We start from the raw sequence: 57,296 nt of genomic DNA on the forward strand, positions 1-57,296 counted from the left end.
GGATCGAGCGCACCGACCCGGCGAGCACCCGCTGGCTGGTGCCCCCGTTCGTGCGGCTCGTGCTGGCCGAAAGCCCGGAACCCGACGCCGTCGCGCTTCGGCGGGCCTGCGAGACCGCCCTCGTCCTCGCCGAACACGCGCGGGGCCGCACCCTCTCGCACCTCGCGAAACCCGACCCCGCCGTGCTGCGGCGGGTCTCCGCCGACCCTCTCGCCTGGGCCGCCGAGGAGACCGGGCATCTCGCCGCCGCCGTGCGGGTTGCCGGTGCGCGTGGGTGGCACGAGCTGACCGAACCTCTCGCCGATGCCTGTACCGCGCTGGCCGGCACGCCGTGGCTCGGGCACGCCGCCCGGGCCGTCTCCGTGCTCGGGCTCGCCGCGGCTCGGCGGCGGCGGGATCCGCGTGCCGAAGCCGAGAAGCTCTACAACCTCGGGTCCGTGCACTGGCAGCACGGCCACGCGCGGCAGGCGCGCAACTACTTCGTCATGGCCGAGAACCGCTTCCGGCTGCTGGACGACCCGCAGGGCACCGGGGCCGTGCTGGCCGCGCTCGCCGACGTCCACCTCGACGGCGGGGATCCGCGTGCCGCCGAGGCCGAGCTGCGGGAGGCCCTCGACCTGCTCCGCGACTGCGGGGACCGCCGGGGGCAGGCGGCCGCCGCCGCTCAGCTGGGCTCCCTTGCCGAGGACGTCGGTGACGTGCGGCGCGCCGTCGAAAGCTTCGAGGTCAGCATGCTGCTCGCCGGCGAATGCGACGACGGCCGCCGGCACGACCAGGCCGCCAAGCGCTACGCCGACGTCCTGCGCCGGCACGGCGGCTGCGACCAGGCCGCCGACCTGCTGACCGGTGCGCTCGGGGGCGCCGTCCGCACCCGGGAACGGCACTGGGAGGCGCACGTCCTGCGCAGCCTCGGCGACCTGCACACCGAAGCCGGCGAGCTCGGCGACGGCGAACGCTGCCTGACGCGGTCGCTGAGGCTGTTCGAGCGGATCGGGCACCGGCACGCCGCCGCCTACACCCACCGCAGCCTCGCCGAGGCCCGCCGCCGCGCGGGCGACCCCGCCGGCGCGCGATGGCACCTGCGGGTCGCCATGGGCGTGTTCCGGGAGCTCGGCGACCGCCGCGGCGCCGGGTACGCCCTGCTCAGCCTCGGCCGCACGCAAGCGGACGAGGGCGCCGGAGCCGAGGCCGAGCGGCTGCTGCGGACGTCGGCCGACCTCTTCCGCGAGCTGGGGTTCCCGCTGTGGGAGCTGCGCGCGCTGCGGGAGCTCAACGCGGTCAGCAGCCAGTGCCCGGCGCGGGACCGGACTCGTGAAGTCTTGACGAAGATCAAGACCTGACCCGCCGTCACCGCCGTCGGCGGCCGGCGTGTTTGGCGAAGTTATGGCCGTCCCGTTTTGGCTGCCGCCGTTCGATCGTCGCATGGGCAGGAGGCAACGAATGCGGGGACAACGGATGCTCGCGCAGATGGCCGTGGGTCTGACGGCATCGGCCGCGACGGTGGTGTTCGCGACCATCGGCACCGCGTCGGCGAGCGTCGAGGTCACCAAGCTGACCCAGTCGCAGGCCGCGTCGCAGCTGTCGGCCGCCGGCGTCACGCACTCGTCGAGCGGCGGCTGCACGGACCGCTACAACTCGACGTGCACGTCCTACGAGCAGATCAACCAGAGCACGGTCAGCGGCGTGATCACGCTCAAGCGGGCCAGCGGCTGCGCGATCAACATCACCGGCGGCACCGAGACCGGGCACGCGTCCGGCACCTACAGCCACTGGAACGGCTACAAGGTCGACATCTCGCACAACAGCTGCATCGACGCCTACATCAAGAACAACTTCGGCTACCTCGGCCTGCGCGGCGACGGCTACCCGCAGTGGAAGGCCGCGTCCGGCAACCTCTACTGCGACGAAGGCAGCCATTGGGACATCACCTACTACACCTGCGGCTGCTGAGTGCGGCGGGGCCTGCCCGTTCCGAGGGCTGCGGGCAGGCCCCGGTTACCGCCCGCGACCGCCGGGTACCCCTCCGGGTGGAGGTGAGGAGCATGACTTCGCACAGCACCCGGGCCGGCGGGCAGCGCACCGCCGTGATCGGCGTGGCCGCGGGCCTCGTCCTGCTCGCCGGTCTCTACCTCGTGCTCGCCCCCTGGGTCGCCGGCTTCGGCGGGGCGGGCGTGCTCGCATTGAGCAACACGCTCGTCGGCCTGGTCCTGGTCGCGCTGGCCATCGCCCGGACCGCCACGCGGCGGCTGCGCGTGCTCGGCTGGGTCGTCCCGGTCCTGGGCGTGTGGGCCGCGGTTTCGCCGTGGCTGCTGCGCCACACCTGGGGGACGCAGCCGTCGACGGCCGCGCTCGTCGGGAACGTGGTGGCCGGCGCGGTGGTCGCCGTCGCCGGCGCCGCCACGCTCGCCCGCGGCGACTGAGCGGGCCTCAGACCGGGATCTCCAGCCAGTCCCCGGCCGCGTCGCCGGGGTGGTACGCGCTGTCGGCACGCTTCGCGTAGATCCCGCGGAGGCCGTGTTGCCGCGCCGCGGCGAGGACGGCCTCGCCGTTGCCCCGGAAGTACTGCGGTGCCTGCCATCCGCCCGTCAGGCCGAGACCGGCCAGCAGGGCGCGCCGCTCGACGTACGGCAACGCCACCGTCGAACGGCCTTCGTGGTGGAGCACGTCGTAGGCGAAGAAGAACGCCGGGCAGTGCTTCGTCATCCGCTTGGCGGCGTTGCCGTCCGCCCGGCCGCGCTCCTCGAGCCCGGCCGGATCGGGACGGCCTTCGCGGATCACCACCACTTCGCCGTCCAGCAGCACTTCCGTCGAGCCGAGGGCCTCGCCGAGCTTGTGCAGCTCCGGGTAGCGGCCGGTGACGTCGGCGCCGGTGCCGTCGTGCGCGGTGACGCGGCCGCCGGAGACGCAGAGCATCGTTCGCGCGCCGCCCCAGGCGAATTCGTAGGCCCAGGCGTCGTCGTCGGCGGGCAGCTCGCCCGGCGTGGCCGTCATCGGCTCGAGGAACTCGGGGGAGTCCTCGTGGCCGTCGTCGGCCGGGTCGAGGCGGCGCAGCATCCAGTCGTTCTCGTCGTCCGGGTTGTGCCGGTTGAGGAAGAGGTACTTGCCCCGCGCCCGCGCGCCGTGGAAGACGACTTCGACCTTGTGGTCGTTCCAGTGCAGCGTCTCGTACTTCCCGGTGTCCCACACCGTCATCCGGCCACCGCCGTACTCGCCCGCCGGGATCTCGCCCTCGAACGTGAGGTACTCCATTGGGTGGTCCTCGGTGTGCACCGCGAGCCGGTTCACCCCCGGCGCGCGCGGCAGGCCCCTCGGCACGGCCCACGACACGAGCACGCCGTCGCGCTCCAGCCGGAAGTCCCAGTGCAGCCGGCTGGCGTGGTGCTCCTGGATGACGAACAGGTCGTTGTCCCCGGGCGTCGGCGGGCCATCCGGCCACGGTTCGGACGTGCGGTCGCGGCTGCGCTTGCCGCGGTACGCCTCGAGCTTGTCGGCCATGACCGCCCCGGTCCCCCTTCCGCTCGGGAGCGTCCAGGGTACCGGGGCGGGGACCTCAGTCCGTCTCCGCCATGGCTTCGGCGAACTGCGCCGCGTACAGCCGCGCGTAGGCGCCGCCGCTGTGCAGGAGCGTTTCGTGGTCGCCCTGCTCGACGATCCGCCCGTGCTCCATCACCAGGATCACGTCCGCGTCGCGGATCGTCGAAAGGCGGTGCGCGATGACGAAGCTGGTGCGGCCGCTGCGCAGCGAGTTCATCGCCCGCTGGATGAGCACCTCGGTGCGGGTGTCCACCGAGCTGGTCGCCTCGTCGAGGATGAGGATGACCGGCTTGGCCAGGAACGCCCGCGCCACCGTGATCAGCTGCTTCTCGCCCGCGCTGACCGTGCCGCCCTCGTCGTCGAGCACCGTGTCGTACCCGTCCGGCAGCGTGCGGACGAAGCGGTCCACGTACGTCGCCTGTGCCGCTTCGACGATCTCCTCGCGGGTCGGGTTGTCCGCGCCGTAGGCGATGTTCTCGGCGATGGTGCCGCCGAACAGCCACGCGTCCTGCAGCACCATGCCGGTCTGGTCGCGCAGCTCTTCGCGGTTCATCTTCGCGATGTCGACGCCGTCGAGGGTGATCCGGCCGCTGTCCAGCTCGTAGAACCGCATCAGCAGGTTGACCAGCGTCGTCTTGCCGGCGCCGGTCGGGCCGACGATCGCCACCGTCTGGCCGGGTTCCACGGTCAGCGACAGGTCTTCGATCAGCGGCTTGTCCGGCAGGTAGCGGAACGAGACGTCCTGGAACTCCACGCGCCCGCGGACCACCTCGGGCCGCGCCGGGCGCTGCGGCTCCGGCGCCTGCTCTTCGGCGTCCAGCAGCGCGAAGACCCGCTCGGCCGAGGCGACGCCGGACTGCAGCAGGTTCGCCATGCTGGCGATCTGCGTGACCGGCTGGCTGAACTGGCGCGAGTACTGGATGAACGCCTGCACCTCGCCCAGCGTCAGGCTGCCCGACGCGACCCGCAGCGCGCCGATCACCGCCACGAGCACGTAGCTCAGGTTGCCGATGAACATCATCGCCGGCTGGATCATCCCGGAGATGAACTGTGCCCGGAAGCTCGCCTCGTACAGCGTTTCGTTCTGCTTGTCGAAGATCGCCGCGGACTCCTCGCGGCGGCCGAACACCTTGACCAGCGAGTGCCCGGTGTACATCTCCTCGACGTGCGCGTTGAGCTTGCCGGTCGTCGACCACTGCTTGATGAAGTTCGGCTGCGCCCGCTTCCCGATCTTCGCCGCCACGACCGCCGACAGCGGTACCGTGAGCAGCGCGATCACCGCCAGCAGCGGCGAGATCAGGAACATCATGATGAGCACGCCGACCACCGTCAGCAGCGACGACACGATCTGCGACAGCGTCTGCTGCAGCGACTGCGCCAGGTTGTCGATGTCGTTGGTGACGCGGGAGAGGACCTCGCCGCGGGGCTGGCGGTCGAAGTACTTCAGCGGCAGCCGGGCGAACTTGTCCTCGACGTCCTGGCGCAGCCGGTACACCGCGTTCTGCACCAGCGTCGTCGTCAGCCGGGCCTGGATCAGCCCGAAGAACGACGCGATCACGAACAGGGCCAGCACGGTCAGCAGGATCTGCCCGACCTTCGTGAAGTCGATCCCGACGCCGGGCACCAGGTCCACGCGGCTGTAGATGTCGGCCAGCGTGCCGTCGCCGCGGGCGCGCAGCCCGGCGACGATCTGCTCCTTCGTGACCCCCGGCGGCACCTGCTTGCCGAGGACGCCGGCGAGGATCGCGTCGGTGGCCTGGCCGAGGATCTTCGGCCCGATCACCGTCAGCGCGACGCTCGCCGCGCCGAGCACGAGCACGCCGATCAGCGCCGCCTGCTGCGGCCGCAGCAGGCGCAGCAGCCGTTTGAGCGAGCCCTTGAAGTCGAGGGCCTTCTCGGGCGGCGCGCCGGCGCCCATCCACCGGCCGGGACCGACGGTCGCGGCGCCGGTGTTCTTGTGCCGCTGCGCGGTCGGCCGTTCCCCGGCGTCGGTGACGGCGGCCTTGGGCGATTCCGTGGTGCTCACGCCGCCTCCTGCTCGGTCAGCTGCGAAAGCACGATCTCCCGGTAGGTTTCGTTGCCCTCGAACAGCTCGTGGTGGGTGCCGGTGCCGACGACGCGGCCCTCGTCGAGGACGATGATCCGGTCGGCGTTGCGGATGGTGCTGACCCGCTGGGCGACGATGACCACCGTCGCGTCGGCGGTTTCCGGCACGAGCGCGCGGCGCAGGGCCGCGTCGGTCGCGTAGTCCAGCGCCGAGAAGGAGTCGTCGAACAGGTAGATCTCCGGCTTGTGCACGAGCATCCGCGCGATCGCGAGCCGCTGCCGCTGGCCGCCCGAGACGTTGGTGCCGCCCTGGGCGATCGGCGAGTTCAGGCCCTCCGGCATCGCTTCGACGAAGTCCTTGGCCTGCGCCACTTCCAGCGCGTGCCACAGCTGTTCGTCGGTCGCGTCGGGGTTGCCGTAACGCAGGTTGCTCGCCACCGTCCCGGCGAACAGGTACGGCTTCTGCGGCACGAGCCCGACCGCGCGGGCGAGCACCGCCGGGTCGAGGTCGCGCACGTCGACGCCGTCGACCTTCACCGTGCCGCGGGTGGCGTCCATCAGCCGCGGGATGAGGTTCAGCAGCGTGGTCTTCCCCGTGCCGGTCGACCCGATCACCGCGGTCGTCTCACCCGGCCGCCCGATCAGCGAGATGTCCTGCAGCACCGGCTTTTCCGCGCCGGGGTAGCGGAACTCCACGCCGGAGAGCTCGAGGTGGCCGTGCACCGCGCCGGGCCGGATCGGCGACACCGGCGGCCGCACGCTCGACTCCGTGTCGAGCACCTCGCTGATCCGCTCCGCGCTGACCTCCGCGCGCGGCACCATCATGAACATGAACGTGGCCATCATGACGGCCATCAGGATCTGCAGCAGGTAGGACAGGAACGCCGTCATGGCGCCGATCTGCATGCTGCCGGAGTCGATGCGCTGCCCGCCGAACCACAGCACCGCGACGCTGGAGGCGTTCATCACCAGCATGACGATCGGGAACATCAGCGCCATCAGCCGCCCGACCCGCAGCGAAACGGTGAGCAGCTGGTCGTTGGCGACGTCGAAGCGCTCGCGCTCGTGCTTGTCCCGCACGAACGCGCGGATGACCCGGATACCCATGATCTGCTCGCGCAGCACCTGGTTGATCCGGTCGAGCCGCTCCTGCATCAGCCGGAACGCGGGGCGCATCTTCGCGATGATCGACCCGACGGCGACCGCCAGCACCGGCACGATGACCAGCAGCAGCGAGGAGAGCGGCACGTCGAGGTTCAGCGCCAGGATGATCCCGCCGACGCACATGATCGGCGCCGACACCATCAGCGTCAGCGTCATCACGACCAGCATCTGGATCTGCTGGACGTCGTTGGTGGTGCGGGTGATCAGCGACGGCGTGCCGAACTGGCCGACTTCGCGGGCCGAGAAGTCCTGCACCCGGTGGAAGACGCCGGCGCGGATGTCGCGGCCGACCGCCATCGCGGTGCGTGCGCCGTAGTACACCGCGCCGATCGAGCCGGCGATCTGGGCCAGCGTCACCGCGAGCATCACGGCGCCGACCCGGACGATGTAGCCCATGTCGCCCTTGATCAGGCCGTTGTCGACGATGTCGGCGTTGAGCGTCGGGAGGTAGAGCATGGCGATCGTCTGCACCAGCTGCAGCAGCACGATCACCCACAACGTGCTCCGGTAGGGGCGCAGATGACTGCGCAGGAGCTTGACTAGCACAACGGTTCCCCCAGTGGAGTGGTGTTCGGTTCGGATTTCGGTGCGCCGCCGGTCAGCGTGGGCATCCCGGCCGCCAGCTCGTCGAGCAGGCGTTCCAGGATCGGCAGGAACGGCTCGCCTTCGGTGGTGAACCAGTTGACGAAGGCGACCCGGACCGCGCTTTCCACGGCCGCGGCCATGAGCCGGCACAGCAGGTGGTCCACACCGCCCACCCGTTTCGCGATCGTCTCGGCGAGGACCCGCTCGACCGCCGCGTGGGCGTTGAGGAACTCACCACGCAGCATGAGCTGGCCCATCAGCTCCCGGATACGCGCAACATACGCGCGATCCGGCTCGCCCTCACGCGAATATTGCTCGAGCACGGCCTGCTTGACCGACTCCCAGAGCGGCTCGCCTTCGGGCCGGGCGAGCAGGGCTTCGCGCATGCCCTCGTGGCGGTCGGCGACCATCGCGCAGACCGCCTGCTCCTTGCTGGAAAAGTAGTTGTTGAACGTCCGTGGCGAGACGCCCACCTCGGTGGCGATGTCCTCGACCCGGACGTTCTCGATCCCCCGATCCAGCGCGAGGCGCAACGCGGCCTGCGCGAGGGCACGACGGGCTTCGCGCTTCTTGCGTTCCCGCAGTGTCAGCTTCGGTGGTTCCCCCGGCGGCATGAACGGAGTGTAGCGAAAAACTTGCGTGCCACGCAAAAAATTGCGTGACGCGCAAAATTGTGACGAACCGGACAGCGGGGGGATTCCACCGCGTGAACCGCGCCTGCCTGCGGTATCGGCGGCCGTGTGCGCTCCGTTGCGAGCCGCAAATTGCAAAAATAAACCGAATGGCCTAACACACTGCGCTCACCAGGAGCGACGCCGCCAAAAACCGCTCACGGACCGCGATCGCGCGGGGACCGGCTGTGGACATCCGGCGAAGTCTTCTGCTTGCATGTCCGGCGTCGCCGCCGGGGGTCGGCACGGACCGAGTCCGAACCTGAGCATGTCCGAACCGACAAGGAAGAAGTGGGACCACATGGCGAGCCGGGCCCGGGAACTCCTGGATCGATCACGCGTCCTGCTGGACCGCTCGCGGGTCGCCGCGGCGCAGTTCCTCACCGCGCCGCCCAGGCACCCCGGTCACGAGCCCGCGGCCGGCCCGGCCGTCGCGGAGCTGCCGCCGCCGGCGGAACCCGCGCCGGCCCGGGCGGACGACACCGTGCTGGCCGAGATCTGCGCCAGCGTGGCCCTGCGCGACCTCAACCTCCTCGACCAGCTGCTCGCCCGGCTCGAGGAGCTGGAGGCGGGCGAGGAGGACCACCACCGCCTCGCCGAGCTCTACCAGCTCGACCACCTCGCGACCCGGCTGCGGCGCAACGCCGAGAACCTGCGCGTGCTGGCCGGCCAGGAGACCGCCGACGACACGGCCCGCGCGATCTCGGTGCTCGACGTCATGCGCGCGGCGATGTCCTCGATCGACCACTACGCCCGGATCACCATCGGCCGCGTCGTGAACCTCGGCGTCGTCGGCTTCGCCGCGGAGGACCTGGGCCGGGTGCTGGCGGAGCTGTTCGACAACGCGGCCAACCAGTCGTCGCCCAGCTCGCCGGTGAACGTCAGCGCGCACCTGACCGAGCAGGGCAGCGTGCTCGTCCGGATCGAGGACGAGGGCATCGGCATCCCCGCCGACCGCATCGAGGGCCTCAACGCGCGGCTGGCCGCCGGCGGTGACCTCGACGACGCCGCGGCGCGGCACATGGGGCTCGCGGTCGTCTCGCGCCTGGCCGCCCGCCACGGCGTCACCGTGCGGCTCGACCGGCGCAGCCCGCACGGCACGGTGGCCACCGTCCTGCTGCCCACGGGCATCGTGACCGAGCTGGCCGAGCACGCGTGGTCGGGCACCCGCACCGTGACCGTCGAGCCGGTCAAGGCGCCGGCGGGCGCACCGGCGGGCGCCGGCGCCCTCCCGCGCCGCCGTCCGGGCGCCTTCCCGCGCGAGGAGCCGGTCACGCCGGCGCCGCGCAAACCCAGCCCACGCCCGCGGCCGGCCGAGCAGGCCGGCGGCACCACCGCCAACGGCCTGCCGCGCCGGGTGCCCGGCAGCATCCGCGGCGCCGCGCCGGAACCGCCACCGCCGCCACCGGCGCCCGGGCCGCCGTCGGACGGCCACGAGCAGCTGCTCGCCGACCTCGGCGCGTTCGCCGACGGCGAGGCGGCCGCGCTCGCCGAAAACCGCTCCCCGCAGGACGAGACGCCCGGAGGAACCGCCTCGTGAGCGCCCCCCAGCCGGCCCCGGCGAACTTCGCCTGGCTGCTCGACGACTTCGTGCGCAAGGTCCACGGCGTCAGCCACGCGCTGATCATGAGCGTGGACGGCTTCCCGCTCACCGCGTCCGACTCCGTCGGCGAGGCCGAGGCCGAGCAGCTCGCGGCGATCGCCAGCGGCCTGCTCTCGCTGGCGGGCAACAGCGCGGCGCTGTTCGGGAAGGGTGCCTGCGAGCAGATCATCATCCGGCTCACCCACGGCTACTTCCTGTTCATGGGCATCGGGTCCGGTGCCGGGCTCGCCGTGCTGACCTCCGGTGAGGCCGACATGAAAGTGGTCGCCTACGAGATGACCCAGTTCATCACCAACGCCGGCCACGCGCTCACCCCCGAGGTGCGCGCCGAGCTGCGTCAGGTGCTCACTGCGCGCCGCCCGAGGGTGTGATCGGCATGCCGGACGACGAAGCCATCCCCGTGCCCGCGAAGGACGCTCCCGTGCCGCGGCGCAGCCGCCGCATCCGCGCGTACGCGCTCACCGGCGGCCGGACCACCACCCGCCACCAGCTGCTGGTGGAGACGCTGATCTCGGTCCCGCAGTACGACCCGGCGCTGAGCGACGCGCTCATGCCCGAGTCGCGCTCGCTGTACGAACGCGCCCGGGTCCGGTGCTCGATCGCCGAGCTGTCGGTCGGGCTCGACCTGCCGCTGGGCGTGGTGCGGGTGCTGATCGGCGACCTCGCCACCCAGGGCGCGGTCTTCGTCCACCCCACCGCGCACGCCTACCACCACGACACCACCGTGCTCGAGAGGATCCTTGATGGGCTCAAGCGGCTCCCCGCCTGAGGGCGATCTGCTGACGATCTCCGCGAAGATCGTCGTCGCCGGGGGCTTCGGTGTCGGCAAGACCACGTTCGTCGGCGCGGTGTCGGAGGTGCCGCCGATGAGCAACGAGGCGTGGATGACCGAGGCCGGGGAAGGCATCGACGAAATCCCGCCCGGCGGCAAGTCGACCACGACCGTGGCGATGGACTTCGGCCGCATCACCCTGCGGCCGGACCTGCTGCTGTACCTGTTCGGCACGCCGGGGCAGGCGCGGTTCTGGTTCCTCTGGGACGACCTCAGCCGCGGCGCGCTGGGCGCGGTCGTGCTGGTCGACACCAGCCGGATCGACGAGTCGTTCGCGGCGATCAACTACTTCGAGAACGACTCGGACCTGCCGTTCGTCGTGGCGGTCAACCAGTTCGAGGGCAAGCCGGTGCACGACCTCGACGAGGTCCGCGACGCGCTGGCGCTCGACCCCAGCGTCCCGCTGGTGACCTGCGACGCCCGGGACCGCGCTTCGACGATCGCCACCCTGACCGAGCTGGTCGGCCACACGCTGTCGCTGGCGGTGCTCTCCGGCCCGCGTGAGCTGGCCGGCACCATCCCGCACGCCTGAGAAGGAGAAACTGCTCCATGCGCAAGGTCCTGATCGTCGGCGCCGGGCAGTCCGGCCTGCAGCTGGCCCTCGGGCTGCAGGCGAAGGGCTACGACGTCACGGTGATGTCCGCGCGGACGCCGGAGGAGATCCGGAACGGGCGCGTGATGTCGACGCAGTGCATGTTCCACGACGCGCTGCAGCACGAGCGGGACCTCGGGATCAACCTCTGGGAAGCCGACACGGTGAACGTCGAGGGCCTCGGCGTGTCCGTGGCCGCGCCGGACGGCGGCCGCGCGCTCGACTGGTTCGCCGAGCTGGACCACATCGCGCAGTCGGTCGACCAGCGGGTCAAGATGGCGGGCTGGCTGGAGCTGTTCGAAGACCGCGGTGGCAAGCTCGTCATCCACGGCGTGATGACCTCGGAGCTGGACGCCCTGTCCCGGCTCTACGACCTGGTGGTCATCTCGGCGGGCAAGGGCGAGCTGGTGCAGCTGTTCGACCGCGTGCCGGAGCGGTCGCCGTTCACCAAGCCGATGCGCGCGCTCTCGCTGGCCTACGCCCACGGCGTCCGGCCGCGGCCGGAGCACCCGGACAAGATGGCGGTGCGCTTCAACATCGTGCCCGGCGTCGGCGAGCTGTTCATGATCCCCGCGTACACGCTGAGCGGGAACTGCGACATCCTGTTCTTCGAGGGCATCCCGGGCGGCCCGCTGGACTGCTTCGGCGACCACCCGGGCCCGGACGAGCACTTCCGGCGCATTCTCGACCTCATGCGGCAGTTCGTGCCGTGGGAGTACGACCGCTGCCGCGACGCCGAGCTGACCGACGCCAAGGCGACGCTGGCCGGCGGCTACCCGCCGGTGGTGCGCGACCCGGTCGGCACCCTGCCGGGCGGGGCGGTCGTGCTGGGCATGGCCGACGTCGTCGTGGCCAACGACCCGATCACCGGGCAGGGGTCGAACAACGCCAGCCACTGCGCGGCGACCTACCTCGACGCGATCGTGGAGCGCGGCGACCGCCCGTTCGACGCGGAGTGGATGCACGACACGTTCGAGCGCTACTGGGCGTACGCCCGGCACGTCACCGAATGGACGAACGCGCTGCTCCTGCCGCCGCCCCCGCACGTGCTCCAGATCCTCGGCGTGGCGGGGCAGAATCCCGCGGTCGCCCGGCGGTTCGCGAACGGATTCACCGATCCGACGGACTTCCAGCACTGGTTCCTGGATCCGGCACGCTGGGAGAAATACCTGGCAGAGGTGTAGGCGAAGCGCTGTCGCACTGTCGCGGAGGGACGATTCGGGCTACGGTAACTACGTAGCGTGAAGGCGACCTCGGAGGGACGTGGCATGCGGGCGATGTGGAAGGGCTCGGTGTCGTTCGGGCTGGTCAGCATCCCGATCCAGCTCTACGCGGCCACCGAGAACAAGAACGTCTCCCTGCGCCAGGTGCACGAGGCCGACGGCGGCCGCATCCAGTACAAGCGGTTCTGCACGATCGACGGCCAGGAGGTGCCGTACGCCGAGATCGCCAAGGGCTACGAGCTGCCCGACGGCGAGATGGTCGTGATCACCGACGCCGAGATGGCCGAGCTGCCGCTGTCGACGCAGCGCACGATCGACGTGCTGGAGTTCGTGCCGCTCGAGTCGATCGACCCGATCCAGTACGACCGGACGTACTACCTGGAGCCGCAGAAGAACGCGGTGAAGCCCTACATCGTGCTCCGGGACGCCCTGCACAAGTCGAGCCAGGTGGCGATCGCCAAGGTCGCCGTGCGCCAGCGGGAGAGCATGGCGGTGCTGCGGGTGCACGCCGACGTGCTCGTGATGACGACGATGCTGTGGCCGGACGAGGTCCGCGAGCCCGACTTCCCGTTCCTGCGCGACGACCCGCCGCAGATCCGGCCGCAGGAGCTGTCGATGGCCGGCTCGCTGATCGACTCGCTGGCCGAGCCGGTGTTCGAGCCGGAGAAGTACAAGGACCACTACCGCGAGGCCCTCGAGCAGATGATCGAGGCCAAGGTGGCGGGGGACGAGACGACCAAGCCCGCGGCCGTCACGGCCAAGGCCGACGTGGTCGACCTGATGGCGGCGCTGCAGGCCAGCGTGGACGCGGCGAAGAAGTCCCGGCAGTCCTCTTCGGACTCGGCCGGTTCCGAATCCGGCGAGGACGCGAAGCCGGCGGCGAAGAAGAAGCCGGCGCCCCGGAAGCGGGCCCCCAAGTCCGCCTGACTCTGCTCGACCGGCCCGGACGGGTGGTGCCGCGACACGCCGCGGTCCCGGTGCCGCCTCCTGCCGCTGGCCGGTGGTACCAAGGAGCGAGCACACCGGACAGAGCGCGGAAAGGCGGACCGGTCATGGAGTGCGCCTCTTGTGACGCCGGAATCGACCACTGCCACGGCACCCTGGTGGTCCACCCGGAAGGCGGATTCGCCGAGTGCACGGATCCGGCCTGCGCGGACGGCGACCGGGTCCGGCACGGACTGATCGTCGACTGCCAGGCACTCGGCACCGGGTGCGGCTGCGCCGCCGCGCCGGGAAAACCCCTGCTGCGCCGGGCTTCCTGAGCCTCCCGCCAGGATCCGTGCGGGCCCTTCCGCCCGGCTGCACGGCCGGCCGGGTGGGTCCGCACGGCCGTTGCCGAGCCGCACGAGAGGACGGCAACCGCTGCCGATGGCCGCGCGGCCGGAAGATTACCCGATCGTGTATGCAGCTGTGTACACGGGCTTGGCGATGTGCTAACACTAACGGGGTCCTTCGGCTCTCCCTCCCCCTCGGAGCCGGAGGACCCTTTACTGTCCGGCCGCGGGCGTACTGGGGAAACGCGTCGGCGGCTGCCGTCGCGTGGTGGTTTTCCGGCCGTGACCGGAAAGCCCCCGCGCGACCCTGCGGCCGGTCGCGTGGACGTTCTTCACCGCGGCGGCACCGGAAACGCGCTCGCCGGGGTCCTCGCGGTGGTGGTCCGGGAAAGGCCGAACGGCCCGGCGCGGCGAGCATTGCTGCCGACGCGCCGGGCCGTTCGCGGTGATGGATCAGTACCAGTGCGCACGCCCACCGATCCGACGGCCGGTGCCGCCCAGGATGGCCAGCGCGATACCGGCCACCGCGAGAATGATGCCGATGGTGTAAAGCACCGGGATACCCACGATGAACCCGATGACGAGAAGAATTACACCGAGAATGATCACTTTGACACACACTCCTTCGCACGGGACCCGTCCGGCGTGCCGGCCGGGCGGATGCGCTGTCACGGGGAGGATGGCCATTTTCCCGGTGCGCCAAACTGCGTCAAATGGAGCAACCCTGGATCAGTACCGGTAGTGATCGAGCTTGTACGGACCGGCGACGTCGACGCCGATGTATTCCGCCTGGGTTTTCGTGAGCTTGGTGAGTTTCACACCGAGGGCGTCCAGGTGCAGGCGGGCCACCTTCTCGTCGAGGTGCTTCGGCAGCCGGTGGACGCCGGTCGCGTACTCGCCGGGCTTGGTGAACAGCTCGATCTGCGCGATGACCTGGTTGGTGAACGAGGTCGACATCACGAACGACGGGTGGCCGGTCGCGTTGCCCAGGTTCATCAGGCGGCCTTCGGAGAGCACGATGACCGCGTGGCCGCCGGGGAACGTCCACTCGTGCACCTGCGGCTTGATCTCGTTCTTGGTGATGCCCGGCCACTTCGCCAGTCCCGCCATGTCGATCTCGTTGTCGAAGTGGCCGACGTTCGCGACGATCGCGTTGTGCTTCATCCGGCTCATCTGCCCGGCGGAGATGATGCCGAAGTTGCCGGTGGTCGTGATGAAGATGTCGGCCTGGCCGACGACGTCGTCCAGCTCCACCACGTCCAGCCCGTCCATGGCCGCCTGGAGCGCGCAGATGGGGTCGATCTCGGTGACGGCCACCCGGGCGCCCTGGCCGCGCAGCGCCTCGACCGCGCCCTTGCCGACGTCGCCGTAGCCGCAGACGACCGCGCGCTTGCCGCCGATCATCACGTCGGTGGCCCGGTTGAGCCCGTCCACAAGGGAGTGCCGGATGCCGTACTTGTTGTCGAACTTGGACTTCGTGACGGAGTCGTTGACGTTCATCGCCGGGAAGAGCAGCTCGCCGTCGCGGGCCAGCTTGTAAAGCCGCTTGACGCCGTTGGTCGTCTCCTCCGTGACGCCACGGATCTCCTTGGCCATGCGGGTGAACCGGCTGCCGTCGGCGGCCAGGCTCGCGCGCAGCGTCTCCAGGACGATCCGGTACTCCTCGGAGTCCTCTTCGGACGGCTGCGGGACGGCGCCGGCGGCTTCGGACTCGGCTCCCTTGTGGACGAGCAGGGTGGCGTCGCCGCCGTCGTCGAGGATCATGTTCGGGGCCTGCCCGCCCGGAAAGGCGAAGAGCCGGTCGGTGCACCACCAGTACTCTTCGAGCGTCTCGCCCTTCCAGGCGAACACCGAGGTGCCCGCCGGGGCGTCGGGCGTGCCCTCGGGGCCGACGACCACCGCGGCGGCGGCCTCGTCCTGGGTGGAGAAGATGTTGCAGGACACCCAGCGCACCTGCGCGCCGAGCGCGACCAGCGTCTCGATGAGCACGGCGGTCTGGACGGTCATGTGCAGCGACCCGGCGATGCGGGCCCCCTTCAGCGGCTGCGCGGCGGCGTACTCGCGGCGGATCGCCATCAGGCCGGGCATTTCGTGCTCGGCCAGGCGCACCTGGGTGCGGCCGGCGTCGGCGAGGGAGAGGTCGGCGACGGCGAAGTCGAGGCCATTGCGGGTCTGCAGCTTGTCACTCATGGTTCGGTGCACTCCGGAGTTCGTCGGGAAACGCTCGGGAGGAACCGCGGTGTGACAACGGAAAGGCACCTCCCTCGCGGGAGGCGCCCTTGGAATCGTGGTGCAGGCCGAGCGTGGCGGAAGAAAATCCGTCGCAGCGCCTCTCGGCCCGGAGCCAGGATGGCAAAGCCGCGGCGAGGCTGTCAAGCGAGGAAGCGGGCCATGAGCACGTCATCGACGTCTTCGCCGTCGATGCGGAATTCGCCGCGCAGCACGCCTTCCACGACGAACCCGCACCGCTCGTAGACGCGCCGGGCGCCGGTGTTGGGCCCGAGCACGCGCAGCGTCACCTTGCGGGCACCCCGCCGCCGCGCCTCCGCCACGGCGGCCTCGACGAGCTGCCGCGCGATGCCGAGCCGGCGCCGGTCCGGGTCGACGGCGAGCCCGTCGATCACCACCACGTGCCGGTGGGCGGGGATGCCGAACCCCGCGCCGAGGCGCACGTACCCGGCGACGGCACCGTCGTGCTCGGCGACGAGGACGTCTCCGGGACGGGTGCCGTCGTCGAAGAACGGCGTCCCGGGCGGTGGCGCGGGTGCGGGGGAGACGGCGGGGGTCCACGTGCGCTCGTCGAGCTTCGCGAGCGCGGCTTCGTCGTCGGCGCGGGCCGCCCTGGTGCTGATCACCGGAGCATCCTGCCGGAATCCCGCGCCGGGCGCGAACGGTTCAGAGCAGGTGCGCGCGCCGCCAGATCGCTTCCGACCGGCCGCCGATCAAGTCCGCCTCGCGCAGGAACGGCACGATCTTCTCGGCCATCCAGCGGCGGGTCTCGTGGAAGTGCGGGTTCGCCAGCGCCGCCGCGCGGCCCGCGCGCGGGTCGATCCCGACGCTGCGGTAGATCCGCGGGTCGACCATGCTGTCGATCACGCCGTAGGCGACGAGCGCGGTCCGCACCCGGTGCCGCCGCAGCGCCGCCTTCGACAGCTTCGGCGTCTCGCGCAGCACTTCCTCCTTGGCGAAGCGGACGTGCCGGGCCTCCTCGACGACGTGGATGCGGTTGACCGAGCGGATCAGCGGCTGGATGCCGTCGTCGTCCATCATGGAGCGCTGCAGCCGGTCGGTGGTCTCCTCGGCGACCAGCACGCTGGCGAACATCGACGGGCCCGCGGCCGTCGCGCCGAACACCTTCGCGGCGCGGTGCACGACCTTCGGGACGCCGTAGCGGGGCACGCCGAGCCGTTCGGCGGTCCGCGCGAACATCACCGAGTGCCGGGTCTCGTCGCCGATCTCGGTCAGCGCGTACTGGGCGTGCTCGGTGCGGGCGTCGAGGTCGAAGACGTACCGCGCGAGCAGGTGCATGAGGACGATCTCGAACCACAGCCCGACGCTCATGATGCTGGCGATCTCGTGCTTGGACAGCTCGATCCGCTGTTCGGGGGTGAGCTTCGCCCACAGGTCCGTGCCGTAGAGGGAGACGCGCTCCAGCGGCATGTACGCCTTGCCTTCGGCCAGCGGCGCGTCCCAGTCGACGTCGACGTACGGGTCGTAGGAGTTCTTCGCGGAGCTTTTGAGCAGGCGAGCCGCGGTGACGTCCCGGTGCTGGGCCTCGACGCCCATGGCGACCTCCGAAAGTAGGGGGTACACGCTGTACTATCTACTTTGGCACTGTACACCCGCGCACGCACGGTGAGTAGGCTTCCGGGGTGACCAAGGTCGACGGGCGGGCGGCGCGCTGGGCGGGCCAGCAGCAGCGGCGGCGGGCCGAGTTCGTCGACGCCGCCCTGGCGGCCATCGCCGAGCACGGCCCGGACGTCTCGACCGAGCAGATCGCCGAACGCGCCGGCGTCGCCCGCACGCGGCTGTACAAGCACTTCGACGGCGCGGCCGACCTGCAGCGGGCGATCGCCGAACGGGCGGCCGAGCTGGTCACGGCCGAGCTCGAGCCGTTGTGGCACCCCTCGGGGTCACCCAACGAGATGATCTCGACGGTGATCTCGACGCACCTGCGCTGGCTGACCGAGCACGCCCACCTGCACCGCTACCTGACCCGCGCGGCACCGGGGCCGACGGACGTCCGCGGCACGATCGCCCGCCACCTCAGCCACCTGTTCACCGGCTACCTGACGGCGTTCGGCCTGGACCCGGCCCCGGCCGACACGATCGCGTTCGGCCTGGTCGGCTACGTCGAGTCGGCGACGACCCGCTGGCTCGACCACCCCGGCACGCTCACCCGGACCCAGCTGACCGACCAGCTGACGGGCACGATCTGGGCGATGCTGGACCACACGCTGCGGGCGGGCGGGGTGCGGCTGGACCCGGACCGGCCGCTGCCGCTGCCGGAGGGGCTCCAGAACTCTGGCACCCAGGGACGTTGCCCCGAGTTGAGGTGACCGGTGGCGGCCCGGTCCCACGCGCCCGGCTGCGGCTCGCGCGGCTGGTCGTCGAGCAGGGCTGGAGCTGCGCCGAGGCAGTGAAGATGTTCATGGTCGCGGGCGAGACTGCCCGGAAGTGGGCACAGCGTTGCCGCGCCGAGGGCGAAGCCGGGACGGCTGGTCGAAGCTCACGTCCACGCCGCAGCCCGAGCCGGCGGTGCGGGCGGTCGTGCGGCTGCGGTGGCGGCGCCGGCTGGGCCCGGTTCAGGTCGGCGGCCGGCCCGCCCTCCCCGCCTCGACGGTGCACGCGGTGCCGGCGCGCCCGCAGCTTCGACTACAAGCCCCGCACCGGCACCGCCGTGCTGCGCAGCACCCCGAAACGAACCCGCCCCTACCGGCCGCAAACCAACGGCGAGATCGAACGGTTCCACCGCACGCTGGCCGCGAGCGGCCACCAGCCCCGCTCATCCATCGAAGGCCAGCCACCCATCACCCTGCTGCCAACGTCCCTGGACGGCACATTCGGAACTGTGGCGCCCACCGGCGGCGCGGCCGTGCGCCGATCACGGGTCGCCGCTGCCGGAGGCGCTCTCTTCGCGCGGGAACTCCGCGCGGACGCCGAGCAGCCGCACCGGGCGGGTCAGCTCGAACATGCCCAGCACCTCCTGTGCGGCCCGGTCGATCTCCGCGGCGTCCGACGTCGGTTCCGGCAGGGTGACGCTGTGCGTGTGCGTCAGGAACGGCACGAACCGCACCTTCACCGCGATCCGCGCCGCCGGGCGGCCTTCGTCGAGGACATCCCGGGCGACCCGCTTCGCCAGCGCCGCCACCTCCGCCGCCATCTCCGCCGGGTCCGTGAGGTCGCGCTGGAACGTCGTCTCGCGGCTGCGGGAGCGGGCCACCCACGGTGTCGCGCTCACCTCCGCGTCGCTGATGCCGCCGCCGAGCAGCCGCAGCCACGGGCCGGTCTTCGGGCCGAACCGCGCGGCGAGCTCGGCCGGATCGGCGCCCGCCAGGTCGAGGACCGTGTGGACGCCCAGCTCGGCGAGTTTCTTCGCCGTCTTGCCGCCGATGCCCCACAGCGCGTCGGTCGGCCGGGCGGCCATCACGTCCCACCAGTTCTCCCGCGTCAGCCGGTAGATCCCGCCCGGCTTGCCGAACCCGGTGGCGAGCTTGGCCCGCAGCTTGTTGTCGCCGATCCCGACCGCGCACGACAACCCGGTCTCCCGCGCGATCGCCGCCTTGATCGCGGCCGCCAGCGCCTCGGGGTCGTCGGCCTCCGCGCCGACGAACGCCTCATCCCAGCCGAGCACCTCCACGACCACCGGGAACTCCCGCACGACCGCCATCACGCGCGCCGAGACCTCGAGGTAGGCGTCCGGGTCGCTGGGCAGGAAAACGGCGTCCGGGCAGCGCTTCGCGGCGATCCGCAGCGGCATGCCGGACCGGATCCCGAACTCGCGCGCCTCGTACGACGCGGTCGCGACCACGGCACGCTCGGCGGGGTCGCCGTTGCCGCCGACCACGACGGGCTTGCCGCGCAGCTCCGGGTGACGGGCGATCTCGACCGCGGCGATGAACTGGTCGAGGTCGACGTGCAGGACCCACTTCACCCGGCCCAGTCTGCCTCAGATCCGGTGGCGCGCCACGTGGGTCCAGACGGTGCCGGTGAGCGCGAGGATCCCGCAGAGCGTGATCCCGGGATCGGGCAGGACCAGCCCCAGGACCAGCAGCATCACCGCGAGGACGTCGACGACGATCAGGAAGGCGCTCCGCAGCGCCCGCGACTTCGGGCGCTTGCCGTCGCGCAGGGCGGCGGCCAGGTCGGGGTCACTGAGTTCGAGGCTGCGCTCGATCTTTTCGAGCTCCGTGCGGTCGTGGTGGCTGAGCATCGGGGTACTCCTTCGGCGCCGGACCCGCCGTATCGCCAGAGCGAATACCCAATCGTCCTCCCGGCGAACCGCCGTTCGACTTCTTGTTTGATGCTTTTCCCTGCTCCGACCGGGTGATCCTCGCTCCGTGACGGGTCCGCCGCGCGCTACGTTCGCCCGGCACGAGGCCGGTGAGGCCGGCTTCGCGCCGGTTCGTGGCCGGTCAGACCTTCAAACAGCCGGAGGACCCGATGACCCTGCCCACCGAACCGATCGGCAGCATCCCGCGCCCGGGCTACCTCGTCGAGGGGCTCGGCGCGTTCGCCGCCGGGCGGATCGACGCCGCCGCGCTCGCCGAGCTGGAGGACCGGGCGCTGGCCGACACGGTCCGCCGGTTCGAGGAGACCGGCTCACCGGTGCTGACCGACGGCGAACAGGGCAAACCGAGCTTCGCGACCTACCCGCTGGCCGGGCTGACCGCGCTGGCGCCCGACGGTGTCGTCATCCCGTTCGCCGACGGCCACACCCGGCAGCTGCCGCGGCTGACCGCCGGGCCGTTCCGCTACGCGACCCACGCCGACTCCTACCTGACCCGGGCGAAGGCGCTCACCACCAAGCCGGTCAAGCAGGCCGTGATCGCCGCGTCGGCCCTGTCGCTGATCTACCCGGGCGACGGCATCGACGGCTATCCGCGGGAGCGGTTCCTCGCCGACCTGGTGGACGTGGCCGAGGCGGACATCCGCCGCAGCCTCGACGCGGGAGCGCACTCGGTGCAGATCGACTTCACCGAAGGACGGCTCTCCCTGAAGCTCGACCCGTCGGGTGGGCTGCTGCGGCAGTTCGTCGACCTCAACAACGCGGTCCTGGAGCGGTTCACGGCGCAGGAACGCGCGAAGATCGGCGTCCACACGTGCCCGGGCGGCGACCAGGACTCGGTGCACAGCCTCGACGTCTCCTACGCGGGCTTGCTGCCCGCGTTGTTCTCGCTCAAGGCAGGCGCCTTCTACGTCCAGCTCGCCAGCGAGGCCGACCCCGAAGCCGCGCTGGCGGTGATCCGCGACCACCTGAAGGCAGGCCAGCGGATCTTCGTCGGGGTGACCGACCCGATCGATCCGCGGGTGGAGACGCCGGAGGAGGTCCGCGACCGGGTGCTGGCCGCGGCGAAGTTCCTGCCCGCCGACCGGCTCGGCACGTGCGACGACTGCGGGTTCTCGCCGTTCGCCGACGACACGTCCACCTCGCGTGACATCGCGTTCGCGAAGATCCGGGCACGCGTCGAGGGCACCCGGCTGGCGGCCGAGCAGCTGTGAGGCGGCGGGGCCTCACGCCGTTTCGGCGGCGACCTTCAGGCCGAGTGCGACGAGCACGCTGCCGAGCACAGCGTCGAGGCCCCGGCGCACGCGGGCGGAGCCGAAGAACCGGCGCAGCGCGCCGACGACGAGCGCGAGGGTGACGAACCACAGCACGGTGCCGGCGGTGGCGATGGCGGCCAGTTCGAGGGTCTGCAGGGTGGCGCCGCCGGCGGGGAGGAACTGGGGGAGCAGCGCGAGGAAGTACACGGCGACCTTGGGGTTGAGCAGGTTGGTGAACAATCCCTGCCGGAAGGCGGCGGCGGCCGTGAGCGGCCGGGCGCTCGTCGCCTCGCCGAGGTCCCGGTACTCCCCGCGGCGCACGGCCAGCCACGCCTTGACACCGAGGAAGACGAGGTAGGCGCCGCCGACGAGCTTGACGACGCTGAAGGCGACGGCGGAGGCCGTCAGCACGGCCGCCACCCCGAACGCGATGGCGACGACCCAGGCGAAGACGCCCAGCGCGATCCCGGCGCCGGCGGCGATCCCGGCCCGCCGCCCGCCGGTGAGCGACGAGCGCGTGACCACGACGAAGTCCGGCCCGGGCGACATCGCGCCGAGGATGACGACGAGCAGGAACGCAGCGGCGGTGGCAGCCGGGAGCACGATCCGAGGATACGGCCCGCGCGCCACGGATTTCCGGCCGCGGGTGTGGCCACGGCCACGCGCCGGCGGGAAGAACCGGGCACCCGTTCGTGTTCGATCAAGCGACGTCCCGGCCGTGATGTTCGAATTCGAACTTCCGGTAGGGTCGATCTCGCAGGCGATCCAGGGGAGCGAGCATGACGGCTGAGGTGCGGACGCGGGTGCGGATCCCGCTGCGGCTCGACGGCGGTGCCGCGGTCGACGCCGAGGCCGTCACGTTCCGCGGTCTCGCCGACGGCGGCGAGCACCTCGCGTTCGTCCTCGGCACGCCCGGCGACGTGCCGCTCGTGCGGCCGCACTCCGAGTGCCTCACCGGCGACGTCTTCGGGTCCGCGCGCTGCGACTGCGGGCCGCAACTGGCCGAGGCCGTCCGGCGCATCTCCGAAACCGGTGGCTACCTGCTCTACCTGCGCCAGGAGGGCCGGGGCATCGGCCTGTACAACAAGCTCGACGCGTACGCCTTGCAAGACGGCGGCCTCGACACGTACGCGGCGAACGCGGCGCTCGGCCTGCCCGAAGACGCGCGCGACTACACCGTCGCCGCCCAGATGCTGGCGGCGCTGGGCGTGCCGGAGGTCGACCTGCTGTCGAACAACCCGGACAAGGCGGCGCAGCTGAAGGCGGCGGGGATCGTCGTCCGCGCGCAGGTGCCGACCGGCGTGTTCGCCACCGAGACCAACGTCCGGTACCTGCGGGCGAAGGCCGAGCAGACCGGACACACGCTGCCCGGCCTGGCCAGCTAGGCGAGGCGCTGGGCGCCCGCCGCGGCGGGGCCCGTCGTGAGCTTCTCCAGCAGTCCGATCAGGACGGTCTGTTCCGACGGCGTCAGCGATGCGGCCCAGGCCCGCTCGCGCGTGTTGTGCGCCTGGTAGGCGTCCGTCACCGCCGTGTGGCCCGCTTCCGTCAGCGCCAGGCGGACCGCGCGGCGGTCGTGGGGGACCTGCGCGCGCGTCACCAGCCCGTCCCGTTCCAGGGTCTTGACCAGCGCCGACACCGCCGCGCGGCTCATCCCGGCCAGGCGTGCCGCGTGGCGGGACTCGAGCGGGCCGGCCAGCCACAGCACGAACAGCACCCGGAACCCGCCCCAGCTCAGGCCGCGCGGCCGGTGCACCGTCGACTCCCAGTCGTAGACCAGCGCGCCCGCCAGCCGGTGCAGGGTGAGGCCGAGGCGCATCGCGACCGGGTCGGTGTCCGGCAGCTCCGCCTTCGTCTTCCCGATCGCGTAGTCGACGAACGAGAGGTAGTCGAGGTCTTCGGCCGGTCGGTCGGTCATGCGGCCCAGGTTAGGCGAAGGGGTTCCCCGCGGCGTCCCGGCGGGCTACTGTGATCCGCACGATAGTCAAACCTTTGACGATCCGAAGGAGCGCTCGCCGTGACGAAGAAAGCCTTCGCCTCTTCGGCCGACCTGGCGGAGAAAGCGCAGACCCTGGAGAACCTCGCGGACGGCGTCTGGGCGCTCACCGCCGAGGGCGACCCCAACATCGGCGCGATCGAAGGCGAGGACTTCCTCGTCTGCTTCGAGGCGCTGGCCACGCCGGTCGCGGCGCGCGAATGGCTCGCGAAGCTGCGTGAGCACACCGGTAAGCCGGTGCGCTACCTGGTGCTGAGCCACTACCACGCGGTGCGCGTGCTCGGCGCGTCGGCGTTCGGCGCGGACGTGATCGTCGCGCACGAGAACACCCGGGCCCTGGTCGCCGAGCGCGGCAAGGAGGACTGGGAGAGCGAGTTCGGCCGGATGCCGCGGCTGGCGAAAGGCGCCGAGTCCGTCCCCGGCCTGACCTGGCCCACACTCACCTTCTCCGACCGGCTGACCATCGACCTCGGCGGCGACCGCGGTGACCTCGTGCTGCAGTACTGCGGGCGCGGCCACACCGAAGGCGACATCGTGGCCTGGCTGCCCCGGCACAAGATCCTCTACGCCGGCGACCTGGTGGAAGCCGAGGCCGCGCTGTACACCGGCGACGCGTTCCACCGCGAGTGGTCATCGTCCACTTTGGACCGTGTCGCGGCGTTCGGGGCCGAGACGCTGATCGGCGGCCGCGGCGGGGTGAGCCGCGGCGCGGAGGCCGTCGAAGCCGCGATCGCGCAGACCCGGCACTTCCTCGGCACGATGATCCGCGAGGTCGGTGCCGTCCACGACGCCGGCGGCACGCTGAAGGAGGCCTTCGAGCGCACGCACACGGCGCTCGAAGGGCAGTACGGGCACTGGCCGATCTTCGAGCACTGCCTGCCCTTCGACGTCTCGCGGCTGTGGGACGAGCTGTCCGGGATCGAGCGGCCGGTGATCTGGACGGCCGAACGCGACCGCGAAGTCTGGGACCAGCTGCAGGGATGACGGTCGCGGTCCTCGGCAGCGGCCCGGTCGGCCAGACGGCCGCGCTGCTGCTCGCGCGCTGGGGCGTGCCGGTGGTGCTCGTCGACGAGCACGAGGCGCGCGACCCCGTGGGGTCCAAGGCCATCTGCCAGCAGCGGGACACGTTGGACGTCTGGGCCTCGCTCGGCGCGGGCTGCCTCGCCGAGGAAGGGCTCACCTGGACGATCGCGCGGACGTTCCACCGTGCCCGGGAGCTGTTCGCGCTGGAGCTGCCGGACGCGGGTTCCGCGCTCCCGCCGTTCGTCAACCTCTCGCAGGCCCGGGTCGAAGCGGTGCTCGACGAGCTGATCGCGCGGCAGCCGCTGATCGACGTCCGCCGCGGCCACCGCATCACCGGCCTGACCCAGCCCGGCGGCGTGGTGGTCGAGTGCGAGACCGCCGGCGGCCCGCGCCGGATCGAAGCGGACTACGCGATCGCCTGCACCGGCGCCCACGGGGACGCGGTGCGCCGGGCCGTCGGGCAGCACCTGGAAGGCGTGTCCTTCCGCGACCTGTTCCTGATCTGCGACATCCGCGCCGACCTGCCGGGCTGGGCGGCCGAGCGGCGCTTCCACTTCGACCCGCCGTGGAACCCGGGCCGCCAGGTGCTCATCCACCCGTGCCCCGGCTCGCAGTTCCGGATCGACTGGCAGGTGCCCGACGACTACGACCTCGCGGCCGAGGAGACCGGCGGCGCGCTCGACCGGCGGATCCGCGCGATCACCGGCGACCGGCCGTACGAGGTCGTCTGGCGGTCGGTGTACCGCTTCCACACGCGCCTGGTGCGCCGGATGCGTGTCGGCCGGGTGCTGCTGGCGGGGGACTGCGCGCACCTGGTCGCGCCGTTCGGGGCCCGCGGGCTCAACTCGGGCGTCGCCGACGCGGAGAACGCGGCCTGGAAGCTCGCCTGGGTCCTGCGCGGCGAGGCCGGCGAGGACCTGCTGGAGAGCTACCACGCCGAGCGGCACGCGGCGGCCGTGGAGAACGCGGCGGTCACGACGGCGACCATGGACTTCCTCGTCCCGCAGGACGACGAGCGGCGCGCTCGCCGCCTCGACGTCCTCACCCGCGCCGCCGCCGACCCCGCGGTGCACGAACAGGTCGATTCGGGGCGGCTCGCCGAGCCGTTCTGGTACGCCGATTCGCCGTTGACCACGCCGGACCCGGCGCGCCCGTGCGCCGGACGCCCCGCGCGCGGCACGCTGCCGCCGCCCGGCCCGGGAATCCTGCTGCCGGACGTCACCGTCGCGAGTGGACGGTTGCGCGACCTGGCCCGGCAAGGGTTCCTGGCGCTGACCACGCCGGGGCTCACGGTCACCGGGGTGCGGTCGGCGGAGATTCCGGTGGGCGGGGTGCTGGGCGCGCGTCCGGGCGAAGCCTGGCTGGTCCGCCCGGACGCGTACGTCGCCGCGGTGTTACGGGTAGGCGACCAGCGGGCTCACCTGGTGCCCGGTGTTCGCGGCGTCACCCGTGTCGTCGACGACGTGGGCGATCGTGCCGACGCCCCCGAGTGACACCGAAACCAGGTCGTGGAACCGGACACCGGCCGTGTTCGGTACCTCGAACGAGTGACTGGCCACAATGGACGGATTGGTGTTGAAGAAGCAATAGCTGCCGAGGCCCCAGCCTTCGTGGCTGGTGACCGAGTCGGCCACCTTGTAGGCCGCCCAGCCCTGCCGTCCGCCGCCGCTGGACCACGACGCCTGGTCCGGCGGGTCGTACGGCATCTCGTTCTGGAAGAAGTACGTCCGGCCGCCGTTGCCGTTCCACAGCACCTCGTACTGCTGGTAGTGCTCGACGAACAGGCCGTACATCGTCACGTTCGCGCCGTTGACGACCAGGCCGTTGGCCGCGGTGTTGACGGTCCAGCCGACGCCGTAGGAGTGGTCGGCGCGCCAGAGCCACATGTGGTCGCCGATGACGTTGTTCGAGTTCACCACCAGCGTCTGCGTGGCCTTGCCGACGGCCGCGCCGCCGATCCGGAAGAACACGTCGTGCAGCGACGCCGGGTCGGCCGCGTGGTTCGCGTTCGAGCCCGGCTGCCCGATCTGCACCAGCACCGGCGAGTTGACCGCGCCCGCGTCGATCAGCAGCCCGGCGATCTTCACGCCGTCCACATCGGACGTCGTGATCGCCGCGGTGCCGTTGGTGGGCATGAGGGTCGCCAGGCCGAGGCCGAGCACCACGGTGTCCGGGCGGGTGACGTTCAGCGCCTGGTCGAGGTGGTAGACGCCCGGGGTCACCAGGAGGTTCTTCCCGGCGGCCAGCGCGGCGTTGATCGTCGCGGCCGAGTCGGACGGGTGCGCGACGTAGAACTCGCTCAGCGAAATCGACGAGCCGGCCGGGGCGCCGTGGCCCCAGCTGGTGCCCGTGGAGTTCTGCCGCAGGCCCGGGACGAACACGTTGTAGCTGCCGGAGCCGTCGACGTAGAGGAACGGCTTCTCGCGGATCACCGGCGTCTGGCCGACGACCGTCTCGGGCGGGTCCGGGAACGACTGCGGCGGGGTGCCGGTCGAGCCGACGAACACCATGTTCCACACGCCGCCCTGCCAGCCGCCGAGCTCGCTGTTGCGGGTGAGGAACTGCTGCTGCGAGCCGGAAACGGCGACGCCGTCGATCTTGCTGTCGGCGATCAGGCCGCCGCTGGCCCAGCCGTCGCCGCCGTTCCACAGCTGGATCTGGCTGCCCCGCAGGTGCATCCGGCGGTAGGGCGCGGCCTGCGCGACGGCCCACCGTTCGACCTGGCCGGCCGGGAGGGTCACCGAGAGGTTTTCGGCCGACCGCCAGAAGTTCTGCGTCGCGTTGCCCTTGTTGGCCGGGTTGTCGCCCTGCTGCAGCCAGTCGGCCTCGACGCGGACGTGGCCGTTGAGGTTGACGTCGTCGGGCGAAAGACCCAGGCCGGCGACCTGTTCGTAGAAACCGAGGTTGACGTCGGCGGTGTACGTGCCCGGTTTGAAGAGCACGGCGTAGCGCTCGCTGCCGAACTGGTTGGTGTGCTGCTGGTTCGCGATCTGTGTCAGCCGGTCCTGGATCGTGGCCGCCGGCGTCGAGGGGTCGAACACCGACACGTTGGGCCCGAAGTCCGGGTTGCGCGGATCGGTCGGCGGGACGGCCGAGCCGCCGGTGCCGTGCACGGCGACCTCCCAGAGGGAGTAGCCGTACTGCGTGGCCCGCTGGGTGCCGGTGATCCGGAGGTAGCGCGCGGTGCCGGTGACGGGCACGGTCTGCGTGCCGCCGGTACCGGTGGTGGTCGAGTACGCGGTGGTCCAGTTGCTCGCGTCGGCCGAGAGCTGGACGGAGAACGCTTTCGCGTACGCCGTTTCCCAGCTGAGGACCACGTCGCAGAGCTGCTGCGCGGAGCCGAGGTCGACCTGCAGCCACTGCGGGTCGCTGAACGCGCTGGACCACCGCGTGCCGAGGTCGCCGTCGACCGCGGCGGACGCGGGCGTCCCGCCGTTTTCGGTGGACGACGCGGTCGCGGCGTGACCCTGCGCCAGGTCGGCCGTGCCGCACGCGGCGGCCTGCGCCGGTGCGGAGCCGACCACGGTGGCGGTGGCGAGGGCCGTGACGAGGGAAGTGGCGAGGACGAGAAGGCGGTGAACGGGGGATCTCATGGGCCTGCCTGCTGATCGAGGGAGGACGGGCGAAGGACAGCGGGACCGGGCGAGCCCCACAGCTCGCGCCGGCGTCGGGTGGTGCGGCGGGTTCGCGTCCGGGCGCCCGCCCGGCGCCGTGAGCCGGTGGAGCGGTGCCGGGTTGGGGTGCGGGGAGCGCGAACCGGTCAGCCCGAAAGGTGTGTGTCGCGGCGGAGCCGTCCCGGTGGCGGTCACGGAACCGGTTCCGTCGGTGCGACGCAGTTAACAGCGCCGGTTCGGCGGAGTCAAGGCTCCGGCGCGGATTCGTTCTCCCGGACCAGTCCCCGGGGTGTTCGGCGACCGCCGGGCGCAGGAACGTTGACATTTTACGGCTCTTTATTTATATCCTGAACTAAGAGCGTGCCGACGAGCGGGACCCACACCCGCACCGAGGACCACGTGAGCCGATCCGCGCCGGGGCAAGGCCGCCCCGGCGCCGGTTCGCCGTGGAGGTGCCCATGCAACGCCGCATGCCGAGAACCAGCCCGACCGGATCCACCCGCGGATCCCGTGATCCGGTGGCTGCCGGGGAATCGGGCTGGGGTCGCCGGTTCCGTGATCCGGTGGCTGCCGGGAAGGCCGGATTCGGCCGCCGGTTCCCGGATGGCGGGGGCGCCGGGCGCTCCGGACGCCGGGCCGGTGCTCGCCGCAGGAGCGTTCTCGCCGTTCTCGTCCTCACCCTCGCCGCGCTCCTCACCGCGCCCGTCGCGCACGCCGCGCCCGTTCTGCTCTCGCAAGGCCGTCCCGTCACCGCCTCCTCCACCGAGTCCGCCGCCTTCCCGGCCTCCGCCGCCGTCGACGGTGACTCCGGGACCCGGTGGTCCAGCGCGTTCAGCGATCCGCAGTGGCTTCAGGTCGACCTCGGCTCCACCCAGCAGCTGACCCAGGTCGTGCTCAGCTGGGAAGCCGCCTACGCCAAGGCCTTCACCGTCCAGTTCTCGGCCGACGCGAACAGCTGGACCACCGCCTACTCGACCACCACCGGCACCGGTGGCACCCAGACCCTGAACGTCACCGGCAGCGGCCGGTACGTCCGGCTGACCGGCACCCAGCGGGCCACGCAGTACGGCTACTCCCTCTGGGAGTTCCAGGTCTACGGCGGAGGCGGCACCACCCAGCCCGGCGACGTCCTGCTCTCCTACGGCAAGCCCGGCGCCGCCTCGTCCTACCAGGACGACGGCGCCTGCCCCGGCTGCGTCCCCGCCAAGGCCTTCGACCACGATCCCGCCACACGGTGGGCGACCAGCGCCACCACCGGCTGGGTCGACCCCGGCTGGATCTCCGTCGACCTCGGCGCGCGCGCCACCGTCCACCAGGTCGTGCTCCAGTGGGATCCGGCCTACGCCGTCGCCTACCAGATCCAGGTCTCCGACGACAACGCGAACTGGACGCCGATCTACTCGACCACCACGGGCAAAGGCTTCAAGGAAACCCTCACCGTGAACGGTTCCGGCCGCTACGTCCGGATGTACGGCACCGCCCGCTCGAACGGCTACGGCTATTCGCTGTGGGGCTTCGACGTCTACGGCACCGGCGGCAACCCCACCCCGCCGCCGCCCGCGCCGCCCGCCCCGCATTTCCCCGGCACCCTCGTGTGGAGCGACGAGTTCAACGGCGCCGCCGGCACGCCCCCGGACGCCGGCAAGTGGACCGCCGAAACCGGCCCGGGCGTCAACAACGAGCTCGAGTACTACACGAACAACAACAACGCCAAACAGGACGGCCACGGCAACCTCGTCATCCAGGTCCGCCGCGAGGCCACGCCGGGCAGCGCCTGCCCGCCGGACCCGGTCAGCGGCAGCACCACCTGCCAGTACACCTCGGGCCGGATCAACACCGCCGGCAAGTTCAGCTTCACCTACGGGCACGTCGAGGCCAACATCAAGGTCTCCGGCACGCAGGGCCTCTGGCCCGCGTTCTGGCTGCTGGGCGCGAACTTCTTCAGCGGCACGCCGTGGCCGAACTGCGGCGAGATCGACATCATGGAGCACGTCGGGAAGTCGCCGAACCTCGCCTACTCGACCATCCACGCCCCGGCCTACAACGGCGCCGGCGGCATCGGCCAGCCCTACGACCTCGGCCAGGACGTCTCGGCCGGCTTCCACAAGTTCGGGCTGGACTGGGACGCGAACCACATGACCTTCTCCGTGGACGGCAACGCCTTCGAGACGATCAACCGGGACACCGTGGAGAGCACGCGCGGGCCGTGGGTGTACGACCACCCGTTCTTCCTGATCCTCAACAACGCCATCGGCGGTGACTTCCCCGGCCCGCCGGGCGCGGGCACCGTGCTGCCGCAGGACATGGTCGTCGACTACGTGCGGGTCTACCAGTGAGGCGGCGGCTCGCGCTGATCGCGGGGGCGACGGTGGCGGCCAGCCTGCTCACGGCGCCGCTGTTCACCGCCCAGGCCGCTCCGACGCTGCTTTCGCAAGGGCACGCCGTGACCGCGTCCTCTACCGAGAACGCCGCGTTCCCGGCGAGCGCGGCCGTCGACGGCGACCCGGGCACCCGCTGGTCGAGCTTGGCCGCCGACCCGCAGACCTTGCAGGTCGACCTCGGCGCGTCGCACACGCTGAACCAGATCGTGCTCCAGTGGGAGACGGCCTACGCGAAGGCGTTCACGATCCAGGCCTCCGCCGACGGCAGCCAATGGTCCACCGTGTACTAGACGAGCACCGGCACCGGCGGCACGCAGACGCTGCCGGTGCCGGGCAGCGGCCGGTGCGTCCGGCTGACCACCACCCAGCGCGCGACCCAGTGGGGTGTCTCGCTCTGGGAGTTCCAGGTCTACGGCGACGGCGTCCAGCGTCCAGTCCGGCGCTTTCCCGGCGTCGGCGGCCTTCGACGGCGACCTCGGCACGCGCTGGTCCAGCCTGGCCGCCGATCCGCAGTCGATCCAGGTCGACCTGGGCAGCCCGCGTCCGGTCTGCGGCGTCGACCTGACCTGGGAGACGGCCTACGCGAGCGCGTACACGATCCAGCTGTCCACCGACGGCTCGGCATGGACCACGGCGGCGACCGTGCCGAACGGCGCGGGCGGCACCGAGCACCCGGCCGCGTCCGGGACCGCCCGGTACGTCCGGCTGACCGTCACCGCCCGGGCCACCCAGTGGGGTGTCTCGCTGTGGGAGTTCGCCGTGCACACCTCCGACAGCGCGCCGCCGCCGAGCACGCCCACCAACCCGGGTGGCTGCCCGTGGGTGGGGTCCACGGCTCCGGTCGCGGACCGCGTCGACCAGCTCATGGCCGTCATGACCCCGCAGCAGAAGGTGAAGGTGCTGCACGGCAACGGCGCGACCGGGCCGTACATCGGCAACACCGACGCCGTGCCCGAACTGTGCGTCCCGGCGCTCGGCCTGCAGGACGGCCCGGCCGGGGTCGGCGACGGCCTCGACGGCGTCACCCAGTTCCCGGCGCCGGTCTCGGCCGCCGCGACCTGGGACACCGCGCTGATCAGCCGGTACGGCAGCGCCATGGGCGCGGAGTTCGCGGGCAAGGGCGTCGACATCGCCCTCGGCCCGACGATCAACCTGGTCCGCGACCCGCGCTGGGGCCGCGACTTCGAGACCTACAGCGAGGACCCCTACCTCGCCGGGGCGGCCGGGACCGCGATGGTCCAGGGCATCCAGAGCCAGGGCGTCATGGCGCAGGCCAAGCACGCGGCCGCCTACAACGTCGAGGCCGGCGCGTCCCGCGGGACGCCGTCGGACAACGTCATCGTCGACGACCGGACCCTGCACGAGCTGTACCTGCCCGCGTTCCAGCAGGTGGCGAGCCAGGGCCAGGTCGCGTCGATGATGTGCGCCTACAACGAGATCAACGGCGTCCCCGCGTGCCAGAGCGCCGGGGTGCTCACGAGCGCGATCAAGCAGGACGCGAACTGGGGCGGGTTCGTCGGCTCCGACTGGGGCTCGGCCACCGGCGGCGCCCGGCAGCTGGCCGACGGCGGGCTCGACATGGAGATGCCCGGCGGCGCGTTCTTCGGCCAGGGACTGCTCGACGCCGTCTCGCGCGGCGAGGTCACGCAGGCCCGGGTCGACGACATGGTCCGGCGGGTGCTGACCCAGATGTTCCGCTTCGGGCTGTTCGACCGGCCGCGCCGGGGGACACCGCAGTCGGTCGTGACCAACGCGGCCGATGTCGCCACCGCGCGCGACGTCGCCGCGGCCGGGACCGTGCTGCTGAAGAACGACGGCGTGCTGCCGCTCGGCCCGGGTGTCAAGTCGATCGCGCTGTCCGGCGGCGACGCCATCGACCCGCAGAACATCGGCGGCGGGAGCGCGAAGGTCGACCCGTCGCCGGCGTCGGTGAACCCGATCGACGGCATCAGGGCGCGGGCCGGGGCCGGTGTCGCGGTGTCCTATGTGGACGGCGCGGGGGAGCACGTGCGGACACCGGACATCCCGGCGGCGGTGGCGCGGGCGCGCACCGCCGACGTCGCGATCGTGTTCGCCAGTTACGGCGAGTCGGAGACCCAGGATCTCGACGGCATCGACCTGCAGTTCCAGCAGAACGAGCTGATCGACGCGGTCGCCTCGGCCAACCCGCGCACGGTCGTCGTCCTCAACACGGGGTCGGCGGTCACGATGCCGTGGCTGGGCAAGGTCGCGGCGGTGCTCGAAGGCTGGTACCCGGGCCAGGAGAACGGCAACGCGCTGGCGTCGCTGCTCTACGGCGACGTCGACCCGTCCGGCAAGCTCCCGGTCAGCTTCCCGAAGCAGGTCGCCGACCTGCCGACGGCGAGCGTCCGGCAGTTCCCGGGGGCCGACGACCGGATCGAGTACTCCGAGGGACTGAACGTCGGCTACCGGTGGTACGACAGCCGCGACCTCGAACCGCTGTTCCCGTTCGGCTTCGGCCTGTCGTACACGACGTTCCGGTTCTCGGATCTGCTCGTCACGCCGCAGGGCACGAACGGCACCGTGACCGTCACGGCGACGGTCACCAACGCCGGCACGCGGGCGGGCGCGGACGTCGTCCAGCTCTACCTGGGGCAGCCGGCGGGGAACGGTGAGCCGCCGAAGCAGCTGAAGGGGTTCAAGAAGGTGCAGCTGAACCCAGGGCAGAGCACTCAGGTGACGTTCCCGCTCACGCCGCGGGACCTGGCGCACTGGAGCGGGTCGTGGACGACGAACGCCGGGCAGTACCGCGTCTACCTCGGTGACTCCTCGCGCGACGTCCCGCTGTCGGGGGCGCTGACGGTGTCCTGAGTCGATTCCCGGACCACGAGGGAGGTCGGCACGATCAGCGGCTCGTCCGGCCGGGGTGCGCCGCCCAGCTGGGCGAGCAGCTGCCGGGCCGCCGTCTCGCCCATCTCCCGCAGCGGCTGGCGGATCGTCGTCAGCGGCGGCTGGGTGTGCGCGGCCAGCGGGATGTCGTCGAAGCCGACCACGGCGACGTCGTCCGGCACCGTCCGGCCCGCCTTCCGGAGGCCGGCCAGCACGCCCGCCGCCGTGAGGTCGTTGTGGGCGAAGACCGCGTCGAACTCCGGGCCCGAGTCCAGCAGCTGACGGATCGCCGCTTCGCCGCTTTCGCTCGTGAAGTCGCCTTCGATGATCAGCCGCGGGTCCAGCGTCAGACCGGCTTCGCGCACGACGTCGCGGAAGCCGGTGAGCCGGTCGGTCGTGCAGCCGAAGTCGCGGGGCCCGGTGACGGTGGCGAGCCGCGTGCGGCCGGTGCCGAGCAGGTGCCGGGCCGCGGCCGCGCCGCCTTCGCGGTTGCTCGTGCCCACGGACGGGAACGCGGGACGGCGGCCGCGGTCGTCGATCACCACCACCGGCAGCCCGGAGTCGTGCAGCACCCGCAGGTGCCGCACCGCGTCCGGCGGCTCGACGAGCAGCAGCCCGTCGAACGCCTTCGCCGAGACCTGCCGGGAGAACTCTTCGAGGGACTCGGCACCGCGGTTGGCGGTGGACAGCAGCAGGCCGTAACCCTTCGCCTCCACGACGTCGGCGACGCCCTGCAGCACTTCGCCCATCCACGGCCAGGTCAGGCCCGGCACCAGCATCCCGACCGTGCGGGTCACGCCGCGGGCCAGCCCGACCGCGCCGGCACTGGGGATGTACCCGGTCGCCGCGATCACCTCGCGCACCCGGATCGCGGTCGCCGCGTCCACGTCGGCCTTGTTGTTGAGCACCCGCGACACGGTCGTCTTGCTCACCCGTGCGCGGCGGGCGACCTCGGCGATCGTGACGCGCATCCGTCCTCCCGGGGAGCCGAGCCCTTGTGCTGCCAAGGTACTCGCCCCCGGCCCCGGTGCGACCGGTGCGAGATCGATCAAGTCCGCACGGACAACCGGGTGAGGCTCGCGTCGGTCGTCCGCCAGCCGCGCGTGCGGACGGCCACGTACCGGGCCGGCCCGGTGGATCCGGCGCGGTAGGTCAGGCCGTCGACGCTGGTCTCGATCGTGGTGGCGGGCACGCGCCCGGGTGTCCAGGCCAGTTCGACGGCGGAAATCGTCGCCACCGCGCCGAGATCGACGACCATCCGGCCGTCCGGTCCGGGCCGCCACGCCGTCGCCGGGTCGTCGTCGACGGCGGCCGCCGGGCTCGACATCCCGGGCGGCAGCGGTTGCGCGGGGAAGGTCGTCCTGCCGAGCGCGAGGTCGTCCAGCGGGTAGGGGCGGACGTCACGGAACTCGACCGGCACCGTGCGGCCCGGCGGCAGCACCACCCGGCGCGGCGGGCCGCCGTCCGGGGTCACCGTGACGGCCACCGTGCGCGGCGCCGTGAGCTCGACGCGGCTCGCGTCGCGGACGACCGCCGTCAGCCCCGCCGGGCCCCGCACGGTGAACCGCGGAGGTTCGACACGGCCTTCTGCGGCACCCAGCGCGTAGGCGATTTCCGTGCCGGTCCCGGTGAGGGTCTGCTCGCCGCGGTAAAGCCGGTATACGCCGCTGTCCGGCGGGACGGTCGTCGTGCCGCTCACCGCGGCGCCGGAGAGGTTGAGCAGCACGAGGAAGCCGTCGGTGACGGTGCCTTCGACCGCGGCGGTGCCGGTCGCGACCCGTCCGGACGCCTTCGCCGGGCCGGGGTACAGCTCGGCGACGAACGGCGCGGGCGGCCCGTCGGAGAGCGTGACGCGGTCGCCGGTGACGGTGATCGGGTTCGGGCCCGCGACGGACACCCCGGCCCGGCCGTCGATGTCGAGCCGGCCGCCGGTGCTGCGCAGCGCGGGCACCGGGTACGTGGCCACCGGCGTCCATGTCGTGCCGTCCGGGGACGTCTCGATCCGGTACTTGCGCCCCGCGGCCGCCTCCCAGCTCAGCCGCACGCGGTCGAAGCTCTCCGGCGCGCCGAGGTCGACCGCGAGCCAGCTGCCGGCCCGCGGCCGGTCCGCTGTGGACACCGCCCAGCGGGTGGCCGGGTCGCCGTCGACGGCGTACTTCGCCTCCTTGCCCGGCGAAGCCGACGAAGCCGAGGCCGTTCCGGCCCGCGCGAGGTCCGGGCCGTCGCCGTCGCGGACCTCGAACGACCAGAGCGAGTAGCCGTACTGCGGGTCGGGCTGGACGCCGAGCATCCGGACGTGCCGCGCGGTGACCGGCGCGAAGGTCAGCTCGTCGGTCCGGGCGCCGGCGGGCGCGGCCTGCGCCTTGACCGTCACCGCGCCTTCGGCGGCGGTGTAGGTGCGGTCGCCGTCGAGCCCCGGCACACCCGGCATGGCGAGGTTGTAGACGTCGAGGACGCCTTCGCCCCCGGCGACGCCAGTGCTGGCGTACACCGCGGCGCCGGTGGGAAGGGTGGCGAACGCGGCGTACCCGGTGTCGAAGCGGAGGACGCCGACGGTGCCGTCGAAGCCGTCGCGGACCTTCGCGTAGGTCGTGGCGTGGCGTTCCCGCACCGCGATGTTCGTGGCGGGCAGCAGCACCGGGTTCGCGCCGCCGAGCACGAAAAGCCAGTCGTCGTGGTGCGGCTGCCAGGCGAACTTGACGAAGCCGGGCTTCGACACCGTGCCCGCCCAGGCGGCGGGGGAGCGGTGGGCGAGCAGGCCGGGCCCGGCGCCGAAGTCGGCGGTCCCGGCGGCGTGGCGGTCGAATTCGGCCTTGCTCGCCGGTGTCACCGGGCCGCCGTGGTCCGCGCGCCACTCGTGCAGCAGGTAGCTGATCGCCAGCTCCGCGCGCGCCTCCGGTTCGTACTTCGGCTCGCCGGAGAACTTCGTGATCCGGTCGGCGGGCGCGTAGGCCTGGTACGGCTCGAGCCGGGCCGCCAGCTGGGCCTCGGCGTACGCGGCGTAGCGGTCGCCGAGCACCTGGGCGCGGAAGGCGAGCGGGATGACGTCGCGGCCGTAGAGGTGCTCGCGGTCGGCGACCATCGGCATCAGCGGCTCGCCGGCGTCGCTGGTCATCAGCAGCATGGTGCGCCAGAGCAGCTCGCCGTTCGGCTGCGCGGTCAGCACTTCGGGCAGCGGGGTGCCGGCCAGGAGGAAGTGCGCCGCGTTGCGGCCGGACGTGCGCCAGAGCTCTTCCTGGTAGTGCGGGCCGAAGGAGCCGTGGTTCTCGACGAGGAAGGTGTCGTGGAGGTTGGTCGCGGTGTTGGCCGAGACGGGACGGCCGTCGACGAGCCGCGGGTTGGCGAGGTCGGCGGCCGGCAGCCCGGCTTCGTTGCGGCTCCACGCGCCGAAGGCGGCATGCCAGGCCGGCGCGGCCGGGTCGCCGGGCGCCCACGCGAGCGCGGGGGCGAGCGACTGGGCGTAGACGCCCATCTCCTCCAGCTTGGTGTCCCCGACGTACCCGCCGCGCAGGCCGTTGGGCGTCCAGCCGCCGGAAGCCGGATCGTCCCGCTCGCCGAGCGCCGTGGTGTAGGCGGCCTGCCCGGTGGTGATCCGCTCGACGTGGCCCCGCGTCGTGTCGTCCAGCTCTGTCCACAGGAGACGGGCGGCGAGCAGGAAGTACGACTGGAAAGTCGTGTCGAAGAACAGCTTCCGGCCCCACTCGGTGCCGCCGGCCAGCACGTTCGACGCGGCGAAGTGGCGGATGGTGGCGAGCGTGTGCTCCCTGAGGGTGTCCCGGCCGACTCCCGCGGCCGCGGCGTCGTAGCCGTCGCGGGTGAGCAGGAGTGCGTTGCCGAGCACGACGGCGAAGGTGAAGTCGCGGGCGGGGTAGATCCCGGCGGCGCGGTCGAACTGCTGCTCGGCCCAGCGCGTGTGGCGCAGCAGCACGCGCAGGTAGGTGGCGGCGACCGGATCGGGCGGCCGGGCTTCGGCGGCCCGGGCCGGCGACGGGAGCAGGCCGGCGGCGACGATCGCCGCGCCCCCGGCCCCGAGCAGGCCCAGCGCCTGCCGGCGGTCCAGGCCGACCATCCGGGCCTCCTCCAGGTTGACAACCTTGTCAGCGCGGCGATTCTGGGACGGCCCGGCCGTCACGGGCAAGCCCGCCGCCCGAACTCGTCCGGTTTCGGACAACCCGGCATGCCCTGTATAACGACCTATACCGCGTCGCTCGATCCGGTGCCGGCGCCTCTGCCGATGGGAGCAACGTCACCGCGGCCGGACGACGCCGCCGTGCTGAGATGACAACGTGATCAGCGATCCCGGCGTCCTCCTCCTGCTCGTCCTCGCCGGTGTCGGCGCCGGTCTCACCGGAGCCACCGCCGGGCTCGCGTCGCTCGTGTCCTACCCCGCCCTGCTCGCCGCCGGGCTGCCGCCGGTCACCGCCAACGTCACCAACACCGTCGCGATGCTCGGGACCACCGCCGGGGCCGCCGCCGGGGCGCGGCCCGAACTCGCCGGCCAGCGGCGCCGGCTCGTGCCGCTGTGCCTCATCACCACCGTCGGCGGGGCGTGCGGCGGGCTCGTCCTCCTGCTCACGCCGTCCGGCGCCTTCACCGCGATCGTGCCGTGGCTGATCGGCGGGGCTTCGCTCGTCCTCATGGCGGGCCCGCGGCTGCGCCGGCTGGCCGAAGGCGCCGAGCACCACGGGCTCAGCCCCGCCACCGGCGTCACCGCGTTCCTCATCGGGATCTACGCCGGGTACTTCGGCGCGGCCGCCGGGGTGCTCATGCTCGCGCTGCTCGTCTCGGTCTGGAGCCAGCCGCTCGCCCGGACCAACGCGGCGAAGAACCTGGTCACAGGCTCGGCGAACCTGCTGGCCGCGATCGTCTTCGCCGTCACGGGCAAGGTCGTCTGGCCGGCCGCGCTCGCCGTCTGCCTCGGCTCACTCGGCGGCTCGTGGCTCGGCTCGATCCTCGTCCGGCACCTGCCCGCGACGCCGCTGCGCATCGGGATCGGCATCGCGGGGCTCGCCCTCGCCGTGGTGCTGGCGTTCTCCTGAAACGACAGGGCATGATCGGCGGGGCAACGGCGAGCAGGAGACCAGATGAGCATTGTCGGGACCCGGGTGGTCCGCCAGGAGGATCGGAACCTGATCACCAGGGGCGGCACCTACGTGGACGATTTGCGGGAGGAAGCGCTTTCCGGCGCCGCGCACGCGGTGTTCGTGCGCAGTCCCGTCGCGCACGCGCGGATCAGCGGCATCGACGTCAGCGAGGCGAAGGCGGCGCCGGGGGTGCTCGGCGTGTTCACCGCCGCCGACCTCGGCCTTGCCCCGCACGCCGCGGGGCCGGTGCGGGAGCCGTGGCTGGCCGACGGCGTCGTCCGGTACGTCGGCGAGCCCGTCGCGCTGGTCCTCACCGAAGAGCGCTACCAGCTGGCCGACGCGGCCGAGCTGGTCGACGTCGACTACGACCCGCTCGACGCCGTCGCGAGCATCGACGCGGCGCTGGTGGACGAAACGCTCGTGCACCCCGAAACGGGCAGCAACGTCGTGCAGGTCCACGGCGCGGCGGAGTTCGACGACGAGATCTTCGCCGGGTGCGAAGTCGTCGTCACGACCACCATCCTCAACCAGCGCGTCGCGCCCGCGCCGCTCGAAGTCCGCGGCGCGTCGTGCGCGTGGGGCGAAGACGGCAGGCTGACGCTCTGGCTGTCGACGCAGAACGCCCAGATCGCCCGGTCGCAGGTGGCCGGCGGCCTCGGCGTCGGCGAGGACAAGGTCCGGGTCATCGCCCCCGACGTCGGCGGCGGCTTCGGCGCGAAGATCGGCGCCGACCCCGAAGCGACCGTCCTCGGCTGGGCCGCCCGGGAGATCGGGCGCCCGGTGCGCTGGGTCGAGTCGCGCAGCGAAAACCTCACCGCGATGACGCACGGGCGGGCGCAGCAGAACACCGTGACCATCGGCGGCAAGCGCGACGGTACCGTCCTCGCCTACCGCCTCGACGTCGTCCAGGACGCCGGCGCGTACCCGCGGACGCTGTTCCTGCCGACGCTGACCGAGCTCATGGCCGTCGGCGTCTACCGGTTCCCGAAGGTGCAGACGCGCAGCCGCGCGGTCGTCACCAACACCACGCCCATCGCGGCCTACCGCGGCGCGGGCCGCCCGGAGGCCACGGCCGCGGTCGAGCGGGCGATGGACCGGTTCGCCGCGGAGATCGGGCTGGACCCGGCCGAGGTCCGCCGCGTCAACTTCATCCGGCCGGATGAGTTCCCGTACCGGACGCCGACCGGGGCGTCCTACGACACGGGCGAGTACGCGGCGGCGCTGGACAAGGTCCTCGAAGCGGGCGGCTACGCCGAGCTGCGCGCCGAACAGCGGCGGCGGCGCGAGGCGGGCGACCCGGTCGAACTGGGTCTCGGGATCGCCTCGTACGTCGAGATCACCGGCGGCGACGCCGGCGGCGAGAGCGGCCGCGTCGACATCCACCCGGACGGCTCGGTCGTCGCCTGGACCGGCAGCTCGCCGCACGGGCAGGGGCTCGGGACGTCGCTGGCGATGCTGCTGGCCGACCGGCTCGGCGTCCCGCTGGGGAAGATCACCGTCCGCCACGGCGACACCGACGAGGTGCCGAAGGCCATCGGCACGTTCGGGTCCCGGTCGCTGCAGCTGGGCGGCTCGGCGATCCGCCAGGCCGCCGACGAGGTGATCGCGCAGGCCAGGGAGCTGGCGGCGAACCTGCTCGAAGCGTCTCCCGACGACCTGGAGCTGGACGCCGGGCGCGGTGTCTGGCAGGTCCGCGGCGCGCCGTCGAGCACCGTGCTCAGCTGGGCGGAGGTGGCCGGGCGGGCCGAGGGCGGCAAGCTCACCGCGGACGTCTGGTTCGGCGGCGGCACGCCGACGTTCCCGTTCGGCGCACACCTGGCCGTGGTCGAGGTCGACACCGAGACGGGCAAGGTCGAGCTGCGCCGGATCATCGCCGTCGACGACGCCGGCCCGATCGTCAACCCGCTGACCTTCCGCGGGCAGCGTCACGGCGGGCTCGGCCAGGGCGCGGCGCAGGCGCTGATGGAGGTCGTCACCTACGACGAGGACGCCAACCCGACGACCGCGACGCTGGCGGACTACTCGTTCGTCACCGCCGCCGAGCTGCCGGACTTCGAGCTGGTCGACATGACCACCCCGACCGACCGGAACCTGCTCGGCGTCAAGGGGATCGGCGAGGCGGCGACCATCGGGTCGACGCCGGCGGTGCACAACGCCGTGGTGGACGCGCTCTCGGCCCGCGGTGTCAAGCACCTGGACATGCCCACGACGCCCATCCGCGTCTGGGCCGCACTGGAAGCCGCGAAGAAGGAGAACGGGCAGTGAAGGTCTCGATCGAGGTCAACGGGCGCCCGGTGGCCGAACAGGTGCCGGACCGGACGCTGCTGGTGCACTTCCTGCGCGACACCGCCGGGCTGACCGGCACCAACATCGGCTGCGACACGACCTCCTGCGGTGCCTGCACGGTGCTGCTCGACGGCGAGTCGGTCAAGTCCTGCACGGTGCTGGCCGCGCAGGCCGACGGCCACGCCGTGACCACCGTCGAGGGACTGTCCGGTCCGGACGGCGAGCTGCACCCCGTGCAGCGGGCCTTCCGCGAGCAGCACGGGCTGCAGTGCGGGTTCTGCACTCCGGGCATGATCATGGCGTCGGTGTCGCTGCTGGCCGACAACCCGAAGCCGACCCGCGACGAGGTGCGGGCCGGGCTCGAGGGGAACCTGTGCCGCTGCACCGGCTACCACAACATCGTGAGCGCCGTCATCGACGCTTCGGGACAGGAGGTGGACCGGTGATCCCCGCCGAGTTCCGCTACGAGCGGGTGTCCACTGTGGACGAGGCACTGGCCCGGCTGGCCGCGCTCGGCGACGAGGCGAAGGTGCTGGCCGGCGGGCACTCGCTGCTGCCGCTGATGAAGCTGCGGCTGGCCGCGCCGGAGTACCTGGTGGACATCGGACCGGTCGAGGAGCTCCGGTACGTCCGGCTCGACGGCGGCGACGTCGTGATCGGCGCGCTGTCCCGCTACCACGACCTGGAGCGCGACCCGGTGCTGCGCGAGCACGCGCCGCTGCTGGCGCACGTGTCCGGCGAGGTCGGCGACCGCCAGGTCCGCCACCGCGGCACGATCGGCGGTTCGCTCGTGCACGCCGACTCCGCCGCGGATCTGCCCGCGGCGATCCTCGCGTCGGACGCCGTGCTGGTCGCGCGCGGCCCGGCGGGGGAGCGGCGGATCCCCGCCGCGGAATTCTTCCTCGGCCCGTTCACGACGCCGCTGGAGCCGGACGAGCTGCTCACCGAGATCCGGCTGCCCGCGCAGACCGGCCAGGGCTGGGGCTTCCGGAAGTTCACCCGCCGCGCGATCGACTGGGCGATGGTCGGCGTCGCGGTGGCCGGCGGCCGGGTCGGGCTGGTCAACATGGGCGGCGTCCCGCTGCGGGCTTCGGCCACGGAGGCGGCGCTGGCCTCGGGCGCGTCGATCGCCGACGCCGCCGCGCTGGCGGCGGAGGGGACGAACCCGCCGGACGAGCCGCACGCCACCGCGGAGTACCGGCGTCATCTGGCACGGGTGCTCACCCGGAGGGCGCTGACGCAAGCCGCGTGAGGAGCCGTCGCGATCACCGGCGCGCCGGTGATCGCGACGGCCGATTCCCGCCAGCGCGCCGGCCGCCGCGGGCGGCAGGATCGGCTGCGTGAACACGGAAACTGTTGCGCACACGGCCATCGAGCCCGGCATCCTCTACTTCGGCACGCCGGTGGTCCTGATCTCCAGCACCAACGAGGACGGCTCGGCCAACCTCGCCCCGATGTCGTCGGCGTTCTGGCTGGGCTGGCGCGCCATGCTCGGGCTCGGCGCCCGGTCCAAGACCGCGCAGAACCTGCTGCGCACCCGCGAGTGCGTGCTCAACCTGCCGTCGGACGCCCTCGCCGCGGCCGTCGACCGGCTCGCCCTGACCACGGGCTCGGACCCGGTGCCGCCGGGGAAGGCCCGGCGCGGGTACTTCCACGTCGCCGGCAAGTTCGAGCGGGCCGGGCTGACGCCGGTGCCGTCGGAAACCGTGGCACCGCCCCGGGTCGCCGAGTGCCCGGTGGCCATGGAGGCGGTGGTCGAGGCCGTGCACCCGGTCGCCGACGACGACCCCGAGCAGCGCGGCGGGATCGTGGCGATCGAGGTGCGGGTGCAGCGGGTCTTCGTGCACGACTCGATCCGGGTGCCGGGCACGGACGACCACATCGACCCGGACGCGTGGCGGCCGCTGATCATGAGCTTCCAGAAGCTGTACGGCCTGGGCCCGCAGGTCCATCCGTCCACTTTGGCGCGGATCCCGGAGCGCCTGTACCGCGGGCCGGACATCGAACGGGCCCGGTCGGTGGCCGGGACGGCCGGCGGTCCGAAGGCCGGGACGGCCGTGACGCGGGCGTAGCGTCGCATCGTGAGCGACGTGAAGATTCTGGTGGTGGGCGCCGGCGCGACCGGCGGGTACTTCGGCGGGCGGCTGCTGCAGGCCGGCCGGGACGTCACCTTCCTGGTGCGGCCCGGCCGGGCGAAGCTGCTGCGGGAACGCGGGCTGCGGATCACCGGGCTCGGCGAAGACACGGTCCTCGAGCCGCCGCTCGTGGAAACCGGCACGCTGAAGCGGACGTACGACCTCGTGCTGCTCGCGGTCAAGGCGACCGGCCTGGCCTCGGCGATCGACGATTTCGCCCCGCCGCCGGCCCCGGCACGCTGATCCTGCCTGTCCTCAACGGGCTGGCCCACCTCGGCACGCTCGACGCCCGGTTCGGCCGGGCCGCGGTGCTCGGCGGCGTCGCCAAGGTGCAGACCACCGTCGACGACGAAGGCGCCGTCCGGCGGCTCGGCCCGCTGCAGAGCCTGGCCTACGGCGCCCGCACCGAACCCGCCCCGGCGCGGCTGGCCGACGTCGACGCGGCCCTGCGCGACGCCGGGTTCGCCGCCGCGCTCGACGCGCGGATCACCGGGTCGATGTGGGCGAAGTGGGTGTTCATCGCGGCCGTCGGGGCGGTCAACAGCCTGATGCGGGCCACGATCGGGGACGTCGTGGCCGTGCCCGGCGGTGCCGAGTTCGCCGAAGCGGTCGTGGCCGAAGCGGCCGCCGTCGCCGAAGCCGCCGGGTACCCGGTGCCGGCCGCGGATCTCGCGGCGACGCGGCGGGCGGTGACCGACCCCGGGACGGGTGGTTCTTCGCTGTACCGCGACCTGCTCGGCGGTCACCCGGTGGAAGGGGAGCAGATCTTCGGCGATCTCACCGCGCGGGCCCGTGCACTGGGCGTCGCCGTGCCGCTGCTCGATCTCGTCACCCTGCAGCTGCGGGTGTACCAGCACCGCATCGGGTGACACGGTCGCCGGCGGCCTTTGCCCGTGCGGGCCCGGGGATCGTGGTCTTTCGGGCACCCGCGTGGCGGCGCCGTCCCGGGGTCCCCGGGCACTGCTAACCTTCGGCACGAAAGGTGCTTGAGGGTTTGACGAAAGAAGCGGCGAGGGGAAATGGCGGACAGGTTCGAGTTCGTCCTGGAGGTCGTCGAAGCCCTCGTCGTCGGTCAGGCGACCGGCGGGGACATCCGGCGCTACCCGCTGCGGGCCGGGCACCTGCCCGCCGACCCGGTGCGGTTCGTCAGCGTCGCGCGCCAGGTCTACGACGCGCTCGAAGAGCGGCGCCTGTCGGTATCCGGCGAGCTGCACCCCGGCGTGCGCACCGCGTTCGAGCTGCTGGCCGAGCCCCGCGTTTCGGTTGCGGTCAGCGGGATCGACGGTCTCGGCGCCGACGTCGCGGTGCTCGTGGTCACCGACGGCGCCCAGGCGCTCGGCATCACCCAGGCCCCGGACACCGACGAGCTGCTGTTTTCGCTGTTCGCCGACGAGGAGCTGGTCGAGGTGGTCACCGGCGTGCTGCCGCCGGCCCCGGCCGCGACCACCGGACGGCACGTCGTGCACCGCGCGGCCGGGCGCGAAGTCTCGGCCATGACGGCGAAGCGGATCGCCGACGCCGAGTTCGACGAAGAAGAGACCGACGCCTTCGGCATGATCGAGGTCAAGGCCGTGGTGCGGCCGGGTCGCCGTCCGCCGGCGCCGAAGCCCTCGGACGTCGCGGTGCTCGAACGCGTGCTGGCCGAACCGCGTCTCGGCGGCGGCCACATCGCCGTCACCGCGCTGGGCCGGCACGGCGAGCGGCTCGCGGGTGACCCGCTGAGCTGGCTCGACACCGCCGACGGCCGCTACCTCGTGCACACGAAGACCGGTGACGCCGGTGAGCTGATGGCCGAGTACGTCCCGGCCGGCCGGGCCGATCTCGCCCGCGCGATCCGCGACGCGATCGCCGCGGTCTACTGACCGGGAAAGGAAAACTCCTGATGACGGATGACGCCGCTCCCATGGCGATGCGGGCGGAGTCGGCGTCGGCGCCGGCCGCCGACGCGAAGGTGGTGGACGCGGTCAAGACCGGCCTGCTCGGCACCGAGCTGAAGCGGCTCGCGCAGTCCGGCGGGTTCGCGGTCGACGACAGCACGGGCAACCAGCTGATCGAGGCCCTCGAAGGCGTGCTGGAGTCACTGGAGAAGCGCTGGGCGGCGCTGCAGCGGCTGCGTGACGCGCCGGCGATGAGCCGGACGGCGACCGGCCAGTGGGTTTCCGCGCACATGGCCAACACCGCCGCCGACGACCACGGCCTGCTCACCCAGCTGGAGTCCGCGCGGCGGGAGTTCCCGACCTACATCGAGGCGATCAAGCAGGCGAAGAAGAACTACCGGTCCCGGGAAGAAGAGACGCGGGTCAGGCTCGTCTCGCTCCCGTCCGCCGACCAGAGCTGAGGGAGATCGTGGCACCCACCGCCCAGTCCGTGTCGGACCCGTCGTCCCCGGACTACGACCCGCGCAGCCCGCTCTACGACGTGACGGCCGATCCGTCGTCCAAGTACTACGTCGGGCCGCTGACCGCGGACAAGGCACCGTCCGGCGACGAGATCCGCGAGATGGCCACCCGCCAGGTCGACGACGAGATCCGGCGCGGCTGGCTCGGCCCGGTCGTCGACCCGGTCCTGCGCGACCGGAAGATCCAGGAGCTCTACGAGCAGCACCTCGCCGACGCCAAGCGGGGCCTCGACGAGGGCCTGACCATCCGCGAAAACGGCGGCGCGCCGCGCACGCTGTGGGAGAACGCCACCCACCAGCAGATGAACGAGGCGATCACGCAGGACGCCGACTCGGCGGCCGTCGCGGAGACCTCGGAAGAGTGGGTGAGCGTCGGCAACGAACTGGGCACGCACCAGAAGGCGCTGGCCGACGCGATCAACGCGAGCACCGGCAACTGGCAGGGCGACGCGGGTGACGCCGTCCGCGAGCACCTCGCGGGCGTCGGCAAGTGGCTGGGCGCGACCGCGCAGGGCGCGACGCTCGCCGGCCGCCAGCAGGAGATCCACTCCCAGGCGCTGTGGCAGACCCAGCGGCAGATGGAGGGGAACCCGCCGGTCGAGTTCGACCTGCAGGCCACCAACCAGCGCCTGATGTCGATGACCGACCCGGTGCAGTACGCGGCCGCGGCGGGCGAAGCGATGCAGACCTACCGGGCGCAGCAGGCCGCGCGGGAGCACGCCGCGCAGATCATGACCCAGTACGACGAGACCATCGGCGCGGCGGTCGCCACGCCGCGGTTCCCGCCCCCGCCGAAGCTGCCCACGGCCACCGCCACGGCGCAGCGGCTCGGCACCCCCGTCGCCGGCGCGGGCGGCAGCCAGGCCTTGATGGACCGCACGCTGCGGAACCGCGACGTGGACCCGGCCGCGGCCGGACGGACCCCGGCCGGCCTCGACGCCGCGGCGCTCGACGGCTCGGGCGGAGCGGGCGGGAGCGGCGCCTACGGCGGCGCGGGCATCCCGGGCGGGAGCGGCGCCTACGGCGGCGCGGGCATCCCGGGCGGGAGCGGCGCTTACGGTGGCGCGGGCATCCCCGGTGACGGTTCGGGCAGCGGCGGTTCCGGTTTCTCCGGCAGCGGCATCCCCGGCGGCGGCCCGGGTGCCGGCGGTTCCGGGTTTTCCGGCGCCGGCATCCCCGCCGCGTCCGGTGGCGGTGCGGGCGGTTCCGGCTTCACGCCGCCGAAGTTCGACGTCCCCGACACGCCGTCCGGCGGGAACTTCACGGGGGCGGGCATCCCCGGCTCGTCGCTGCCGCACATCGACGACTCGACGAACACGTCCGGCTTCGCGCCGTCCGGCATCCCCGGCGGGAGCGGCAGCGGGTACACCCCGCCGCCGATCCCTGCCATCCCGGACATCCCGGGCGGCAGCGGCGGTACTCGCGGCGGCAGCCCGATCCCCGGCTTCACCCCGCCCGGGATCGACCCGATCACCGGCCTGCCCACCGGCACCGGCATCGGCACCGGTCCCGGCAGCGGCAAGCTGCCGACCATCGGCCGCGGCGGCGGCATCAACGGCGAGAGCATCGCGAGCCGGCTCGGCGGGATCGGCGGCGGCGGGTCGCTCGGCGGGATCGGCGGCGGGACCGCGGCCGGTGGCGCGAGTACCCGCGGCGTCGGCAACCTCGGCGGCGGAGCCGCGTCCGGGGCGGCCGCGGAAGCCGAAGCGGCGGCGGCGCGCAACGCGATGTCCGGGCGCGGCGCGGCCGGCGCGGCGGGTGCCCCCGGTATGGGGGCCATGGGTGCCGGTGCCCGCGGCGGCAAGAAGGAAGACGACAAGGAACACAAGTCGGCCGACTACCTCGAAAGCGACGACCCGAACTTCTTCGCCGGCGAGCAGGTGGTGGCGCCGCCGGTGATCGGCGACTGGAAGAACCAGGATTGGAAGTGAACGCATGACGGCCGCGGGTTTCGAGGTCGAGCCGGACGAGCTGGTCGCGCACGCCAGCCACGTGGAGAGCCTGGTGGACCGGCTCGACACGGCGGTGGCGGCGGCTGGCACGGCGATGTCGGACCACGCCTACGGGCTGCTGTGCGCGTTCCTGCCGCCGATCATCCGGCCGACGGGTGAACAGGCGAAGGACACGCTGAGCGCGTCGATCGAAGGCGTGCGCGGGCTGGCCGACAACGTCCGGACCGCCGCACAGTCCTATCGCGACGGTGAAGAGGCCAACGCCCAGCCGTTCGAGAAGCAGCTGACGGCGCAGCCGCGGACCGAAGCGCGGGTGCGCGCGTGACGGGCCCGGACGGCGGTCTCGGCGACCTGATGCGGGACCCGGACGAGACGATCCGCCGGATGGACGACTGGGCGGCCGGGTTCGCGGCGAAGGCACAGCGGTACCAGGCGGCGCAGGAGCAGACCGAGCGGCTGCGGCTGACGGCGACCAGCGGTGACGGCGCGGTCAGCGTCACGGTCGGCGCGGACGGCACGGTCACCGACCTGACGTTCGGCAGCAAGGTGAAGTCGTTCCCGCTCGACGAGCTGTCGCGGACGATCTTGACCACGATGCGCCGGGCGCAGGCGGGCATCGCCGACCGGGTGGCCGGCGTGATGGCCGAGCAGCTCGGTGACGAGGACCGCGAGACGCGGACCCTGCTGCTGGACAACCTGCGCGGCCGCTTCCCGGACCCGGACGAGCCGGACGACGCGCCCCTGGCCCCCGAGCCGCCCACGCCGCCGGCGCCGTCCGGTGGCGCCGCGGCGTCCCCGCCGCGGCGCGGGAGCGTCGACCCGGACGAGCAGGACAACAACCCGTGGTGACCCGGACCGAGCGGGCCGGCAGGAAGGCTTTCGGTCGAGCAAACCGCAAGGACGGGGCGGCTTCGACCCGCCGCAGCCGCCCCCGGTCAAGCCGGGCAGCCCGCTGAACCCGGACCAGGTGATCGGGTAGTACGCCTCGACAGATCGGTGTCCCGGGGTCGACACTGGGCCGATGACCGGCCTGATCACCGGACGCCGTGTCCGGCTGCGCCCCGCCGCGGCCGCGGACGCCGCCCGGTTCGAGGAGATCCTGTCGCACCCGGACATCGCCCGCTGGTGGGCCGACGCCGAGGAACCGGTGGCCGCGCAGGTGTCCTACCTGCTGGAGCCGGATGAGGGCACCACGACCTACGCCGTCGAGCACGACGGCGTGGTCGTCGGCATCGAGCTGGCCTTCGAGGAGGCCGACCCGCAGTACCGGCACGCCGGGATCGACATCGCGGTGCACCCGGACTGGCAGGGCCGCGGCCTCGGCTCCGACGCCATCCGGACGCTGGCCGAGCACCTGTTCACCGTGCGCGGCCACCATCGCGTGGTCATCGACCCGGCGGCCGACAACGAGGCCGCGATCCGGCTGTACCGGTCGCTGGGCTTCCGGCCGGTCGGCACGATGCGCGCCTACGAGCGCGGGCCGGACGGCAGCTGGCACGACGGCCTGCTGATGGACCTGCTCGCCGAGGACCTCGTGCCCGTGGCGGCCCTGAGTGGTTCTTGAGAGCGGGCAGCCCGTGAGCGCGCCCGTCGCGGCCCGGCAGCTGCGGCGGGTCGCCGTGGCGAGCGCGATCGGTACCACGATCGAGTGGTACGACTACTTCATCTACAGCACCGCGACGGCGCTCGTCTTCGGCAAGCTCTTCTTCACGTCGCTTTCGCCGGCGTCCGGCACGCTCGCCGCGTTCGCGACGCTCGGCGTCGGGTTCCTGGCCCGCCCGGTCGGCGGGATCCTGTGGGGGCACTTCGGCGACCGCGCGGGACGCAAGGCGATGCTGGTGCTGTCGCTGGTCCTGATGGGCGTGGCCACGGTGGGCGTTGGCCTGCTGCCGACGTACTCCGCGATCGGCGTCTGGGCGCCGGTCCTGCTGCTCGTGCTGCGTCTCCTCCAGGGCCTGAGCGCGGGCGGCGAATGGGGTGGCGCGGCACTGATGGCCGTCGAGCACGCACCCGAGGGCCGCCGCGGGCGGTACGGCGCGTTCTCGCAGATCGGCGTTCCGGCCGGGCTCATCCTGGCCCAGCTGGTGTTCTTCGTGCTGGGCCGGACCCTGACCGACGCGCAGTTCTCGGCGTGGGGCTGGCGGGCGCCGTTCCTGGGGAGCATCGTGCTCGTCGGCGTCGGCCTGGTGATCCGGCTGCGGATCGAGGAGAGCCCGGTGTTCGCGCGGCTGCGGCGGGAGGAGGCGCGCAGCAGCCGTCCGATGCTCGACGTCCTGCGTGAGCGGCCGCGAGCCCTGCTGGTGGCGTCGGGCAGCTTCGTCGCGAACACCGCCATCGGGTACATCTTCCTGGCCTACCTGCTCTCGTACGGCACTTCGGTGCTGAAGATCGACCGCACCACGCTGCTGGTGGTCGTGATCGTGGGCAGCGTGACCTGGCTGGCGAGCATCCTGGTCGCGGCGGCGTGGTCGGACCGGGTCGGCCGCAAACCCGTGTACCTGGCCGGCTCGGTGCTGCTGGTCGCCTGGCCGATCCCGTTCTTCCTGCTGGTCGACACGCGCGCGGCGGCCTGGCTGATCGTGGCCGTGGTCGTGCTCAACATCGGCCTGGGCGCGACGTACGGGCCGCAGTCGGCGTTGTTCGCGGAGCTGTTCGAGCCGCGCTACCGCTACAGCGGCGCGTCGTTCTCCTACGCCGTGGGTGCCGTGCTGGGCGGCGGGTTCGCGCCGCTGATCGCGACGGCGTTGCAGAGCTCCACCGGGACTTCGCTTTCGGTGTCGCTCTACCTGGTGGCGGTGGCCGTGGTCAGCCTGGTCGCCGTGGTGTTCGTCCCGCGCGGTCAGAGCCGGTCGAGCCGGACCGCGGCGGCCATCCGCTCGTAACCCGCGTCGCCGGGGTGCAGGTGGTCGCCGGAGTCGTAGGCCGGCAGCATCCGGAGCGGGTCGGCCGGGTCGCGGACGGCGGCGTCGAAGTCGACGACGCCGTCGAACACGCCGCCGGTGCGGATGAACGCGTTGACGGCCGTGCGGGTCGCTTCCAGGGTTTCGTCGTAGACCCGCCAGCCCTTGAACGGCGTCAGCGTGCCACCGAGGACCCGGATGCCGCGGGCGTGCGCCTGCGCCACCAGCTGGCGGTAGGCCGACGTGATCGCGGCCGGGTCGGTCTGGTGCGGGTTCTGCTGGATGTCGTTGATGCCTTCCAGCACGATCAGCGTCCGCACGCCGCCGACGCTCAGCACGTCGCGGTCGAAGCGGGACAACGCGTTCTGGCCCGCGCCGGAGCCGGGCACGTCGAGCAGCAGCCGGTTGGCGCTGATGCCCGCGTTGAGCACGCCGAACCGGCCGTGCAGGCGATCGGCGAGGTAGTCCGGCCAGCGGTGGTTGGCGCCGGCGGCGGACCCGACGCCGTCGGTGATCGAATCGCCGAGCGCGACGATCGCCGCCTCCGCGCCACCCTGGACGTCGACGCCGGAAACGTAGTGCCAGACGGAAGTCTGCTCGGTGTACGGGGCACCCGACTCGCTGGCGGTGAAGTCGCCGGCGCGGGTGAAGTACGACGTCTGCGACGCGGCCGGGTGGTAGGTGACCGGCCCGGATTTCGTCGGCACGTACGTCGTGACGAGCAGGTTGGCGTCGGCGGGCACGCGCAGGTTCACCGGGTCGCTGAGCGCCTCGGCGCCGGCGGGCACGACGACGCCCGGCGCGCTGCCGAACGTCAGCGATCGCAGGGTGCCGGGCACGGCGTCCGGACCGGAGCCCTGCACCGCCACGGTGACGTGCCCGAAAGTCAGGGGAGTGGCGCCGAAGGCGTTCGACAGGTGAACGCGCGCCCGGCCGCCGCCGGCACTGGTGTGCACGACGTTGCGGATCGAGTAGCCGGGGTAGCCGTCCGGCGTGTTCGGGACACCGGCCGCGGGCGCGGCGGCCCACGTGCCGACCCAGCCGCCGACCGCGTGGTCCGCGACGGCCGGGACAGCGCTTTCCGGATTCGCGCTGCCGGGCGCGGTGAAAATGCCGAACCCCGCCAGTACGGCCGCGCTCACGGCCAGGAAGCGTCGCATTTCCTTACGGTGACGCGCGACGCGTGACCGGGGGACCGCTGATCAGGTGAGGCAGGCGGACAAGATCCCGGACAGCGAGGGGCGGGCCCGCCCGGGATTCTGGGGATGCCGGACGGGCCCGCGCGAGGTGGCCGTTGCCGCGACGGCCGCTCGCCGGAGTGCCCGGTCCCGATCGGGCGGAGGCTGGCCCGGATCGTTGCGTCGTGGCGACTCCGGAGGGCGTGTGCGAGACGCCCTCACCCAGAGCACGGCCACCGGCCCGTCCCGGTTCAGCGCACCCGCGGGAATTCTCGCCCCGGCGCGGAAAGGCCCGGCTCAGGCGGCGGCGGTGAGGCCGGTGAGGGCGAGCCGGCCGGCCGGGGTCAGTTCGGCGGGTGCCCATTGGCCGGGAGCGACGACCGTGGCGGCGCGGACCAGGCCGGCGCGGGCCAGGTCGTGGGCGGTGCTCTGGTCGCAGCAGGGCAGGCCGTCCACCCGGAGATCGGGTTCGCAGCTGCAGCGGAGTTCGGCGCGTCCGTCGCCGATCGCCTTGAGCATGGCGATCGCGCGGCGGCTCAGCGCGTCCGGGTGGGTGGGCATCGGCTTGCCTCTCGGTCCGGCGTCGTTCTGGCGACGAGTGCTGCAGCTCGTTACCCAGTAGTACGGCGCACCCGGGCGCACGGTTCAGCTCGGTTGGCCCTTGACAGGGAATGAGCCAGCCAGCAGGCTCATTCATCGGATGAATCAGCTCCGCCAACGACAGATAGACGTCCTAGAGGCGCCATCTGCCGTCATTCCGCCGTAGTCATCCGATCCCTGGAGGTTCAGTGACGACCTTCCCCCGCCGACAAGCCCTCGGCATGGCCGCCGGCGCCGCCCTCGCGCTGACCGTGGCCGGCCGCACCCCGGCCGGCGCGGCCGAGTTCGGGGACGCCGACAGCCCCGGCACCCCGATCGTCCCGCCCCCGCCACCCGTTCCGGTCGCGCTCGACACGTGGTTCACCAACGACGGCATCGACAGCGCGTCCGCCACCGGCGGCGACTTCGACGGGTCCGGCTACACGTTCCCGGCCGAGCAGCTGCCGGTCGGCCGGACGGCGACCGTGGGCGGCGTCCCGTTCCGGCTCGGCTCGGCGGCCGCCGGCGCGAAGAACAACATCGCCGCCACCGGCCAGACGATCGACCTGCCCAAGGGCCGCTACTTCGTCGCGTACTTCCTCGTCGCGGCCAGTTACGGCACCGCCGGCGGCACGGCGACCGTGCACTACGCCGACGGCAGCACCAGCACCGGGTCGCTCTCGGGGCCGGACTGGTACACCGGCACCGGCGCCCTCGTTTCGCCGTTCCGCTACGCGCCCGGCGGGGTCGTCGACGGCAACCCGGTTTCGCTGGCCACCGGCCAGGTCTGGATCGACCCGGCCCGCGAAGCCGTCGCGCTGACCCTGCCCACGACCGCGAACCCCGCCCCGAACGTCGCCAGCCTGCACGTCTTCGCGCTCACCCTCCAGCCGGTCGCGGTGGGCCGCGCGGCGCTGATCCTCGACGGCCGGTCGACGGCGAACCTGCTGACCGACGGCGGCCCGCAGGCCGCGGAAGCGACCGTGGTCAACGCCGGCACGGTCTGGCTCGGGGCCCGCGACCGGGTCACGGTCACCGTCGACGTCCCCGGTGGCCGGACGACCGTGCCCGCGACCATCCGCGCGCTCGCGCCGGGGGAGCAGGCGACGGTCCGGCTCGGTCTCGCGCCGGACGCGTCCGTTCCGCCCGGTACCACGGCGAACGGGCGCCTCCGCGTCACCGCCGGCCGCGGCACGCTCGCCACGCAGCAGGTGCCGATCACCCTCGGCATCCCGGACTTCCGCCCGACCGACGCGTCGCTCTCGACGCACCGCGCGCCCTACTGGTTCACCGACGCGAAGTTCGGCATCTTCATCCACTGGGGCGTGTACGCCGTGCCGGCGTGGGCGCCGGTCGGGCAGCAGTACGCGGAGTGGTACTGGCAGAACCAGCAGGACCCGAACGGCGCGACCTACGCCTACCACCGGGAGAAGTACGGCGAGAACTTCGTCTACGACGACTTCATCCCGATGTTCACCGCGGCGAAGTTCGACCCGCGCACCTGGCTGGACCTGATCGCGGACGCGGGCGCCGAGTACTACGTCCTGACGTCCAAGCACCACGACGGGTTCGCGTTGTGGGACACCGAGGTCAGCGACCGCAACGCGGTCAAGCTCGGACCGCGGCGGAACATCATCGCCGAGCTGTTCGCCGCGTCCCGGAAGCACACGCCGCAGCTGCGCAACGGCCTGTACTTCTCGCTGCCCGAATGGTTCAACCCGGACAACCCGTGGATGGGCCACGCGCCACGCAACCCGTACACCGGCGCGCCGCTGCCCTACACCGGGTACACGGCCGGGAAGGACTTCGTCCGCGACTACCAGGCGCCGCAGGTGCTCGAGCTGATTTCGGAGTTCGACCCGGACGTGCTGTGGTTCGACATCGGCGGCGTCAACGACAGCCGGGCCGTGCTCACGGAGTACTTCAACCGCGCGAAGAACCGCAAGCGCCCCAAGGACGTCACCTACAACGACCGCGGCGGCATCCCCGACCACGACTTCACCACGCCGGAGTACACGACGTACCCGAACACCGTGGTGGCGAAGTGGGAGGCGAGCCGCGGCCTCGACCCGTTCTCCTACGGCTACAACCGGGCAACCCCGGACGACCGCTACATGACGGCGGAGGAGGTCGTCCGCACGCTCGTCGACATCGTGTCGAAGAACGGCAACTTCCTGCTCGACATCGGCCCGGACTTCGACGGCACCATCCCGGACGTGATGCAGCGGCACCTGCGTGACGCCGGCGCGTGGCTGAAGGTCAACGGCGAGGCGATCTACGGCACGACGTACTGGTCGCGAATGGCTCAGCTGGGCGACCTGCGGTTCACGGTGAAGCAGAACGAAGCGTTCTACGTCCACTCGCTGACGGCGCCGGGCAGCCGCGTGGTCGTGGACGCCCCGGTTCCGATCCGCGCCGGCGACCGGGTGACCCTGCTGGGGTACCGCGGCAGTCTGCAGTGGACGGTCGAGAACGGCGCGCTGGTGATCGACGTCCCGCCCGCGGCCCGTGACGCCGGCCGTTACGCGTGGGTGTTCAAGATCGCCTGGAGCTGATCGGAAGTCGGCGTTCTTGCCGATGTACAGCTCCGCGAACGCACCCCCCGGCTTTCCCGTTCCAGCTGCACGCCGCCGATTCCCGCGCGGAGGAGGGTCGCCCCGGTCCGCGCCGACCACGGCGGTGCGCGTTGCCGCCATGGGCCGGGTCCAGGCCGACCGGGGTGCCCGCCGGTCCGCGTCCGCGCAAGCGCCCCAAGGCGGCCTTGGTTGCGTCTGACGCACCCAAGGCGGCCTTCGGTGCGTGAGACGCAACCAATGTGGCCTTCGGGCGCGGCTCGCCGGGCCTACTGGGATAGGTATACCGGTCGGTGCTAAGCTGCCGGTATAACTATACCGAACTTGGGGACGTGAGGTTTCCGTGATCGAACTGAAGACGCCCGCCGAGGTGGAGCGCATGCACGTGGCGGGGCGTTTCGTCGCCGAGGTGCTCACCGAGGTCGGCCGGCTGGCCGACGTGGGGGTCAACCTCATGGACCTGGAGCACCACGTGCGCGGCATGATCAAGCGGCGCGGGGCGGAGTCGTGCTACTGGGACTACGCGCCGTCCTTCGGCAAGGGGCCGTTCCGGAACGTCATCTGCCTGTCGGTCAACGACGCCGTCCTGCACGGCCTGCCCCACGACTACACCCTGCGCGACGGTGACGTGCTCACCGCGGACATCGCGGTCAGCGTCGACGGCTGGGCGGCCGACTCGGCGCGCACGGTCATCGTCGGCACCCCCGCCGAAGCGGACCTGCGGATCGTCCGCGCCACCGAGGAAGCGCTGGAGGCGGCCATCGACGCGGCGCGTCCGGGCAACCGCCTCGGCGACATCTCCGCGGCGATCGGTGCCGTGGCCCGTGCCTACGGCTATCCGGTCAACACCGAGTTCGGTGGCCACGGCATCGGCCGCACCATGCACGAGGACCTGCACGTGCCCAACAAGGGCCAGCCCGGCCGGGGCATGAAGCTGCGCCCGGGCCTGACGCTCGCGCTGGAGCCGTGGTTCGCCCGCACGACCGACCGCATCGTCTACGACCCGGACGGCTGGACGATCCGGTCGGCGGACGGCTCCCGCACGGCTCACTCCGAGCACACGGTCGCGATCACCGACGGCGAGCCCCTGGTGCTGACGCGGCGGGAGTCGGAAGAGCCGCGGGCCGGTCTGTCCACCAGGGACGCCGCTCAGTAGTACGTGCGCAGGATCGGCCACGCCGTCGACCACGGCTGGGCCAGCGTGCACAGCGACAGCGGCACGCCGTTCTCGTCGTTGTCGACCCCGTCGGCGTCGCGGTGCAGGGCCACCGGCCGGCACCCCGTCAGCACGCGGGCGGCGGGGGAGTCACGCCGGACGCGGCCGATCAGCAGGACCGGACCCGCCTGCCGGTCCGGTGGCGGACCCCAGTCGTAGTACGACATGTGCGGCGAGTACGGCCGGGGCAGCCCGCGCTCGGGCCCGTAGTGCTCGAGCGCGCCCGCCTCGCCGTAGTTGCCCGCCAGGATCACCGCGGTGTCGCGCTCGGTGGCCGGGATCCGCGCCCACGCGGCCGCGACCGTGTCCGCGAACCCCGGCCAGCCGACCTGCTCGGCCGGCTCCTTGTTCAACGCCAGCAGCACGCCGTTCAGCGCGGACGCGGGCACCACCGGCAGTCCGACGAGGACGGACACCACCGCGCACACCGCGGCCGCCGCGCCGGTGAGCACCCGCCGCGTCGCGCGGCCACGGGCGAGCCACCGCAGCGCCGGCTCGGCGCCGAAGGCCGTCAGCGGCAGCAGCAACGGCACCGAGTAGTACGGCTTGCCGCCCAGGACCAGCAGTTCGGCGCACACGACCGGGTACGCGATGGCCAGGGCGCGCGCCCAGCGGACGCCGGGGTCGCGCCACGGCCGCACCAGCCCGGCGAGCCACACCGGCACCAGCACGGGCGACAGGTAGACCAGCTGCATCGGCACGAACAGCAGGCGGTTCTCCGCGCCGTCGTCCTCGCTGATCCCGCCGGCGACGGTGAGCATCGGCCAGCCGTGCGCCGCCTGCCAGGCCACCACGGGCGCGGCGAGCAGGACGGCGAGCCCGATCCCGGCCGCGAGCCACCACGTCCGCAGCACCCGGCGCGGGCCCGCGACGGCCACCCCGGCCGCCAGCCCGGACAGCAGGAGCAGGACGAGCCACTTGTTCGCCAGGCCGAGCCCGGCGAAGGCGCCGACCGCGAGCCACCACCGGCCGTCTCCCGTGCGCAGCAGCCGCAGGCCGGACAGGGCGATCAGCGACCACAGCAGCACGTCGGCGGAGTTGGTGGCCAGCATGTGCGAGACGACCAGCACGTACCCCGACAGCGCCGTCGAGACCGCGGTGAACAGCTGCACGCCGCGTCCGCCGCCCGCCTCGCGCGCGATGAGCGCGACGACCACGACGGTCGCCATGCCGAGCAGGGTCGCGACCACCCGCAACCCCGCGGGCGTCTCGCCGAACAGGGCGGTCGACGCGCGCGCGAGCCACGGCGTGATCGGCGGCTGGTCGACGTACCCCCAGTCCGGCCGGTGCCCCGCCGCGACGAAGTACAGCTCGTCGCGGTGGAACCCGTAGCGGCCGGACAGCGCGGTCAGCACCGCGGCCTGGACGGCGACGACGATCCCCACCGGCAGCGCGGCGAACCGCGGCAGCTCCGGGCCGGCCCCCATGGCAGTCTCCCCTCGGCGTGCCCGGATCGTACGCCGGGGATCATGCCCGCGGGAGCGCTCCGGCGTATTCGGCTCCCGCGTCCGCGACGAGTTCGCTCAGCGTCTGCGCGCGGCGGATCGGCGTGAACCGGACCTCGCCGCGTCCGGACACCGTGAACCCGTGGACGGCCGGGCGCGGCAGCGTGTTGTACGCGTAGTGCGCGCCGAAGTAGTACGCGCCGGTGTCGTGGGCGACGACGAGATCGCCGGGTTCCAGCAGCGGCAGCGGCCGTTCGCGGGCGAGCAGGTCGCCGGCGAAGCACAACGGCCCCGCGATGTCCTGCGGCACGGCGGGCCCGGCTTTCGGCGCGCCCGAGGGGTCGAGCGCGGTGAGCCGCAGCGGCCAGTGCTCCGGCTGCAGCACCGTGCGGGCCGCGACC

The 57,296-nt window shown here is 72.5% G+C and carries 52 protein-coding genes and 2 pseudogenes (2 of these 54 cut by a window edge); 35 read left to right on the forward strand and 19 right to left on the reverse strand.

The genetic code is table 11. The features are described from left to right. The 3 genes from BT341_RS24500 to BT341_RS24510 all read left to right on the forward strand — a co-directional run. Positions 1–1,340 carry the end of an AfsR/SARP family transcriptional regulator gene (locus BT341_RS24500; RefSeq protein ID WP_084742989.1) on the forward strand. 2,032 nt of this gene lie to the left of the window's left edge, so only the last 1,340 of its 3,372 coding nucleotides appear in the window; its start codon lies beyond the left edge, outside the window; its stop codon occupies positions 1,338–1,340. A gap of 100 nt (positions 1,341–1,440) precedes the next feature. Beyond that, a complete protein-coding gene (locus BT341_RS24505; protein WP_143168635.1) occupies positions 1,441–1,950 on the forward strand; it encodes a hypothetical protein in 510 nt (169 codons plus the stop codon). Between the two features lie 92 nt (positions 1,951–2,042). After that, positions 2,043–2,420, forward strand: a complete 378-nt coding sequence (locus BT341_RS24510; RefSeq protein WP_072478506.1) for an SPW repeat protein — start codon at positions 2,043–2,045, stop codon at positions 2,418–2,420. A gap of 7 nt (positions 2,421–2,427) precedes the next feature. Here the strand turns inward: BT341_RS24510 and BT341_RS24515 are convergent, their stop codons facing one another. Genes BT341_RS24515 through BT341_RS24530 form a run of 4 tightly spaced genes read right to left on the reverse strand, consistent with a single transcriptional unit; the run spans position 2,428 to position 7,943 of the window. Then, positions 2,428–3,495, reverse strand: a complete 1,068-nt coding sequence (locus BT341_RS24515) for a DNA polymerase ligase N-terminal domain-containing protein (RefSeq protein ID WP_072478507.1) — start codon at positions 3,493–3,495, stop codon at positions 2,428–2,430. Between the two features lie 55 nt (positions 3,496–3,550). Beyond that, entirely contained in the window at positions 3,551–5,560 is a 2,010-nt protein-coding gene (locus BT341_RS24520) for an ABC transporter ATP-binding protein (RefSeq protein ID WP_072478508.1), read from the reverse strand. Next, entirely contained in the window at positions 5,557–7,290 is a 1,734-nt protein-coding gene (locus BT341_RS24525) for an ABC transporter ATP-binding protein (RefSeq protein WP_072478509.1), read from the reverse strand. Before BT341_RS24525 ends, BT341_RS24520 begins: the two co-directional genes overlap by 4 nt. Further along, positions 7,284–7,943 carry a TetR/AcrR family transcriptional regulator gene (locus BT341_RS24530; protein ID WP_072478510.1) on the reverse strand — a complete coding sequence of 220 codons (660 nt, stop codon included), beginning with the start codon at positions 7,941–7,943 and terminating at the stop codon, positions 7,284–7,286. The genes BT341_RS24525 and BT341_RS24530 overlap by 7 nt, the downstream gene beginning before the upstream one ends. Positions 7,944–8,301: 358 nt before the next feature. Here BT341_RS24530 and BT341_RS24535 point away from each other — a divergent pair, with 358 nt between their 5' ends. From BT341_RS24535 to BT341_RS24565, 7 genes are all read left to right on the forward strand, one after another. After that, entirely contained in the window at positions 8,302–9,540 is a 1,239-nt protein-coding gene (locus BT341_RS24535) for a sensor histidine kinase (RefSeq protein WP_072478511.1), read from the forward strand. After that, a complete protein-coding gene (locus tag BT341_RS24540) occupies positions 9,537–9,974 on the forward strand; it encodes a roadblock/LC7 domain-containing protein (protein ID WP_072478512.1) in 438 nt (145 codons plus the stop codon). The genes BT341_RS24535 and BT341_RS24540 overlap by 4 nt, the downstream gene beginning before the upstream one ends. 5 nt (positions 9,975–9,979) lie before the next feature. Continuing rightward, positions 9,980–10,372, forward strand: a complete 393-nt coding sequence (locus BT341_RS24545; RefSeq protein WP_072482163.1) for a DUF742 domain-containing protein — start codon at positions 9,980–9,982, stop codon at positions 10,370–10,372. Beyond that, positions 10,347–10,967, forward strand: coding sequence for a GTP-binding protein (locus BT341_RS24550; RefSeq protein WP_072478513.1), 621 nt, complete (start codon positions 10,347–10,349; stop codon positions 10,965–10,967). The genes BT341_RS24545 and BT341_RS24550 overlap by 26 nt, the downstream gene beginning before the upstream one ends. A 17-nt stretch (positions 10,968–10,984) precedes the next feature. Beyond that, positions 10,985–12,211 (forward strand): styrene monooxygenase/indole monooxygenase family protein, encoded by a 1,227-nt coding sequence (locus BT341_RS24555; RefSeq protein ID WP_072478514.1) that lies wholly within the window; start codon positions 10,985–10,987, stop codon positions 12,209–12,211. 84 nt (positions 12,212–12,295) lie between these two features. Then, a complete protein-coding gene (ku, locus tag BT341_RS24560) occupies positions 12,296–13,177 on the forward strand; it encodes a non-homologous end joining protein Ku (RefSeq protein WP_072478515.1) in 882 nt (293 codons plus the stop codon). Positions 13,178–13,302: 125 nt separating this feature from the next. Then, the gene (locus tag BT341_RS24565; protein WP_072478516.1) at positions 13,303–13,512 is read left to right on the forward strand and encodes a hypothetical protein; all 210 of its coding nucleotides are present in this window, start codon (positions 13,303–13,305) and stop codon (positions 13,510–13,512) included. A gap of 465 nt (positions 13,513–13,977) precedes the next feature. Here BT341_RS24565 and BT341_RS44470 read toward each other — a convergent pair whose 3' ends face one another. From BT341_RS44470 to BT341_RS24580, 4 genes are all read right to left on the reverse strand, one after another. Continuing rightward, the gene (locus BT341_RS44470) at positions 13,978–14,133 is read right to left on the reverse strand and encodes a hypothetical protein (RefSeq protein WP_143168636.1); all 156 of its coding nucleotides are present in this window, start codon (positions 14,131–14,133) and stop codon (positions 13,978–13,980) included. Between the two features lie 120 nt (positions 14,134–14,253). Next, complete coding sequence (gene ahcY, locus BT341_RS24570; protein ID WP_072478517.1) at positions 14,254–15,714, reverse strand: adenosylhomocysteinase; 1,461 nt, start codon at positions 15,712–15,714, stop codon at positions 14,254–14,256. 182 nt (positions 15,715–15,896) lie between these two features. Continuing rightward, positions 15,897–16,379 carry a GNAT family N-acetyltransferase gene (locus tag BT341_RS24575; RefSeq protein ID WP_072478518.1) on the reverse strand — a complete coding sequence of 161 codons (483 nt, stop codon included), beginning with the start codon at positions 16,377–16,379 and terminating at the stop codon, positions 15,897–15,899. A 40-nt stretch (positions 16,380–16,419) separates the two neighbouring features. Continuing rightward, complete coding sequence (locus tag BT341_RS24580) at positions 16,420–17,310, reverse strand: AurF N-oxygenase family protein (protein WP_072478519.1); 891 nt, start codon at positions 17,308–17,310, stop codon at positions 16,420–16,422. A gap of 86 nt (positions 17,311–17,396) precedes the next feature. Between BT341_RS24580 and BT341_RS24585 the strand changes: the two genes are divergently transcribed. Both BT341_RS24585 and BT341_RS47920 read left to right on the forward strand, forming a co-directional pair. After that, positions 17,397–18,083, forward strand: coding sequence for a TetR/AcrR family transcriptional regulator (locus BT341_RS24585; protein WP_072478520.1), 687 nt, complete (start codon positions 17,397–17,399; stop codon positions 18,081–18,083). Next, a pseudogene (locus BT341_RS47920) lies at positions 18,080–18,378 on the forward strand (leucine zipper domain-containing protein); the annotation flags it as partial. The gene BT341_RS24585 and the pseudogene BT341_RS47920, both read left to right, overlap by 4 nt. A gap of 250 nt (positions 18,379–18,628) precedes the next feature. Here BT341_RS47920 and BT341_RS24595 read toward each other — a convergent pair. Together BT341_RS24595 and BT341_RS24600 are read right to left on the reverse strand one after the other, a co-directional pair. Beyond that, positions 18,629–19,678, reverse strand: coding sequence for a DNA polymerase IV (locus BT341_RS24595; RefSeq protein ID WP_072478521.1), 1,050 nt, complete (start codon positions 19,676–19,678; stop codon positions 18,629–18,631). A 15-nt stretch (positions 19,679–19,693) separates the two neighbouring features. Further along, a complete protein-coding gene (locus BT341_RS24600; protein WP_072478522.1) occupies positions 19,694–19,957 on the reverse strand; it encodes a DUF3040 domain-containing protein in 264 nt (87 codons plus the stop codon). A gap of 230 nt (positions 19,958–20,187) precedes the next feature. On the opposite strand from BT341_RS24600, the gene BT341_RS24605 reads away from it, so the two are divergent. Further along, a complete protein-coding gene (locus BT341_RS24605) occupies positions 20,188–21,246 on the forward strand; it encodes a cobalamin-independent methionine synthase II family protein (RefSeq protein ID WP_072482164.1) in 1,059 nt (352 codons plus the stop codon). 12 nt (positions 21,247–21,258) lie between these two features. Here BT341_RS24605 and BT341_RS24610 read toward each other — a convergent pair whose 3' ends face one another. After that, a complete protein-coding gene (locus tag BT341_RS24610; RefSeq protein ID WP_072478523.1) occupies positions 21,259–21,891 on the reverse strand; it encodes a LysE family translocator in 633 nt (210 codons plus the stop codon). 176 nt (positions 21,892–22,067) lie between these two features. Between BT341_RS24610 and BT341_RS24615 the strand changes: the two genes are divergently transcribed. Continuing rightward, positions 22,068–22,673 (forward strand): GTP cyclohydrolase II, encoded by a 606-nt coding sequence (locus tag BT341_RS24615; RefSeq protein ID WP_072478524.1) that lies wholly within the window; start codon positions 22,068–22,070, stop codon positions 22,671–22,673. Here the strand turns inward: BT341_RS24615 and BT341_RS24620 are convergent. Then, the gene (locus BT341_RS24620) at positions 22,670–23,203 is read right to left on the reverse strand and encodes a MarR family winged helix-turn-helix transcriptional regulator (protein ID WP_072478525.1); all 534 of its coding nucleotides are present in this window, start codon (positions 23,201–23,203) and stop codon (positions 22,670–22,672) included. The genes BT341_RS24615 and BT341_RS24620 overlap by 4 nt on opposite strands. Before the next feature lie 99 nt (positions 23,204–23,302). On the opposite strand from BT341_RS24620, the gene BT341_RS24625 reads away from it, so the two are divergent. After that, positions 23,303–24,265 (forward strand): MBL fold metallo-hydrolase, encoded by a 963-nt coding sequence (locus BT341_RS24625; RefSeq protein ID WP_072478526.1) that lies wholly within the window; start codon positions 23,303–23,305, stop codon positions 24,263–24,265. After that, positions 24,262–25,797: an FAD-dependent monooxygenase gene (locus BT341_RS24630; RefSeq protein WP_072478527.1), complete on the forward strand. Its 1,536-nt coding sequence runs from the start codon at positions 24,262–24,264 to the stop codon at positions 25,795–25,797. Before BT341_RS24625 ends, BT341_RS24630 begins: the two co-directional genes overlap by 4 nt. Here the strand turns inward: BT341_RS24630 and BT341_RS24635 are convergent. Further along, positions 25,699–27,897 (reverse strand): discoidin domain-containing protein, encoded by a 2,199-nt coding sequence (locus tag BT341_RS24635; protein ID WP_072478528.1) that lies wholly within the window; start codon positions 27,895–27,897, stop codon positions 25,699–25,701. The genes BT341_RS24630 and BT341_RS24635 overlap by 99 nt on opposite strands. A 584-nt stretch (positions 27,898–28,481) precedes the next feature. On the opposite strand from BT341_RS24635, the gene BT341_RS24640 reads away from it, so the two are divergent. The 3 genes from BT341_RS24640 to BT341_RS24645 all read left to right on the forward strand — a co-directional run bounded on the left by BT341_RS24640 (position 28,482) and on the right by BT341_RS24645 (position 33,131). After that, entirely contained in the window at positions 28,482–30,254 is a 1,773-nt protein-coding gene (locus tag BT341_RS24640) for a discoidin domain-containing protein (protein ID WP_072478529.1), read from the forward strand. After that, entirely contained in the window at positions 30,251–30,589 is a 339-nt protein-coding gene (locus tag BT341_RS47925; RefSeq protein ID WP_245805090.1) for a discoidin domain-containing protein, read from the forward strand. Before BT341_RS24640 ends, BT341_RS47925 begins: the two co-directional genes overlap by 4 nt. Positions 30,590–30,683: 94 nt before the next feature. After that, positions 30,684–33,131, forward strand: coding sequence for a glycoside hydrolase family 3 C-terminal domain-containing protein (locus tag BT341_RS24645; RefSeq protein ID WP_245805091.1), 2,448 nt, complete (start codon positions 30,684–30,686; stop codon positions 33,129–33,131). Here the strand turns inward: BT341_RS24645 and BT341_RS24650 are convergent. After that, positions 33,074–34,120: a LacI family DNA-binding transcriptional regulator gene (locus BT341_RS24650; protein WP_072478530.1), complete on the reverse strand. Its 1,047-nt coding sequence runs from the start codon at positions 34,118–34,120 to the stop codon at positions 33,074–33,076. The two genes, BT341_RS24645 and BT341_RS24650, sit on opposite strands and share 58 nt — an antisense overlap. Positions 34,121–34,197: 77 nt before the next feature. Further along, positions 34,198–37,218 carry a discoidin domain-containing protein gene (locus BT341_RS24655; protein ID WP_072478531.1) on the reverse strand — a complete coding sequence of 1,007 codons (3,021 nt, stop codon included), beginning with the start codon at positions 37,216–37,218 and terminating at the stop codon, positions 34,198–34,200. A gap of 217 nt (positions 37,219–37,435) precedes the next feature. Between BT341_RS24655 and BT341_RS24660 the strand changes: the two genes are divergently transcribed. From BT341_RS24660 to BT341_RS24720, 14 genes and pseudogenes are all read left to right on the forward strand, one after another. Further along, positions 37,436–38,188 (forward strand): sulfite exporter TauE/SafE family protein, encoded by a 753-nt coding sequence (locus tag BT341_RS24660; RefSeq protein ID WP_072478532.1) that lies wholly within the window; start codon positions 37,436–37,438, stop codon positions 38,186–38,188. 45 nt (positions 38,189–38,233) lie between these two features. Next, positions 38,234–40,498 carry a xanthine dehydrogenase family protein molybdopterin-binding subunit gene (locus tag BT341_RS24665; protein WP_072478533.1) on the forward strand — a complete coding sequence of 755 codons (2,265 nt, stop codon included), beginning with the start codon at positions 38,234–38,236 and terminating at the stop codon, positions 40,496–40,498. After that, the gene (locus BT341_RS24670) at positions 40,495–40,965 is read left to right on the forward strand and encodes a (2Fe-2S)-binding protein (RefSeq protein WP_072478534.1); all 471 of its coding nucleotides are present in this window, start codon (positions 40,495–40,497) and stop codon (positions 40,963–40,965) included. Before BT341_RS24665 ends, BT341_RS24670 begins: the two co-directional genes overlap by 4 nt. Next, complete coding sequence (locus tag BT341_RS24675) at positions 40,962–41,771, forward strand: FAD binding domain-containing protein (protein WP_072478535.1); 810 nt, start codon at positions 40,962–40,964, stop codon at positions 41,769–41,771. The genes BT341_RS24670 and BT341_RS24675 overlap by 4 nt, the downstream gene beginning before the upstream one ends. Positions 41,772–41,922: 151 nt before the next feature. Continuing rightward, positions 41,923–42,591, forward strand: a complete 669-nt coding sequence (locus tag BT341_RS24680; protein ID WP_143168933.1) for a flavin reductase family protein — start codon at positions 41,923–41,925, stop codon at positions 42,589–42,591. 33 nt (positions 42,592–42,624) lie between these two features. Beyond that, positions 42,625–42,995 (forward strand): annotated as a pseudogene (locus BT341_RS45985) (2-dehydropantoate 2-reductase N-terminal domain-containing protein); the annotation flags it as partial. Positions 42,996–43,151: 156 nt separating this feature from the next. After that, a complete protein-coding gene (locus BT341_RS46000; RefSeq protein ID WP_218177852.1) occupies positions 43,152–43,523 on the forward strand; it encodes a ketopantoate reductase C-terminal domain-containing protein in 372 nt (123 codons plus the stop codon). A gap of 150 nt (positions 43,524–43,673) precedes the next feature. Continuing rightward, entirely contained in the window at positions 43,674–44,516 is an 843-nt protein-coding gene (locus BT341_RS24690) for an ESX secretion-associated protein EspG (RefSeq protein ID WP_072478536.1), read from the forward strand. A 20-nt stretch (positions 44,517–44,536) separates the two neighbouring features. Continuing rightward, the gene (locus BT341_RS24695; RefSeq protein ID WP_072478537.1) at positions 44,537–44,992 is read left to right on the forward strand and encodes a hypothetical protein; all 456 of its coding nucleotides are present in this window, start codon (positions 44,537–44,539) and stop codon (positions 44,990–44,992) included. An 8-nt stretch (positions 44,993–45,000) separates the two neighbouring features. After that, the gene (locus tag BT341_RS24700) at positions 45,001–46,983 is read left to right on the forward strand and encodes a hypothetical protein (RefSeq protein WP_072478538.1); all 1,983 of its coding nucleotides are present in this window, start codon (positions 45,001–45,003) and stop codon (positions 46,981–46,983) included. Between the two features lie 4 nt (positions 46,984–46,987). Next, entirely contained in the window at positions 46,988–47,329 is a 342-nt protein-coding gene (locus BT341_RS24705; RefSeq protein WP_072478539.1) for a type VII secretion target, read from the forward strand. Then, positions 47,326–47,853 carry a YbaB/EbfC family nucleoid-associated protein gene (locus BT341_RS24710; RefSeq protein WP_072478540.1) on the forward strand — a complete coding sequence of 176 codons (528 nt, stop codon included), beginning with the start codon at positions 47,326–47,328 and terminating at the stop codon, positions 47,851–47,853. The genes BT341_RS24705 and BT341_RS24710 overlap by 4 nt, the downstream gene beginning before the upstream one ends. Before the next feature lie 172 nt (positions 47,854–48,025). Further along, the gene (locus BT341_RS24715; protein ID WP_084742990.1) at positions 48,026–48,568 is read left to right on the forward strand and encodes a GNAT family N-acetyltransferase; all 543 of its coding nucleotides are present in this window, start codon (positions 48,026–48,028) and stop codon (positions 48,566–48,568) included. A 13-nt stretch (positions 48,569–48,581) separates the two neighbouring features. Beyond that, on the forward strand, positions 48,582–49,886 hold the full coding sequence (locus BT341_RS24720; RefSeq protein WP_084742991.1) for an MFS transporter: 1,305 nt from the start codon (positions 48,582–48,584) through the stop codon (positions 49,884–49,886). Here BT341_RS24720 and BT341_RS24725 read toward each other — a convergent pair. Together BT341_RS24725 and BT341_RS24730 are read right to left on the reverse strand one after the other, a co-directional pair. Beyond that, on the reverse strand, positions 49,844–51,064 hold the full coding sequence (locus BT341_RS24725; RefSeq protein ID WP_072478542.1) for an SGNH/GDSL hydrolase family protein: 1,221 nt from the start codon (positions 51,062–51,064) through the stop codon (positions 49,844–49,846). The two genes, BT341_RS24720 and BT341_RS24725, sit on opposite strands and share 43 nt — an antisense overlap. 315 nt (positions 51,065–51,379) lie before the next feature. Then, positions 51,380–51,643, reverse strand: a complete 264-nt coding sequence (locus tag BT341_RS24730) for a hypothetical protein (protein WP_072478543.1) — start codon at positions 51,641–51,643, stop codon at positions 51,380–51,382. A 227-nt stretch (positions 51,644–51,870) separates the two neighbouring features. Between BT341_RS24730 and BT341_RS24735 the strand changes: the two genes are divergently transcribed. Then, on the forward strand, positions 51,871–54,216 hold the full coding sequence (locus BT341_RS24735; RefSeq protein ID WP_072478544.1) for an alpha-L-fucosidase: 2,346 nt from the start codon (positions 51,871–51,873) through the stop codon (positions 54,214–54,216). Positions 54,217–54,577: 361 nt separating this feature from the next. Next, the gene (gene map, locus BT341_RS24740) at positions 54,578–55,390 is read left to right on the forward strand and encodes a type I methionyl aminopeptidase (protein ID WP_072478545.1); all 813 of its coding nucleotides are present in this window, start codon (positions 54,578–54,580) and stop codon (positions 55,388–55,390) included. On the opposite strand, the gene BT341_RS24745 is transcribed toward map, so the two are convergent. Both BT341_RS24745 and BT341_RS24750 read right to left on the reverse strand, forming a co-directional pair. Further along, positions 55,384–56,877 (reverse strand): ArnT family glycosyltransferase, encoded by a 1,494-nt coding sequence (locus BT341_RS24745; RefSeq protein ID WP_072478546.1) that lies wholly within the window; start codon positions 56,875–56,877, stop codon positions 55,384–55,386. The genes map and BT341_RS24745 overlap by 7 nt on opposite strands. 40 nt (positions 56,878–56,917) lie before the next feature. Then, positions 56,918–57,296 carry the end of a type III PLP-dependent enzyme domain-containing protein gene (locus BT341_RS24750; RefSeq protein ID WP_072478547.1) on the reverse strand. 926 nt of this gene lie beyond the right edge of the window, so only the last 379 of its 1,305 coding nucleotides appear in the window; its start codon lies off the right edge, out of view — the gene reads right to left on this strand; its stop codon occupies positions 56,918–56,920.

Origin of the sequence: Amycolatopsis australiensis, assembly GCF_900119165.1 — a bacterium.
Taxonomy (GTDB): domain Bacteria; phylum Actinomycetota; class Actinomycetes; order Mycobacteriales; family Pseudonocardiaceae; genus Amycolatopsis; species Amycolatopsis australiensis.

Bases quoted from the DNA above. Each gene is read 5' to 3' on its own strand.
- BT341_RS24505 (WP_143168635.1), top strand. From the start codon at position 1,441: ATGCGGGGACAACGGATGCTCGCGCAGATGGCCGTGGGTCTGACGGCA.
- BT341_RS24510 (WP_072478506.1), top strand. From the start codon at position 2,043: ATGACTTCGCACAGCACCCGGGCCGGCGGGCAGCGCACCGCCGTGATC.
- BT341_RS24515 (WP_072478507.1), bottom strand. From the start codon at position 3,495: ATGGCCGACAAGCTCGAGGCGTACCGCGGCAAGCGCAGCCGCGACCGC.
- BT341_RS24530 (WP_072478510.1), bottom strand. From the start codon at position 7,943: ATGCCGCCGGGGGAACCACCGAAGCTGACACTGCGGGAACGCAAGAAG.
- BT341_RS24535 (WP_072478511.1), top strand. From the start codon at position 8,302: ATGGCGAGCCGGGCCCGGGAACTCCTGGATCGATCACGCGTCCTGCTG.
- BT341_RS24545 (WP_072482163.1), top strand. From the start codon at position 9,980: ATGCCGGACGACGAAGCCATCCCCGTGCCCGCGAAGGACGCTCCCGTG.
- BT341_RS24550 (WP_072478513.1), top strand. From the start codon at position 10,347: ATGGGCTCAAGCGGCTCCCCGCCTGAGGGCGATCTGCTGACGATCTCC.
- BT341_RS24555 (WP_072478514.1), top strand. From the start codon at position 10,985: ATGCGCAAGGTCCTGATCGTCGGCGCCGGGCAGTCCGGCCTGCAGCTG.
- ku (WP_072478515.1), top strand. From the start codon at position 12,296: ATGCGGGCGATGTGGAAGGGCTCGGTGTCGTTCGGGCTGGTCAGCATC.
- BT341_RS24565 (WP_072478516.1), top strand. From the start codon at position 13,303: ATGGAGTGCGCCTCTTGTGACGCCGGAATCGACCACTGCCACGGCACC.
- ahcY (WP_072478517.1), bottom strand. From the start codon at position 15,714: ATGAGTGACAAGCTGCAGACCCGCAATGGCCTCGACTTCGCCGTCGCC.
- BT341_RS24580 (WP_072478519.1), bottom strand. From the start codon at position 17,310: ATGGGCGTCGAGGCCCAGCACCGGGACGTCACCGCGGCTCGCCTGCTC.
- BT341_RS24600 (WP_072478522.1), bottom strand. From the start codon at position 19,957: ATGCTCAGCCACCACGACCGCACGGAGCTCGAAAAGATCGAGCGCAGC.
- BT341_RS24605 (WP_072482164.1), top strand. From the start codon at position 20,188: ATGACCCTGCCCACCGAACCGATCGGCAGCATCCCGCGCCCGGGCTAC.
- BT341_RS24615 (WP_072478524.1), top strand. From the start codon at position 22,068: ATGACGGCTGAGGTGCGGACGCGGGTGCGGATCCCGCTGCGGCTCGAC.
- BT341_RS24620 (WP_072478525.1), bottom strand. From the start codon at position 23,203: ATGACCGACCGACCGGCCGAAGACCTCGACTACCTCTCGTTCGTCGAC.
- BT341_RS24630 (WP_072478527.1), top strand. From the start codon at position 24,262: ATGACGGTCGCGGTCCTCGGCAGCGGCCCGGTCGGCCAGACGGCCGCG.
- BT341_RS24635 (WP_072478528.1), bottom strand. From the start codon at position 27,897: ATGAGATCCCCCGTTCACCGCCTTCTCGTCCTCGCCACTTCCCTCGTC.
- BT341_RS24650 (WP_072478530.1), bottom strand. From the start codon at position 34,120: ATGCGCGTCACGATCGCCGAGGTCGCCCGCCGCGCACGGGTGAGCAAG.
- BT341_RS24655 (WP_072478531.1), bottom strand. From the start codon at position 37,218: ATGGTCGGCCTGGACCGCCGGCAGGCGCTGGGCCTGCTCGGGGCCGGG.
- BT341_RS24665 (WP_072478533.1), top strand. From the start codon at position 38,234: ATGAGCATTGTCGGGACCCGGGTGGTCCGCCAGGAGGATCGGAACCTG.
- BT341_RS46000 (WP_218177852.1), top strand. From the start codon at position 43,152: ATGTGGGCGAAGTGGGTGTTCATCGCGGCCGTCGGGGCGGTCAACAGC.
- BT341_RS24690 (WP_072478536.1), top strand. From the start codon at position 43,674: ATGGCGGACAGGTTCGAGTTCGTCCTGGAGGTCGTCGAAGCCCTCGTC.
- BT341_RS24695 (WP_072478537.1), top strand. From the start codon at position 44,537: ATGACGGATGACGCCGCTCCCATGGCGATGCGGGCGGAGTCGGCGTCG.
- BT341_RS24705 (WP_072478539.1), top strand. From the start codon at position 46,988: ATGACGGCCGCGGGTTTCGAGGTCGAGCCGGACGAGCTGGTCGCGCAC.
- BT341_RS24715 (WP_084742990.1), top strand. From the start codon at position 48,026: ATGACCGGCCTGATCACCGGACGCCGTGTCCGGCTGCGCCCCGCCGCG.
- BT341_RS24725 (WP_072478542.1), bottom strand. From the start codon at position 51,064: ATGCGACGCTTCCTGGCCGTGAGCGCGGCCGTACTGGCGGGGTTCGGC.
- BT341_RS24730 (WP_072478543.1), bottom strand. From the start codon at position 51,643: ATGCCCACCCACCCGGACGCGCTGAGCCGCCGCGCGATCGCCATGCTC.
- BT341_RS24745 (WP_072478546.1), bottom strand. From the start codon at position 56,877: ATGGGGGCCGGCCCGGAGCTGCCGCGGTTCGCCGCGCTGCCGGTGGGG.